This window comes from Faecalicoccus acidiformans, from assembly GCF_014202635.1.
GTDB lineage: Bacteria > Bacillota_I > Bacilli_A > Erysipelotrichales > Erysipelotrichaceae > Faecalicoccus > Faecalicoccus acidiformans.
Genome location: NZ_JACHHD010000007.1, coordinates 1 through 57,303 on the forward strand (window position 1 = coordinate 1; position 57,303 = coordinate 57,303).

Genomic DNA, 57,303 nt, shown 5'->3' on the forward strand with positions numbered 1-57,303 from the left:
ATACCTCGCTTTCTGATAGAATCGAACGTACCCATTCTATCAAGAGCGATGAGATTTTCGAGACCCCCACTTAAATTTAAAGCGATACAAGAAAAACACCCCAACCAATTTAAAGGCTAGGGTGTACCCCAAGATAATTTAATATATCAATATTATATTGGAAATATAAAAAATTATTATTGATTAGTATTTGTGTTGTTTTATTAGTTTTTATTTGTATTTGCTTTTTTCAAATTTCGAATCTTGATTTAATACGCATTGAAGATAATACATATAATTCTATATCAATTCTTATTGATTTATCTGTATCTCTTTTAACGCTGTTAGGAATTCTGTTTGCGGTTAAACAATTATGGGATTCGAAAAAATTAAATGAAAGTCAGTTTGTTATGGATTTAAATAATGAATTTATTTCTAATCCAAATATGCTAGAAATTGAAAGACAGTTAGAAAAGTATTTTATAGGGAAGAGCAGTTTTTATGATTTGAGTAAATTATGGGCATCCTCTACAAAAGAACGGCAAAATTTAATTTCTTACTTGGTCTACTTTGAAGGATTATCTGTTTCAGTACAAAGGAAAATAATTGGTATGGAATCAACGGATGATCTTTTTGCTTATCGCTTTTTCTTGGCTTTTCATAATCCTTTTTTACAACAGGAAGAACTTTTAGATTATATACATTACTATAGAGGTTGTTTTGTACTCTATTTTATGTTGTCCGAAGTATGGCTAAAGCGTTGGATACTATGGAAGAATAGATATCCGAATGATACTAAAAATGAGCCTGCCATTCCTTTGTTTAATTATTCTTTGTTAGATAATCAAAGTGTATGTGACTTTGTCGTACAAAATAAAAAAATCTCTAGGCGAAAGATAAAGAAAATAAAAAAGATGGCAGATTATATTCGAAAAAAGACAAATAAGGAAAAATCTCAACCTATAGAGGACTGAAATTATAGAATGACTCTAATTGTTCAAATCGAAAATAATGTATAGATATAGTTTCAATATTGAAACAATATCCCATATAATGTTTAAAAGAAAAATCAAACTGGCACGATTAAGAAGAGGCAACTCTAGCTGCAGAGCGTGCTGATATCTCACGCTATATACTAAGGAGATGCTTCTATATCTATAGGCATCTATGCAGCAGTTCTGCATACTGTCAATGGGATGGATAGAGATTTGCTGTTGATCGCAAAAGATGACGAGCTAGGCTGTAAGTTAAAAGATATTAAATAATTAAAAAAAGTAGGGGATAATATCGAACGAATCAATTGTATCAGAGTTGAAATTGATCAATGGCAACACCTGTCAATTTAAAGGGCAGGGTGTGCTCCCCGCTATAATTTAGAATATCAATATTCTTGCCGGTTATTCTTTTATACATTTTGTTTTTTTTATATTTATAGTAAAATACACGTGTGTAAGGGAGTTATATTTTGGTTATAGGTCTATTGGCGTTTGTTTTGTATTTTATTTATGATCTAAATGAAATTACACTTCAAAACAAGATCTTTCAAAAGTTCTTTTTTTTGGGCACTTTGATCTTGGCTTTGGAGACTTTTTGGATGGGATTTGCATGTGATGTATTGAACTGGATCTGGCTGGTACCTGCCATATTCTTTTTTGGCCTATTGATCTATACACTTTTTTTCGCCCTGCCTTTTGAAGCGACCTATGTAGATCCAGCCATCGGACGGAAAGTCTATTCGGGCGGTCTTTATGGACTGTGTCGTCATCCTGGGTTCTGGTGGCTTTTGTTTGCCTATGTATGCTTAGGTTTGGCTTGCGGATCTGAGATGATGCGGTTTGGATTGTTTTGTTCATTTTTGAATTTGTTATATATTGGGTTTCAGGATATGGTGATTTTTCCGCGAATCTTCGTGGATTATGGGGACTATAAGCGAAAAGTACCATTTTTGATTCCACGGAGGAAACATAATGCGATTTCAAGATAAATTAGGAATGGAATCTAAGGAATCTCTTTGGAATGAATACTGTGGATTTCTGAATCTGTCGGTTGCAGAGTTTATGAAGATCCAGAGGCGTCTGTTGATTGAACAGATGACATTATGGAGCAAAAGTCCTTTAGGGAAATCAATCTTAAAGGGCAAAGAACCGCAAACATTAGAGGAGTTTCGTCGTTTGATTCCTTTGACGACTTATGAAGATTATGCGGGAATGCTTTTGTCAAAGCAGGCCTCGCTGTTGCCGGCCGAACCATTATTATGGATCCAGACGACCTGGGAAGGCGGCGTTCATCCCTTAAAGGTAGCGCCTTATACAAAGGGCATGTTGGAGACGTTTCAAAAAAATGTCATGGCCTGTTTTATGTTGGCGACAGGAAAAGGCCGTCATGACTATAATATCGACATTGCGGATACAATGCTTTATGCCCTGGCACCGCTTCCGTATGCGTCGGGTTTGTTGCCGGTCTTATTTCAAAATGAGATCGATGTGCAGTTTTTACCACCCGTTAAACAAGCCGCTTCCATGTCTTTTAAAGACCGCAACATCTTAGGTTTTAAACAAGGCATGAAACAAGGTATCGACTACTTCTTTGGCTTGGGCAGTGTGACCTATTATATTTCGAAGAGTTTTTCGGCTTTGACGAATTCTTCTTCGCACTCTTCCTTAAAAAAAGCCATTGTGTCGATTTCGCCACAGATTTTGGCTCGTTATTTTGTGGCCAAGCGCAATTGCCGTAAAGAAAACCGAAATTTGATTCCGCGCGATCTCTTTCATTTAAAGGGAATGGTCGTGGCCGGAACAGACAATGCCTGTTATAAGAAGGATTTAGAAGAAATGTGGGGCGTATATCCGGTTGAGATCTTTGCGGGAACAGAACCCACTTTGATTGGAACGGAAACGTGGGCAAGAGACGGGCTGTATTTCTTTCCCGATGCCTGTTTCTATGAATTTATACCGGAACGCTATCGTTATGACAAGGAGCCCATGACTGTTTTGATGGATGAAGTCGAGGCGGGACAAACCTATGAAATCGTGCTGACGGTCTTTAAAGGAGGAGCCTTCTGCCGCTATCGTGTTGGTGATATGTATCGCTGTATCAGTACGTCAACCAATGCGGACGGAATTTCTTTGCCACGGTTTGTCTATGTGGATCGCGTACCGGAAGTGATCGATATTGCGGGATTTACGCGCATTACAAAAAATTCGATCGAAAATGCGATCCAGCTGTCGAAATTGCCGATTTCAGATTGGGTAGCCAAGAAAGAATTCAATGAGAATGAGCGCCCTTATATGCATATGTATGTGGAATTAGAGCGATCTTCGCTGTTGACGACAGCAGTTTCGAAACAGATCCTTCGTGATTGTTTAACGATTTATTTTAAATACCTTGATCATGACTATAAAGATCTTAAGACGATTCTGGGAATCGATCCTTTGGTGATTACGATCTTGCCTTGCGGTACATTTGAAAACTATCGCAAACAGTATCCTTCACCGATCGAAAATATGAATCCGGATCTAGCCAAGATCCAGGCGCTGCTTGCTTGTGGGGAGGTGCCGTATGAATGGTTATAGCATTGTCTCGCTGATCAGTCTGTGCTGTTATTTATTGATGTTTACAACATTTTTGGCGGCACGAAAAAGTCAGAGAATCGTACGGAGCTTTTTGGTTCTGTTAGCCTTTATGATCTTATGGAGCTGGGGTTCTTTGTTTATGCGTACGGAACAATTTCCTTCGCCCTATTTTTGGCACCAAGTATCCATATTCGGGTTGTTGATGTTGCCGGCAGGCTATTATTCATTTTTTGGCGATTTTGTCGGGGTCTATAATACACGACGCCGCTTGTTTTGGCGAATCGTGTTTTTGGCTTTATTTGTCGTAAACTATTTTACGGAATTTATGATTCCTTTGCCAGAAATCACGCATCAGGGTTCGGACGTGATCTTCCAGTATCATTATACGAATTGGATCTATCTGGTATTTTTCTTTATGCTTTTGGTGGCTGGCGATATTGCCTGGATGGTCATGGCAAAGCGTAGGAAAGATCCTCAGATCATGGTGACTTTGCGACCTTTGATATTAGGAATCTGCATCTTGTTTTTAGGACATTTTTTGTCGACGATCCCGTTCTTTTTAGGGGTGCCCATGGATATTGTTTCCGGCGTTGTGAATGCGATGTTTTTTATCTATGCCCTCTATAAGAAACAGATCTTTCGGGTGACAATGCTGATTTCAAAAGAGAACTGTTATTTGATCTCTTTGTTTTTTGGAATCTTGTTGTTGTCGAATGTAGGGCTGAGTTTACAGCGCTGGCTTTCTATATCCTATCATTTGGAACCCCATGAGATCTTAGTGATCGTCGGGATCGGAATGATCCTTTTGACGATCGTTTTATATTTGCTTTTGAATTCTTTTTTAAACAACTTCTTTCTTCAGGATGAACAGATGCAAAGCAGTGCATTAGCGGACTATTCATCTCAGGTTACACAGCTTTTGCGGGTTCGTGAAGTCTTTGAAACTTTAAATACCTTGGTTCAGAACACATTGAAGAATTGGAGCGTGATCGGGTTTTGTTTAGGACAAGATCAAATGATTCGAATGGCCTATTCTTCCAATCCGCTGGATGCCTTTGATCTGCACTTGGATAAAGAACATCCCTTGGTTCTGTATCTGAACGAAGTCAAAACGATCAGCCGATGGGAAGATTTCAAGAAGACGAGTTTGTATCGCGGCGTTTGGGAAAATGAAAAACAGATCTTTGCCTCAATGCATGTACAATTTGTGGCACCGCTTTTTTCCGAGAATCATTTGATTGGGATCTTATTTTTTAATTCCACCCAGAATCAAAAACCGCTACAAAAGGACTTTGCCTTTTTACAGTCCATTTTGGCTGTGACTTCGGTGGCATTGAACAATGCCCAAAAATACGAGCGCGCCTATATGGAAGCACGGATGGACGAAGACACCGGTGTTTATAACCGTAAGTATTTCCATGAACTGCTGGAAGAAAAATATAACGAATATAAAGATTCTTCTCTTGCGCTGGCGATAGCCAATCTCGATGATTTCCGTCTTTATAACCAGCTCTATGGCCAAAAAGAAGGGGACTTGGTTCTTCGGGTCGTGGCCCATCTTTTAAAAACCGCTGTGGCCGATCAAGGGTATGTGGCTCGTATTGCGGGAAAAGAATTTGGCGTGATCTTACCAGGTTATGATATTTTATCGGCAAAAACGCTTATGGAAAAGGTGTTGGAACAGCTTCAGTCAAAAGATGGTCTGATACCGTTTGTAGGCCACGTGACCTTTAGTGCCGGTGTGTGTGCCAGTCCGTATCTGGCGGGCAGCTGCCGTGAACTTTTATCCAATACAGAGATGGCCGTTTCTGGTGTGAAACGATCTGGAAAAAACGGCGTACAGATGTATTCAGAAGAGATCCGTACACGCATGACGACCAAGGCCGGGCATCACAGTCAATATGATATGTATGCTTCAACGATCTACGCTTTGACCGCGGCCATCGATGCCAAAGACCATTACACTTTTTCGCATTCCCAAAACGTGGCATATTATGCCAAGAGCCTGGCACATGAAATGCACCTTTCGGAAGAGCTGGAAAACATGGTCTATGAGGCCGGCTTGCTGCATGATATCGGGAAGATCGGAATTTCGGAATATATCTTGAATAAACCAGGACGCTTGAATTCAGAAGAATATGAAGAAATGAAACAACATGTAGAAAATGCAGTCGATATCATACGTCATCTGCCAGCCATGGAATATGTTGTGCCGGCAGTCATCTCACATCATGAAAGATACGACGGGACCGGTTATCCTCGCCGATTGAAGGGAGAAGATATCCCGCTTTTGGGAAGGATCCTTTGTGTTGTGGATTCTTTCGATGCGATGATTTCGAAACGTTCCTATAAAAAGGCCATGTCAGTTTATGAAGCATTGCAAATCTTGGATGAACAGGCCGGGCGTCAGTTTGATCCGCATTGTGTGGATGCGTTTATTCGCATGATACAGGAATCTCGTTTACAGATCCGTTATTCGAATCAGGATACCGAACGAGAGTGAGTCATTTTTTGGTCTTTTACTATGGTATAATAATAATGGAGTAAAAACATGGATGAAAAAGTATTGAAGAAAAGACTGCAGAGAATGATGGGCTTCGCCATTGGCGTTGGTTTTGCGCTGGTGATGGCAGGCTTTGTCTTTGTGAATATGATCTCTTCTACCTTGGAGAGTGCAACACAGGAAAATATGCAGGCAGAAACGGATGAATATGTCAAACGCCTCAATAAGCAGATCGATTCGGATTATCAGCTTTTGGATACGGCCGCCACATTGATCAGCGATTCCAATTTGGAAATGAATGATAATTTTGTGACGATCTTAGATGAAGCCAATCGTGACAATGACTTTTTGTCCATGTGTTATTTTTCTACTTCCGGACAAGGCTTTATCGTGACTTTGGGACACGATCCAAGTTGGAACGTCAATTTATCCGATTTGAACGATGAGATCCAGCGTGTCGTGCAAAAGTCTTTCCAGGGAGAAAACGGTCTATCCAATCTTTTTGTTGGAGATTATACACAGGAAAAAGTATTCCTTTACAGTGTTCCCGTGTATAAGGAAAATCAGATCGTGGGAGCTTTGGCCGCTACAGACCACGTGGAAATCTTTGGCGATATTTTAGATGGGGAAGGCGTTATGGGCGGAACCGGAAGAATTCATTTATTGAATTCCCAAGGCGATTTTTTGATTCGCTCAAGCGATCCGATCAATGACCATGATGTGGATTCCATCTTTGATCCGACATATGGCGAATTGCAATTCCATAAAGAAGAATATCAGGAAGCGATGGAGAAACAGGAATCACTTTACTTTTCCTTTGTCTATGATTCGATTCCCTATCGTATGTATTTAGCTCCTGTCGGCATCAACAACTGGTATATGTGCAGTGTCAACTCTGTCCAGCAAAGCAATGCCTTTGTGTATCAGATCGTGGAGATCCTGGCAATCTTCTTTTTGATCGTTGTCGGCTTAGTGGCCTTTATCTTGTTTTATGGATACCGGATGGTCGGCAAGCACAATCATCAGCTGTTCCAGTTGGCTTACTATGATCAATTGACAGGGTATTATAATTTCATCTATTTTCAACAATTGGCAAAAAAGCGCGTTTCGCTGCATCCTGACGGGTGCTTGACTTGTTTAAATGTCCGCCAGTTCAAATTCATCAATGAGATCTTTGGACGAGAAGCTGCCGATCGTTTCTTGAAACATATGGCCGATCAAATTGCCTCTTCTTTGAAAAAAGGAGAATTCTTCTGTCGGGAAAGTGCGGATTTCTTCTATCTGTATCTTTTTGACCGGGATGAAAATGTCCTTCAAAGACGCTTGCAGGAGATCTTGGATAAGATCACAAATTATGAAGAAGTTTCTGATCAGAATTATCGGATCATGATGAGCTGCGGGGCCGTGATCTCGGACCAAAGAAAGATGGTCTACAGCTTTGATCAGATGATGACACATGTGATGTATGCGCTGGATAAAGCGAAAGAAACGCACCAGAATACGATTTGGTTTTTTGATGCCAAACTCCATGAGCAAGAAGTCATGAACAATTATATCGAAGGCAATATGTATCAGGCTTTGGAAAATCAGGAATTCAAAGTGTATTTGCAGCCGAAGATGGATCTGGAGACTGGAAAGCTGGCAGGAGCCGAAGCTCTGGTTCGCTGGCAGCGTTCGGACGGATCGATCATTGTTCCGGGAGAGTTTATTCCTTTATTTGAAAACAATGGTTTTTGTGCCAAGTTGGATCTATATATGTTTGAGAAGGTTTGCGGCTGGATCCGATCTTGGCTGGATCAGAAAATCGAACCGGTGGAGATCTCCATCAATCAAACCAAACGAATTTTCTTCGATGGCCGCTATCTTCAAGATTTACAAGACATTTTAAAACGCTATCAGGTTCCGGCTTCTTTGATTACATTAGAGATCTTGGAAGGAACTGCTTTGGAGGATGTGGATCGTTTTAATGAGCGGATTCGACAATTGAAATCCTTGGGATTCCATATCTCTATGGATGATTTTGGAAGCGGATATTCCTCATTGAATACATTGAGTAAATTGGATATCGATGAATTGAAGATCGATCGCGGATTTTTGATGACAGTTTCTAGTCAGAGAAACAGCAAAGAAAAAGTGATCATGGAAACTGTGATCCAGCTTGCCAAGCGGCTGGAGCTTCGTACAGTCGCAGAAGGGGTCGAGACCCAGGAAGACGAGGCCTTGATCCGCGGCCTGCAATGTGATTACGGACAAGGATATCTATACAGCCGTCCATTACCGGCAGAAGACTTTACTACACTTTATCTAGAAAGTCGGGAGGGGAAAGCATGAAACGACTGCATATTGAATCGATCCTAAAAAATGCCAAAATGGGAATCTGGTCCATTCAGATCGATTTTCATGGACAAAATCATAAGATGTTTGCCGATCCGACCATGTGTCAGCTGATGGGGATTCCAGAAGATACCGATCCTATGCAGGTCTATGCTTTTTGGTGGCAAGGCGTTCATCCCTCTTATAGGGGCTATATTCAAGAAGCCATAGAAAATATACGCACAGGACAGGACATTGAAGTGGAGTATCCTTGGACTCATCCGCAACGGGGGTGCCGCTATGTTCGCTGCGCCGGACAGCTCGAGAATCAAAACGAGTCTTTTATGGAACTGCAGGGCTATCATCAAGACGTAACCGATCTGGTCAAGGAAAATACGCATTTGGGGGAAGCTTATCAGATTCTGGACTTTTTTAAATTCAAAAAGTATTCTTCCATAGTCATGCATGCTTATGATGCGATGTGCGAAGTGGATCCTCAGTCGTTAGCCTATTCTTTGATCTTTGGCCGTAAAAAAATACTTTCTCATATACCGGCTCAGGGCAATTTGATTCCTATGATCCAGGCGCATATGAGTGCTTGCGATCTCCAAGCTTTTCAATCATTTATCTCCAGCTGGGATCCTCAAAAGAAACAGCGCTCGATCGAACTGCGCATCGATTCCCAATGGATGCGAATCATTGGTTCGACTGCCCGCTTCAATCAAAAAGAGAGTTTGCTTTTGTGGTTTATTAATATCACGGAAGAAAAAGCCATGTCGAAAGTTCGCGAAGAAAAAGAAGCGCTATTGCGAATCTTGTCAGGATCTCATACGGATGTGTTAGATATTGATCCGGATCAGCAACAAGTGCATTTTATGGATGGAAAAGATCAAACGATTCAAGAGTTTGTGACTTCGCTTTATGAAAGATATTCTCAAAACGAAAGACAGAATCTTCAGGATTTCTTTTCGCTTTCGCATTTACAAACGATAATCTCTCAAGAAACGATTGAGAGCCAATTGGATGAGAAGAAAACGCCTTTTGGCTGGGATCGCATTACGCTGATGCCTTCTCATGAAGAGAAGGGGCATATCTTGGCGACGATTCAAGGAATGGATCCGGGTCATTTTGTGCAGATGATCATGTCTCGCTATATTGAAAATAACTATCAAATCTTATGTTATATCGATATGAAAAACGACTTGTTCATTCCTTTGCGTGTCAAGGGAATGCGCTTTGACAAGCGTCCTACGCAATCGTATGCAAAAACCGTGAGTCACTATATTGAACACTTCGTTGTACCGGAAGAGCAGGCTCTGGCCAAAAGAAATATGCTTCCAAAAAGGATCTTGACTTCACTGCAACGCGAAAAGATCTACTACTTTAGTTTAGGGATCAAAAATGATGAAGAGTACCGGCGGATGTTGTTTCAATACCATTATTTTGATCGCTCCCAAGATCTGGTGCTGTTGATGATATCGGATGTGACCGAACAATATTTGCAGGAAGAAGAAGAGAAAAGACAAATGGAATTGATTCGTATCCAAGCCAATACCGATCATTTGACAGGTCTTTCTAACCGCTATGCCTGCGAAACACAGATCAAGGAATATTTTGATCAAGATGGAAAAAAAGAACTTTCAGCCTTCTTGTTGATCGACTTGGATGATTTTAAAGAAGTCAATGATACATTCGGGCATATTGCCGGCGACAAGGCTTTGGTCGATATCGGGAATGCTTTGAAACAATATTTTCGAAGCACGGACATCATTTCCCGGTTCGGAGGCGATGAATTCGTTGTCTTTATGAAAAACATCAAGGAAGAAAATGTTCTCTTTAAGTTGATGGAGCGTCTTTTAAAACAACTTGTCTTTGTTTATGAGGATGCACAACATCGCATCGAACTCAAGGCATCCATTGGGGTCGCCATTGCGCCTAAAGACGGGCAACAGATCGAAGCCCTCTATCAAAAAGCAGACAAAGCATTGTATCGCATCAAAAATCAAGGCAAAAACAACTTTGCCCTTTATGATGCGTCCATTGATGAATAAAACGGATAGGGGCCGGAATAGAAATTTCGAAAACAATTTAAATAGTAAAAAAGCTCTATGATACTTTCTATAGAGCTTTTTTTTGGGCTTTCTCTGTCTGATTTCCAAGATATTTGAATGTCAGCAGCTGCATCCTGGATAAGTATGTGTTTTCATTGTTTTTTATCTGTGAAGCTTAATTGATATCTTTTCTTCTTGACAAGAACTTTTTGTGATATCTATAATATAACAGTGATATATAACACTGTTATAAAAAAGGAGGAGACTGCGATAGACGGCAATCGGACAACGTTACAACGTATACACCAAGCTGCGAAAACAGAATTTTTAGAGAAAGGCTATAAGGATGCTTCGTTACGAAACATTGTCAAAACAGCAGGAATGACCACCGGGGCATTTTATGGGTATTATAGAAGCAAAGAAGAATTGTTTGAAGCACTGGTAGGCAAGCATTATGATTATATTCTTACTTGTTTTAAGAAGGCACAACAGGAATTCTCTAAGATTCCCCATGAACAGCAACCGGAGGTTATGAGTGATATTTCTGGAAAATGCATGTTTGAGATGCTTCATTATGCTTACAGGCATCTGGAAGAATGTAAACTGATCCTTTGTTGTTCAGAAGGGACAAAGTTTTCTGGCCTTATTGATGAAATGGTGGAAATTGAAGTAGAAGCAACACATTCTTATCAAAAAGTTCTGGAAGAACTAGGGAGGCCTTCTCCAAAAATCGACCCTGTATTAGAGCATATTCTGATTACCGGCATGTTTCATACATTCTTTGAACTTGTAATTCATGAAATGCCATTGGAAAATGCAGAAAACTATGTCAAGGAAATGCGAATCTTTTATACAGCAGGATGGATGAAAATCATGGGGCAGTAGAGCCCTATAATTTTTACTTTATGAGTTAGTGCAAACTAACTGATAAAAATAGAATCTATCCGTTCTCTATTATCACAGATGAGATTTAAGCAAAGGAGGAAACAACATTGAAAAAACAATCCAATCTTTCACGCCTGTTATACATTGCGGGCAACCACAAATACTTGATCTATGCTTCATGGATACTTTCTGCAATCAGTGCTTTTATCGCTCTAGTGCCTTTCTACTATATCTGGAAAATCATCCAAGAAGTACTGGCGGCGGAACCAGATTTCACCAATGCACAGAACTTGACTCAAAATGGATGGATGGCGGTGATGTTTGCGGTCATTGCGGTATTGATCTATATAGGAGGTTTGATGTGCTCTCACAAAGGAGCGTTTCGTATTGCTACGAACCTGCGCTTGCAAATGATGAATCATATCGTTAAGCTCCCTCTTGGTTTTTCTGATCAGTTTGGTAGCGGCCGACTTCGTAAAATCGTCAATGAATCGAGTGCTGCTACTGAAACCTATCTGGCTCACCAGCTTCCGGATCGTGCCAACGCTATTGCGACTCCTTGCGGTTTGTTAGTGATGCTTCTTATTTTTGACTGGCGACTAGGGCTTTTGAGTCTTGTTCCGGTCATTCTTGGATTTCTGATTATGATGGCGATGACGGGAAAGCGGATGCAGGAAAAAATGAAAGAGTATCAAAATGCTCTTGATGATATGTCCAATGAAGCGGTGGAGTATGTACGAGGGATACCCGTTGTAAAAACCTTTGGACAGACCATCTTCTCTTTCAAAAAGTTCAAAGATTCCATTGACCGGTATAAAGTATGGGTGATTGCTTATACTAAGGAGCTTCGGGCACCTATGATGTTCTATACAACCGCAATTAATGGCGTGTTTGCCGCACTGATTGCCGGAGTACTGATTTTTACGCAAAACAGCATCACTAATGATTTTTTGCTGGATATCATATTCTATATAATCATTACTCCCGTTATCTCCGTCACGCTTACCCGTATTATGTTTCAAAGCGAAAATGCCATGATTGTGGATGATGCTCTGCAAAGAATTGACAGCGTACTAAATCTTAAGCCGCTGGCAGAATCTAATCATCCAGAACACCCTAGAGATGCTTCGGTACGGTTAAATCAGGTTCATTTTAGCTATGATGGTGAAAACGAGGCAATTGCCGGTATTTCTCTTACGATTCCGTCAGGACAGAAAGTTGCCTTTGTGGGGCCGTCAGGCGGAGGTAAAACCACGCTGGCCAATTTAATCTGTCGGTTCTTTGATCCGCAAAGCGGCAGTGTAGAAATAGGCGGTGTAAATGTGAAAAACATCTCGAAAGAAGAACTGATGAATACGGTTTCTTTTGTGTTTCAAAACAGTCGCCTGATCAAGGCTTCGATTTTGGAAAATGTGCGAATGGCTAAACCCGATGCAACCCGTAAAGAAATCATGGCTGCGCTTCATCAAGCACAATGCGATGATATTCTTGAAAAGTTGCCGCAAGGTGCAGATACGGTGATTGGTACAAAAGGTGTTTATCTTTCAGGAGGTGAGCAGCAGCGAATTGCTATTGCGCGTGTAATGCTGAAAAACTCACCTGTCATCATTCTTGACGAGGCTACCGCGTTTGCCGATCCGGATAATGAAACTCGCGTGCAAACAGCTTTTTCAAAACTATCTGAGGGGAAAACAGTAATTATGATTGCTCACAGGCTTTCCACAGTAACTGATGCCGATCAAATCTATGTGATCGAAAACGGTCGTGTTGCGGAAAGCGGCAAAAGTCAGGAATTATTGAAACAGGGCGGAATCTTCAGCCGGATGTATCAAGATTATCAGACTTCCGTTCAGTGGAAGGTCGCAAAGGAGGTGCAGTAAATTGATCAATAAACTTCAAAAACGATATGCTCTTTCTGAACAAGGGGCTAAGGATCTGGTGAAAGGTTGTTTAGCTTGTGTGCTTCAAAATCTTTCTTTTATGCTTCCGGTTGGACTTTTGTATTTTTTAGTAGCAGATCTAATGAAAGGCGGTATTCCCAGTGAAAAATATACCTTTTATATTGTTGGGTGTGTGGTTTGCCTTGGTCTGATTTTTCTTACCACCTATATTCAATATAATGCCACTTATTTTGCAACCTATAGAGAAAGCGGTGTAAGGAGGATCACATTGGCTGAACGGCTGAGGAAAATCCCGTTATCCTTCTTTGGAAAGAAAGATCTTGCGGATATCACCAGTACGATCATGGCGGATTGTACCTTCTTAGAGCAAAGTTTTTCTCATTTTATTCCGGAACTTGTCGGTTCTATTATTTCCACTGTTTTGGTTTCCATTGGTCTTTTGGTCACGGATTGGCGTATGGCGCTGTCCGCGCTGTGGGTCTTGCCGATCGCTTTTGCCATTGTAGGTTTCTCTGCCAAGATACAGGAACGTTTGAATCAAAAAGCAATGGATGTGAAGATGGCTTGTGCGGATGGCATTCAGGAGTGTATTGAGACCGTGCGCGATCTGAAAGCTAATAATGCTGAATGGGAATATCTGAAAGGGTTAGAAAAGAAAATCCGTGCCGTTGAGCATCGTTCAATTTTGAACGAATTTGGACTTGCTGCTTTTGTAGTCACTGCATCGCTGATTTTAAAATTAGGGATAGCGACAGTTGCTTTGGCAGGTTCCGTTTTACTGATAAAGGGCAGTGTAGATGTGTTGACATTCTTTATGTTCCTTCTTGTCGTATCCAGGCTTTATGACCCATTGCAGGGCGCACTGCAAAATTTGGCGGCAGTTATCAGCACCCGAACGAATATTGCTCGTATGAATGAGATTCTCTATCATCCAATCCAGCAAGGAGATGCCGAACTCTCTAACAAGGGATACACCATTACTTTTGACCATGTTGGCTTTGCTTACAACACGGGGGAAACCGTATTGAAAGATGTCAGCTTTATAGCCAAGCAAGGCGAAGTCACAGCTTTGGTAGGGCCATCAGGCGGAGGCAAAACGACGGTTTCTCGGCTGGCTGCAAGATTTTGGGATGTAAACCAGGGAAAGATAACGGTAGGCGGTATGGATATTTCTAAAATTGATCCGGAGACACTGCTTTCCTTGTTCTCCATTGTATTTCAAGATGTTACTCTCTTTAACAATACTATTATGGAGAATATACGTATTGGAAATAAAGATGCCAGCGATGAGCAAGTATTGGCAGCGGCAAAGCTTGCGAATGTAGATGAATTTGCCGAAAAACTGCCGGACGGATGGAATACCACTATTGGTGAAAACGGCTGTGAACTTTCTGGCGGTGAGCGGCAACGGATTTCTATCGCTCGAGCTTTTTTGAAAAATGCTCCGATTATCCTTTTGGATGAGGCCACGGCTTCTCTTGATGTGGAGAATGAAACTTTGATTCAAACGGCCCTTTCTCGTCTGATTGCGGATAAAACAGTACTGGTGATCGCTCACCGGATGCGCACTGTAGCTGGAGCAGATAAGATCGTAGTGCTCTCGGGAGGAAGTGTAGCAGAAGAAGGATCGCCAGAAAAATTGATGAAACAAAACGGCTTGTATGCTCGTATGGTGAAATTGCAGACAAAGAGCCAAAATTGGAAACTAGTGTAACTATCTTTTCTGGTATTATTTGTGAATGTTTATGGCTTTTGTTTGAGGGGGACGGCTGCGAAAAATAAATTGAAAACACTATGATGATTTTTATGAATCATGATGGTGTTTTTTTTGTAACGGTTTTATGCGCTTTGTATAATTTGCGCCAATTATTCATACTAACCGTGGGACATAAAGCGTTTCGGGCATGTTTTTAACTTTCCTCCAGGATTTTGATATAATGAAAATAACTATGAAAAAGCGATGGTTTCTACTGATCCTGGTCTTTTTTTTGGCGGTGAGCGGCTGTTCAGGCGGCTCGGAAGAGTCATATCCAAGCACCTATCCAGAAAGCGAAGGAGCCACTTTAGAACAAGTGCATTGGCCCGCCTTTCCTGGTGTCAACGTCTTGAGCGATGGTGTTGTCGAAATTGATTACTCTAATGTTTCGCAAGGCTATATCGGAGCTCGAAAATTGACCGATACCGGAAAATCAAAGATCCAGGTCTTAAAAGACGACAAAAAGTATAACTACGATATAACCGATTCTGCCTATATCGCATTTCCTTTACAGATGGGGAATGGGCTTTATACCTTTAAGATTCTTCAACAGATCGAAGGAACGCGCTATGCGATCAGCGCCAGTGTGCAAGTTGAAGTCTCTTTGGAAAAAGAATTGGACCCTTTCTTGTATCCGAATCAGGTGGTAAACTATGCGCCCGATTCAAAAGTGGTTGCGATCTCATTTGATCTGGTCAAAGACGATACCGATGATTTGACTAGACTGGCTCATCTGTTTCAGTATGTGGTCGATACCTTGGATTATGATGACGATAAAGCGGTAGAAGTCCAGGATGCTTATGTATTGCCAGATTTGGATGAAGCGATGGAATCTGGAAAGGGAATCTGTTTTGATTATGCTTCCTTGTTAGCGGCCCTATGCCGGATCCAGGGATTTCCCGCCCGTGTGATCGTAGGCTGGACCGATATTGAGTATCATGCCTGGGTTGAGATTTATTTAGAAGGCGAAGGGTGGATCAACCCTAAAATTTATTTTACAGAACACGACTGGTCATTGGTTGACCCGACATTTTCCGACGCCCGGAATACGGACTACGAAGGAAAATATGAAGAAGTCTATCGATATTAGGAGGTCAAGAAGATGAAAAAGCTCTCATTACAAGAAAAACAGATCTTTGCCGGAGAACTGGAAATGATCTTATCGAGCGGCCTAGGAATCGAAGAAGGGTTGCAGATCATTGCCCAGGAACTTCCGTCTCAGGCGTTAAAGGAAACGGTTCAGTCGATGATCGAAACTTTTGCCCAGGAAGGAACCTTTTATGCGGCTGTGCTTCAGACGCAGGCTTTTGATCCTTATATGGAACAAATGGTACGGATGGGAGAACTGAGCGGACATTTAGATGAAGTGCTCAAAGAACTGGTCAAATACTATCAAAGACAAAACGATATGCAGCGACAGCTCAAAGAAGCGGCTACCTATCCGTTTATCTTGCTTGTTATGATGTTTTTGATCGTTGGAATCATGGTTTTTAAAGTTCTGCCGATTTTTGAAGATGTTTTGGCCAGTACAGGAGCCATGCCTTCGGTTATGCGCTTTGGCATGTTGTTTGGCCAAATCAGTTTTGTGTTCTTATTTATAGTTTTGTTGCTCATTGTGATTTTCGCTATAGCGCTGATGATCAAAAAATCTTCCTTTCATTTTCTGATGTCATTTCCTTTGACCAGAAAGCTGTACAAAGATCTTTCTCTGGCTCGATTGACCTATGCTCTTTCTTTATTTGTATCCAGCGGATATCCAATCGAAGAAACTATCGGTCTTCTTGGAGAATTTGTGGATCATCCGGTTTTAAAGAAGAAGATAGAAGCCATTCACCAAGATGTGAAAGAAGGAAAATCCTTCGGGCAGGCTTTGTTGGATCATCAAGTCTATGAAGGCACGTATGCCAATATGCTGGCGATCGGGATCCATACGGGTAAACAAGACAGCGTCCTGCAAAGCTTAGGCAATTTATATGAACAAGAAGTAGAGGCTTCTACTTCTCGTTTCTTGAACATCATTGAACCCACGATCATCGCTTTGTTGTCGATCATTGTGGGAGTGATCCTATTATCGATCATGTTGCCGTTATTGGGAATTTTGTCGGCTTTAGGTTAAGATGAAAACTCTGGGAAAATGGTTGGGATCTTTGATCCTGTTTGCGGGAGCGCTTGTGTTTTTATGGAATGGTTTGATCGATGCCGGCCAAACAAGTGCCAGACAGGATACAGAGAGAATCACAAACGCGATTCGTAAGGCGGCCGTAGAATGTTACAGTGTGGAAGGAAAATATCCCAAAAATCTTGCTTACCTGCAAGACGAATATGGTTTGGTCTTGAATGAAGATGCCTATTTTATTACGTATCGGCTGGATGCCGAAAACATGATGCCGGATATTTATGTTTATCGAAAGGGGGATGCACATGAATAAGATGCGCAACATCTATGTGTTTTTCTCTTTGTCTTTGTTGTTTTTGTTTGCGGGCTGCGCCTTGATGCTGGTATATACGCAGATCGAAGGCTATCAGAATCTGCGCCAAGAAATCGAAAATGATTTTGAGACATATACCCCGCTTTCTTATCTTGCCAACAAGATCCATAGTTATGATGAAACATCTGCGATTTCAAGTATACAGATCGAAGGAATTTCTTGTTTGCGGCTGCAGGATGAACAAACCGATACTTTGATTTATGTGCAAGACGGAAAACTCAAAGAACTTTATACGATCCAGGGGACTGATTTTGATTTAGAAGCCGGAGAGGAACTGATGGATTGCGAGCATCTGGAAATTCATCTGGAACCTCATTTTATAGAATTAGAAGTCAATGATCAAAAATTGCAGATCCGGCTGCACAGTGAGGCCAGTGTATGAAACGAATGGATACTTCAAAGCCGTTTGCGTTCTTTTTAGAGTTTTTACTGGTGCTTTTCTTCTTTGCTCTTTCGGCCATGATCGTTTTACGAATCTATGCACAGGCGCAAACGATGCATACAAAAGATCAGCAGAGCCTGCAGGCTTTGGCTTATGCTCGCAATGCCATTGCCCGACCGGAGAACTTAGAACCGGGAAGCTATGGCTTGGATCCTGAAATGGAAAAAGAAGGAACATACTATCAAGTCGTGATCGAGCAAGACGAGGACGGTAAAGGAACGTACCAGATCTTACACGAGGATACGGTCCTCGTTTCTTTACGGTATTATGCAGGAGGCCAAGAAGAATGAAGGAAAGACGCACACTGAAACCTGGAACGGGCATCGCGACGATTCTTTTGATCTTTGTCGTATTGGCGATGACGATTCTGGCGGTATTAAGCTATCTGCATGCTTCGCAAAATCATCAAAGCGTTACTCGTCAAATCGAATATGCCCAAGCTTATTCGGAAGCCGAAGCCCAGGCTGCTTATCTGCAAGATCAAGTCAAACATGGTCATTTTGAAAATGTAGAATCTAATGAAGAAGGCTATACTTATTCTATTGAGATCATAAAAGGACAAAACCTTTTTGTGCAATTAGACAAACAAGGCAATGCTCTGATCTGGAAAACGATCGATGAAACGGAGGAATCCTAATGGATGTTCGAGAAATATTAAAAGACGCCGTCCGACAAAACGCATCCGACATCTTTTTTGTGGCCGGCTCGCCCTATGCTTTTAAGATCCAAAAAGACGTAATTAAACAAAGTGAACAACGCCTGATGCCCGAAGATATGAAAGATATCATTCGGCAGTTATATGCCCTGGCCCCCTATTGTGATTATGAGAATTTTGCCCGCGATGGAGACGATGACTATTCTTTTTCGCTTCCTTCAGTAGGCAGATTTCGTGTCAATGTGTATCGTCAAAGAAATTCCGAAGCTGCAGTCTTGCGCGTCGTTAAATTTGAATTGCCGGATCCTTCTTTATTGAAGATCCCGGAAGCTGTTTTGAATCTGTCTCAGGAAACAAAAGGCATGATCTTGGTTTCGGGACCGGCAGGCAGCGGAAAGTCGACGACCTTAGCTTGCATCATTGATCGCATCAATGAAAGCCGACCGGCTCATATCATCACGATCGAAGACCCGATTGAATATCTTCATTCGCATAAAAAAGCCATTGTTTCGCAGCGCGAAGTCTATCATGACACCAAAGATTATCTTTCCGCTTTACGGGCCGCATTGCGCGAAACGCCGGAAGTGATCTTGTTGGGGGAAATGCGTGATGAAGAGACGATCTCTACGGCCATCACCGCTGCAGAAACGGGCCATCTGTTGATGTCGACCTTGCATACCGTCGGGGCCGTGAATACAATTGACCGTATCTTGGATACGTTTGGTGAGAAGCAGTTGCAAGTTCGAGCCCAGCTTTCGATGGTCTTGAATACCGTGATCAGCGAACAGCTGGTTCCTACGATCGATGGCGGAGTCACTCCGGTATTTGAAATCATGAAGATGACTCCGGCAATCCGCTCTCAGATTCGTGAAGGAAAGACTCACCAAATTGAAAATACGATGACTTCATCCAAAGCCTTAGGCATGGTGACAATGGATGATGCTTTGTATGATCTCTATAAAAAACAGATCATTACGGCCCAGACTGCAATCTTATACAGCTTGCATCCGGAGACCATGAAACTGCGTTGTCCGGTAAAGGGGTTTTGATCCGATGATCCGGCAAGCGACCCTGAAAGATCTGGATGCGATCTCAGAAGTAGAAAATATTTGTTTTCCGCCTACGCAGGCATGTACGAAAGAACAGTTTGAAAAGCGTTTGACGTATTACCCGAATCATTTTTGGCTCTTGGAACAAGAAGGAAAGATCATTGCCTTTGCGGATGGTTTTTGTACCGATCAAGAAGAATTGACCGATGAGATGTACGAAGAGGCTTCTCTTCATAATGAAAAAGGGGCCTATCAGATGATCTTTGGATTGAATACTTTGCCAAACTATCGTAAAAAAGGATATGCTTCCCAACTGATCGAGACTATAATAAAACAGTCAAAAGCCGAGGGAAGAAAAGGTGTGGTCTTGACTTGTCTGGAAGAAAAGATCCCTTTTTATGAACATCTGGGATTCGAAAACCAAGGGATTTCTTCTTCGGTTCATGGCGATGTTTGTTGGTATCAAATGATTAGGAGGATGTAAACGATGACGTACATAGAGATATTGGAAAAAGCCAGAAAGAATATGAGCAACCTTTGCCGCTCTTGTCCCGTGTGTGATGGCAAAGCTTGTCGAAATACAGTTCCCGGGCCAGGAGCCAAAGGCAGTGGAACCGTGGCGATTCGAAATTACGAAGCTTGGAAACAGATCCATCTTGTCTTAGATACGATCAGCGAGAATAAACCTGTTGAAACAAAGACGACTTTGTTTGGCAAAGAATTTCGACTCCCGGTTTTTGCGGGTCCTGTCGGCGCAGTCGATATGCATTATGGGGATGCCTATGTCGATCTGACGTATAACGAAATCTTGGTCAAAGCTTGTAAAGAAGCAGGGATCTTGGCTTTTACCGGCGACGGGATGAACCCGGAGATCATGAAAGTGGCAACCCAGAATATCAAAGCCAACGAGGGAATCGGCATCCCGACCATCAAACCGTGGACGCAGGAAACGGTCATGGAAAAGCTGGCTTTGGCCAAAGAAAGCGGAGCGCTTGCGGTTGCGATGGATATTGATGCGGCAGGACTTCCTTTCTTAAAAGGATTTGTACCGCCGGCCGGAAGAAAAAGCATTTTGGAATTAAAAGAAATTGCCCAGGCTTGCGGCGTACCGTTCATCTTAAAAGGAATCCTCAGTGTCAAAGGGGCCCTCAAGGCCAAAGAAGCGGGAGCCAGCGCGATTGTCGTCAGCAATCATGGCGGCCGCGTTTTAGATGATACGCCCACAACAGCCGAAGTCTTGGAAGAAATCGTCCAGGCGGTCGGAGAGGATCTGACGATCCTGGTGGACGGCGGTATTCGTACCGGCCAGGATGTCTTCAAAGCCCTGGCTTTAGGAGCAGACGGCGTATTGATTGCCCGACCTTTTGTGAATATGATCTATGGAGCTGAAGCCGAAGGGGTAGATGCTTTGGTGCAAAAGATCCAGGATGAGCTGATTGATACGATGGAAATGTGTGGTGCCGCTACGATCGATGAGATCACCCGAGATATGATTCGTTAAGGAATAGAGTTTGAACGATTAAGATCGTTCAGGCTCTTTTTTTTGAAAAGTTTGATTCTGTGGTTTAGACAACCGATTTCTCCGATTCAAAAGCCTATACTGGCACTATGGTAAAGGAGAACTATCATGAAAAAAGAATTGAATCTAAACCAAAAAGTATTTGAACTTTGTGAAACTTATCCAGAGCTCATTGAGATCCTATCGAATGTAGGATTTACAGAAATTACAAAAAAGAATGCCTTACAGACAGTGGGCAAATGGATGACGATCCCTAAAGCGGCCAAACTTCGAGGGATCGATATGGCAGATATTGTGGCTGCTTTAGAAGAAGCGGGCTTTAGCGTCGAAGAGCCGGTCGATCGCGTGACTTTGTTGAAGAGTTATCTGGAGCGATTGAATCATGGAGAAAACCTGGAAAATGTTCGAGCCGATTTTGTACAGGATTTTGAAGGGGTGGATGCCTCGGAGATCTTACAAGCGGAAGAAGAGATGGTCTTAGAGGGAATGCCTTATCAGGAAGTCCAAAAATTGTGCGATGTTCATTCGGCTTTGTTCCATGGATCTACAAGAGAAGAACAAGTCTATAAAGCAGAACTGGCTGTAGAGGATTCTCTTCGTCGCCAAGGCGCTTCTGTCTTTGTGGCCATCCCCGGCCATCCGTTATCGACTTTAACGCTAGAAAATGAAATCTTGGCGATGTTGATCGATGAGGCCCAGCATCATTGTGAGGACGATCAAAAAACCGATGAACTCTTTGACAAGATCCGGGAGGTTTCCATCCATTATGCCAAAAAAGGGGACTTGATCTATCCGCTTTTAAAAGAAAGATACGGGATCTCTGGACCGGCTGATGTGATGTGGGCAGTAGATGATGAGATCCGAGATACGTTTCAAGCTTTAGCGCAAGAGATAAAGCGGAACAAATCATGGAAAGAACGCTATCTTGTCAATCTAGAAAGAGCCGAGGAAATGATCTACAAAGAAACCAATATTCTGTTTCCGTTATGTGCCCAAACTTTCACGAAAAAAGACTGGGAAGAACTGTATTGGGATTCGTTGGGGTATGAGCCTTGTCTGATGGATGAGATCCCGGTGTGGGAAGATGCAAAACCAAGAAAAACAGAAACAAAGATCAAAGGACATGATATCGTTTTGCCGACCGGAAAACTCACGGTGGAACAACTGAGAGCTTTATTGAACACGATCCCTATGGAGATCAGCTTTGTGGATGAGAATGATATCAATCGTTATTTCAATGAGGGATATAAATTATTCAAACGACCGAATATGGCATTAGGCCGTACAGTCACAAGCTGTCATCCGCCGCAGATTGCTCAGATGGTCCAACAGATCTTAGAAGACTTCAAAACAGGGCAGCAAGACTCTGTCGAGGTGTGGATGGAAAAGCGCGGAAAGCTTGTCCTGGTTCGCTATATGGCTGTTCGTGATGAAGAGGGAAACTACTTGGGAACGGCAGAGTTTGTCCAGGATATGGAAGCCGTTCGAAAAAAATTTTTGTAGACAAATGCGATAAATATGCGCCAGATTCTATCATAGGGATCTGGCTTTATTGCATCTCTGAAAAAAATTGTATATAATAGCCGCGATTTAAAAAGAAAGAATAAAGGATGTTAAAAGGAAGTAAACATTTACGAATCGCGGGAATGTTAGAAATCGTGATCGGGGTCTTGATGTTGTTGTTCACATGGACCTTGGTCGGAGCAGGAGATTTTTCTGCTGTATTAAATGAAGGTGCTGTATCGAATGCGTTGATGTCCATCGTGATCTTGTATGGTTTTCATATCTTTGAGATCTTGGCAGGGATCATCGGAATCGTCTGCGCCAACAAAAAGTCAGCTTTGACTTTGGTGTTAGGATTGGCACTTTTCTTCATCAATCTGTGGGAGTTCTTCTCTTATGGCACGGATGTGATGCAGATTGTGATGCATGCCATTACATTGATCGTTTCATACTATTATCTACATAACGCCTATCGTAATTTCAAAGGTTAGAAAGAAACATCGATCCTTCAATGAGGTCGGTGTTTTTTTTGTCTCTCTAAATTTTAAAGAGAACTTTTTGGGACATGTTATATGGTATACTATCTATAACATGAAAAGATAAAAAACCTCCTGCTTATAGATGAAACAAGTCTTGTTCGCGGAAACCAACATTATAGAGCGATTTACATATTATAGGACTATTAGAGCTCATAAAAAGCCAGGTCCACAGGGAAATGTTCGCGATCGAGAAGTGGTTTTCTATAAGAGAGGAGGGGAATTTACGCCAAGAGCGAGCATTCTCTGATATTGTACGATCACATGTTTAATCGTTGAAAAGAGGAGATGATAAAATGAAAAATGACATTGTGATGTTCAAAAACGGAGAACTGGAATTAGAAGTAAATGTAACACCAGAAAAAGAAACTGTATGGCTCACTCAAGATCAAATGTCTTCATTGTTTGATACTGCCAGATCGTCAATTGCTTACCATATTAATAACATTTTTAAAGAAAGGGAGCTACAAAGAGACACTTCTGTCGAAATTTTCGACAGAAGTCTAGGTAAAGCATCCCGTCCGCCAATGTACTACAATCTTGATGTCATTATTTCTGTAGGATATCGAGTTAAATCACAAAGAGGCATCGCATTTAGAAAATGGGCCACCTCGATCTTAAAAGACTACATGATCAAGGGGTATGCCGTTAATGAGAAGCGATTAGAAATTCTAAATAAGACGATTGAGATCCAGTCAAGGATGCTGGCTACGGCATATGAACTTGATGAAAAAGAATTATTGGATGTCATTGAAGCGTATCAAAATGCTTTGTCCCTGCTCGATGACTACGATCATGGATCGATATCGAAACCAAAAGGAAAGAAATCTGTTTATCGCCTGACTTATGAAGAATGCCGCGAACTGATTGACAAGATGAAATTTGAGTCGGCTGTTTTTGGTGTCGAAAAAGAAGAAGGAAAGCTCAATGGTATTTTGGCGGCCGTCTATCAAAATGTATTTGGTCAAGAACTTTATCCAAGTATTGAGGAAAAAGCTGCTAATCTTCTCTATTTCCTTATCAAGGATCATCCTTTTGCCGATGGCTGTAAACGCATTGGTGCCACGATCTTTTTGGAGTTTTTGAATAAGAATCATCATTTGATCATTGACGGCAAGAAGATCATTTCAGATAGTGCCCTAGTGGCAATCACTTTGATGATCGCCGAATCAAGGCCTGAAGAAAAAGAAACCATGGTCAAACTGGTGATGAATTTCCTATCAAAATAAAAAAACTATTGACTTAAAGTTAACTTTAGGTGCTATCCTATAGCTAAGTAAGGAGGAATGACAATGGCAAAGAGTCTAGTCGCTTATTTTAGTGCAAGCGGGACAACCGAAAGAGTCGCATCCAAATTGGCTTATGCGATCCAGGCGGACCTGTTTGAAATCAAACCCGTTCAACCTTATTCCAGTGTTGATCTAGATTGGAATGATACATTGAGTCGAAGTACGCAAGAAATGAAAGATCCTGAATGCCGTCCGGCAATCCGTAATACGGTACAACATATGGAACAGTACGATGTCGTCTTTGTCGGTTTCCCGATTTGGTGGTATCGCGAACCTTCGATCATCGATACATTTATGGAAAGCTATGATTTCGGAGGAAAGACAGTGGTTCCGTTTGCGACCTCCGGAGGAAGCGAAATGGGAAATTCCTCGGAGAACATGCAAAGGCTGGCACCGGGATCCAAAGTCGTCATGGGCATGCGCTTCAGCGATTCGGTTTCTGAGAAAAGATTGCTTTCTTGGGCTTCGCAGTGGTTATAAAACATCAACAAGGCTTGGATAACAAGCTTTGTTTTTCTTAGGAAGGATGATGAGAAATGAGAATAGAAAATCAACAAATGGATGAAGAAAGAGCCTGTTATGGTTCGAGAAATCTGATGGTGAAAAACTGTCGGTTTGATGGGCCGGCCGACGGCGAAAGCGCCTTTAAAGAGTGTGAAAATATTGATGTCCAGGATACGTATCTGAATCTTCGCTATCCCTTTTGGCACGATCACGGTTTGAAGATCACGCATTGTGAAATGACCCCGAATTGTCGGGCTGCCTTATGGTATTCGGATCATATCGAGATCACGGACACCAAGATGCATGGCATCAAAGCTTTGCGAGAATGCGATGATGTCGTGATCCAAGATTGCGAGATTAATTCGCCGGAATTTGGCTGGATGACCCGCAATATTCAGATGAAAGATTCAAATGCCGTCAGTGAATACTTTATGATGCGGGCGCAAAACCTTCGTTTTGAAAACGTGCATTTCCAAGGGAAATACTCTTTTCAATACATGAACAATGCTTATTTTGATCATTGTGTATTCGATACCAAGGATGCCTTCTGGCACTCCAAAGATGTATGGGTCAAAAACTCGGTGTTAAAAGGCGAATACTTGGCATGGTATTCCGAAGGTCTGGTGCTGGAAAACTGTACGATCATCGGGACCCAGCCGCTTTGTTACTGCAGGGATCTGAAACTGATCCAATGTGAAATGATCGATACCGATCTGGCATTTGAGCGCTCGATCGTAAATGCTGTGATCACTACGGAAGTTGAAAGTATCAAGAATCCTTATGCCGGCCAGATCCTGGTGCCTTCGGTCAAAGAGATCATCATGGACGATCCTGAAGCACAGGGTGTTATTATTCAAGGACGAAAAAACTCAGTCTGATCATTGTCAGGCTGAGTTTTTCTTAGAAAGTATCGGTGTAGGTGAAAGTGAAGGAATCGCCGTCTTCAATGGTCAGTTCGCTGGCCGCCGGACACATGCCCGCTTCTACACAGGCTTGGTTGGTGTCGGATTCAAACAGCCACCAGGGACCTTTGTTCCAGTCTTCTGTGGCAACACCGCAGATGGAGAGAATGGTTTTTCCGTATTCTCCCTCTTCCATTACGACCTCCAAGGAGTCGGCTTCTTCTAAAAAGTCAGAAAGTGTTGAAACTCCTTTTTCGATTGTCAGATCATCATCAAAAAGTGTTTCACCTTCGACCTCATTGATCACCGTGATATGCAAGGTAACGGCATCCGATGAAGATGATTCAGGTTTTTGTGTCGCACTGCAGCCAATCAGGCAAAGGCTCAGACAAAGCATTAAAAGTTTTTTCATAGATCAAGTTTCCTTTCTATCGCACAAAGTGCTTTTTTTGTCGGGTGATATAAAAACAAACAAATCATGGCGGACAAAGCGCCCTGGATCAGCACAATATTGAGAAGACCAAAAACCACCGCTCCTGAAACGGCGATCTTTCTGGGGAAAACGACCGAAAAGATCAACACGGTAAAGGTGATGCATTCCAAATAAAGAATGAAAGAAAACGAAGTGAAGACCACAAATTCAATGGCACCGATGATGGCTGTGACACAAAGTTCTTTAACTGTCATAAGACCTCGATAAGAAAGGGATCTCCTCGATTGCTTCGGCTTGATTTTCGTAAAGGGCCATCATGAAGAATAAATTGGATAGACGATTGAAGTAATCCCATAAGATCCCGGGGGCGTTTCTTTCTTTTTGGATGCGATGCATATGACGGATCACCTTTTTGGTTTGTGATCGTAAAACATGCAGCTTGCAGGCACCTATGGATCCTTGCGACAGTACAAATTGACGGCAGGGGATCGCATAGTGTTCTTCTATCGTTTTCAGTTTTTCCAGATCTTGCGGCGCGATGGCAAAATGTCCTCATATGGATCCGTTGGCGTGATAGACTTGTTCACAAAGAAGGAGCAAGTCTTCTTTATGAATGTGCCGGATCGCATGGATTGCTTCTCCGATCTGGCTGGCCAGCAGATCCGTTTCAATTTCATAATCACACAATGATCCATCCTCTTTTAAAAAAGGGTAAGCTTCTGAAATGTTGACCGCCTCCTTTTTGGATAGGATTTCATTCTATCAAAAAAAGGAATCAAAGAATATAGGATCGGTTTGAAAATTTCCCAAAAACATCAAAAGAGGAACGAATCGATTCAATGATCTTTTCGAGCTCAAAGGATGTTTGCGTCTTGGTCCTATGGTATAATAACGGAGCAGGTGATCAAAAATGGAACGAGATAAGATATCGATTCAGGGAGCTCGCGAGAACAACCTGAAAAATATAGATTTAGAGATTCCCAGAAACAAGCTGGTCATTATGACCGGAGTTTCCGGAAGTGGGAAGACCAGCCTTGCCTTCGATACCATTTATGCCGAAGGACAGCGCCGTTATATGGAATCGTTGTCGGCTTATGCGCGCCAATTTTTAGGAAACAGTGAAAAACCGGACGTCGATCAGATCGAAGGGCTCTCGCCGGCCATTGCGATCGATCAGAAGACCACCAGCAACAATCCGCGCAGTACTGTCGGAACTGTAACCGAAATCTATGATTATTTGCGCTTGTTGTATGCACGGATCGGAGTTCCGTATTGTCCGCACCACAACGAACCTATCGCTGGTTCTACGATCAAAGAAATGATCGATCGAATCATGGAATTAGAAGATGGAACCCGGTGTACGATTCTCTCTCCGGTGATTTCCGGAAAGAAAGGAACTCATAAAGAACTGTTAGAAAGATTGACTAAGGAAGGATACGTTCGTATTCGCTTGGATGGACAGATCGTTTACTTGGAAGATGTGGAACCTTTGGAGAAGAATAAGAAACACAGCATAGATGTTGTTGTGGACCGCATTGTCAAGGGGCAGGATCGATCGCGTTTTCACGACTCATTAGAAACGGCATTAAAACTTTCCGATGGATTGGCTATTCTTTTGACAAAGGAAGAAGAGATTCTTTTTTCCAGCAATTATGCTTGTAAGATCTGCGGATTCAGCGTTCCGAAACTGGAACCCAAACTGTTTAGTTTTAATGCGCCTTTTGGGGCATGTCCGACATGCAAGGGGTTAGGAATCACACAAAAAGTAGATGTTCGTCTGCTGATTCCGGATCCGTCTTTGTCAATTGCCCAAGGAGGCATTCGCTATTATAAGAATATCGTCAATACGGAAAACTTAGAATGGCAGAGAATGAAGGCACTGATCGATTATTATCAAATCGATATGGATACGCCGATCAAGGATCTGCCTAAAAAACAGCTTCATTATATTTTATATGGTTCAGATGTTCCGATTGCTTACCAGCTTCATTCTCGAGGCGGGATCCACCAGGCCAAGGTCGAGATCATTGAAGGGGTAGCGCCTTTGATTGAAAGACGGTACATGGAGACGACCTCGGCAATGTCCAGAGATTGGTATGGAAGCTTTATTGCCGACGCTCCCTGCCCGACTTGCCATGGGGCGCGCTTGAACGAACAGGCCTTAAGTGTACGTGTCGGGCAAAAGAACATTTATGAATGGACACAGATGTCGATCAAAGAAGCGCTTGTTTTTATGGATGAGCTTTCACTGACTCCGATGCAGGAAAAAATCGCTCATTTGATCGTAAAGGAAATCAAAAACCGCTTGGAATTTTTGAATCATGTAGGTCTCAATTATCTGACGTTGGATCGTCTGGCTTCGACACTTTCTGGAGGAGAAGCACAGCGCATTCGTTTGGCGACTCAAATCGGGTCTAAACTGACCGGCGTCATGTATGTCTTAGATGAACCAAGTATTGGACTGCATCAAAGAGATAATGACCGTCTGATCTCAGCGTTAAAGGATATGCGCGATTTGGGCAATACTTTGATCGTTGTAGAACACGATGAAGATACGATGCGAGCCAGTGATTACATCGTGGACGTCGGTCCGGGAGCCGGGATCCATGGAGGACAAATCGTGGCTGTCGGGACTCCGGAACAGATCATGAACAATCCAGATTCCATTACCGGAGCTTATTTGAGCGGGCGCCAAAGAATCGAAGTGCCTTCAAAGCGTCGAAAAGGCAATGGAAAGAAACTGCGTATCGTTAAGGCCAGTCAAAACAATCTGAAAAATATTACCGTAGATTTTAAGCTTGGGACTTTTACAGTGGTGACTGGAGTCTCTGGATCCGGAAAGTCGTCTTTGGTGACAGAGGTGTTGACACATGGGGTGCAAAATGCTCTGGGACGTTTACGTATCAAGCCGGGTGCCTGCAAGCAAATTCGGGGATTGGAACATATCGATAAGATCGTAGAGATTTCTCAAGATCCGATCGGACGTACACCACGAAGCAATCCAGCGACATATACGGGTGTTTTTGATGATATCCGAGAACTTTTTGCGCAAACCCGAGAGGCTAAGATGTTAGGTTACGATAAAGGGCGCTTTTCTTTCAATGTCAAAGGGGGGCGCTGTGACGCTTGCCAGGGTGACGGGATCTTGCGGATCTCGATGCATTTTTTGCCCGACGTCTATGTTCCTTGCGATCAATGCAATGGAAAACGATACAATGATGAGACGCTGCAAGTTCTCTATAAAGGAAAAAACATTGCGGACGTCTTAGATATGACAGTCGAAGAAGCACTGGATTTCTTTTCGAACATTTCGAAGATTCGTCATAAACTGCAGACGCTTTATGATGTTGGTCTTTCCTATATCAAATTAGGCCAGAGTGCGACTACGTTATCGGGCGGAGAGGCCCAACGTGTCAAATTAGCCAGCGAACTGCAGAAAAAGGCGACAGGCAAGACATTGTTTGTGCTGGACGAACCAACGACGGGGCTGCATAGCGATGATGTGAAAAAACTGATCGAAGTGTTGCAGCGGTTAGTCGATCATGGAGATACCGTGATCGTGATCGAGCATAATCTGGATGTGATCAAATGTGCAGATCAAATCATAGATTTAGGACCGGAAGGCGGCCAGGATGGCGGGCAAGTTCTGATTACCGGAACTCCGGAACAAGTGGCGGCCTGTCCGGATAGTTATACAGGGCAATATTTAAAGCCTTTATTGGAAAGGGAGTGAATTCATGACAATGCACGAAACAGCTTCAACGATCAGCTTGCGCGATCTGGTGGCACAATTCAACTGGGAAAGAGTTACGGGCGATGACTCTACCTTGGAGCGGTTATTAGAAACGGCAGCCACCAATCGGCCGGGTTTGGAACTCTCAGGATACTTTCCAAATACGGCCTCGAAACGACTTGCGATTTTGGGCGATAAAGAAATCGGCTATATCCAACAAGAGATGGATGAAGTTTCGCAAAGACGTAGTTTTGAATTCATCACCGGAGAAGATACACCAGCCATCGTTATTTGTCATGGACATGAATGTCCTTTGATCTTAGCAGAAATTGCACAGCGAAAGAATTTTCCGATCTTTAAGACGCCGGTAGAAACAGCCCATACGGTCGTGAATGTGACCAACTTCCTGGATGAAAAACTGGCGCATTCAATCATTATCCATGGCGAACTGATGCGGATCCATGGTGTGGGTGTCATGATCACAGGGAATTCCGGGATGGGAAAAAGCGAAATTGCACTGGAGTTGATCCAAAAAGGACATCAGCTGGTTGCTGACGATCGCATTGACTGTTATCGCATCCATAATCAATTGATTGGCCGGACGCCGAAAATGCTGGAAGGCTTTATGGAGTTGCGTGGAGTCGGTATCATCAACATCGGCCGCATGTATGGAGTCGGCTCGTTTGCACACCAGACTCAGATTGATTTTCAAATCGAATTGGTGCCTTTTGACGGAAACGAAGAATATGACCGCGTCGGTATCGAAGAAAAAGAATACTCCGAAATCATGGGGCTTAAGATCTTAAAGATGCGTATCCCTGTCAGCGGCGGACGCCCTATGTCTACGATCATTGAAGCGGCAGTTACGAACTTCTTGTTGTTGCAGGAAGGTTTTGATTCTGCCAAAGAATTTGAAGAGATGGTCTTAAAGGCCATTGCCGTAAATAAAACAGAGGAAGAAAACGATGGAACTGTTTCCCAATAGTCGCGTGATCTTGTCTTTAGGCGGACTGCATATCACCTGGTATGCGGTTTTGATCTTGACAGGCGTTGTAATTGCTTATCTGTTGGCACAAAAGTCGATGAAAAAATGGGGATATAGTTCTTCGGTTCTGGAAGACTATGTGATCCCTATGATGGTGCTTTCCATTTTGGGAGCACGATTGTACTATGTGATCTTTGAGTGGGAGTTTTATGCCGCGCATCCGGATCAGATCATTGCTATCTGGAACGGAGGACTAGCCATCTATGGCGGCTTGATTGTCGGAGTGCTTTACAGTATCTGGTATTTTCGTAAAAATCGGATCTCGGTGCTTCGCATGTTTGACTGTATTATGCCTGGTGTCATGGTTGCTCAGGCGTTTGGACGCTGGGGCAATTTTATGAATCAGGAGGCTTTTGGAAAGATCGTTTCCGAAAGTTATTATGATGTATTTCCTGCGTTCATCAAAGACCAGATGTGGATCCAGGGTGCCTATCGCGAACCGACTTTTTTGTATGAAAGCGTGGGAAACCTGTTGGGATTTGCCTTTATCACTTTGATTTTCCGCAAGAAATTCTACCGTCATCGAGGAGATTGCGGATTTATGTATTGCGTATGGTATGGCTTGTTGCGATTCTTTGTGGAAGGGTTGCGTACCGACTCTTTGATGATCGGCTCTTTACGGGTTTCGCAGCTCGTTTCTTTAGCCTTGGTCCTTGTCGGTGTTTTAGGATTGAGCGGCCTTCTTCATAAATGGTTTCACTGGTATCAGAAACCGGTGCTGCTTTTTGATTTGGATGGAACCCTGCAGGATTCGCGCGAGCTGGTTTTTGAGACCGTTCGTCAAGTCTTTGCGAAGATGAAGCCGGAAAAACAGCTGAGCCAAGATGAGTTATATGCGTTTTTTGGACCGACGCTGGAAGTTTCTTTCGGAAAGTATTTTGCGCAAGAACAGATCCCGGAGGCCATTGAGCTTTATCAAAAGATCAATTTTGATCTGCATGATTCTTTGTTGAAGCCGATCCCGCACGCCTTTGAAACCATATCGGCATTAAAAGAAGAAGGATATTTGATGGCGATCGTTTCGAACAAACGAACACCGGCAGCTTTACACGGGCTGCAGATCGTGCATTTGGATGCTTATTTTGATATTGTTTTGGGAGCGGAAAAACTGCCAGAACCTAAGCCGAGTGCATCTGGCTTGATAGAAGCATGTAATTTGTTGAATACTGGACATGATGATGTGATCTACATCGGAGATAATGCGACTGATATTCTATGCGCCAAAAATATGGCTGCTTTTTCAGTCGGGTTTACGGAAGATCCTCGTCAAAAAGAAGCAATGGAAAAAGAACACCCTTGCAGGGTGATTCAAGATCTAAGAGAACTCTTGGAATTGTGTAAGGAGGAACGAGCATGGAGCGACAATACGATTTGGTAATCATTGGAGCTGGCCCGGCCGGGATGGCAGCCAGTGTTTATGGTTCTCGTGCCGGATTGAAGACTTTGTTGTTGGATAATGGGGCACCGGGCGGAAAACTGATCAAGACACATAAGATCTCTAATTACCCTGGTGTAAAGGAATTGAGCGGTGTTGAGCTTGCGACGAGTATGTTTGAACAGTCAACATCTTTTGGAGCCGAATACGCCTATGGTGACGTAGAAAAAGTGGATGCGGATAAAAAAGTGACATTGAGCGACGGAACGGTCATTGAGGCAAAAGCGGTGATCGTTGCGACCGGGACCAAAGAGCGGCTGTTGAAGATCCCTGGAGAACAAGAAAATATCGGACGAGGGGTTTCATTTTGTGCGGTATGCGACGGAGCCTTCTTTAAGAATAAAGATGTGGTCGTGATCGGCGGCGGCAATTCTGCTTTAGAAGAAAGTCTCTTTTTAACACAGTTTGCCAATAAGGTGACGATCGTGATCCGCCGTGATGTTTTCCGTGCAGAAAAGAAGATCCAGGAGCAGATCCAGGCCAACGATAAAATCGAAGTGATTGTAAAACATATCCCGAAAGAAATCTTGGCCGAAAATGGAAAAGTATCGGGAATCGTTTTTGAAAACGTGGAGACCAAAGAGCCGATGACACTTTCTTGCCAGGGAATCTTCCCTTATGTAGGGCAAGATCCGAATACAGTTTGTTTGGAAGGATTGGGTGTTTTGGATGACAAAGGATATGTCATCGTTGATGATTCTTGCCAGACAAAGATCCCGGGCCTTTATGCAGCCGGGGATGTGATCCAAAAAGAGCTGCGGCAAGTGGTGACGGCGACCAATGACGGAGCCATAGCGGCACAGCATGCCTTTCATCAAATTACGGGAATCTAAAGTTTATGAAAATATAACCTGGCGAAAATCTGCTGGGTTTTTCTTATAGTTCCACAAGATTTAGAATAAACACTGCGAACTAAAATAGGATGATCCTGTTTTTCGACTTAGAATTTGAAGTGTAAAGGCTTTCATTTTTATGAAAAAAATGATTTAATAAAGACGTAACTTTTATCTTATTTTATCGAGGTGAATCATATGAACGCAATGGAAGCTATCTACAAAGCAATGGATGCCTATTATGACATCACAGGGCTGCACAGTTATTTCGTTCAGAATGAGAGCGATATCATCAGTGCCAGCGCAAAAGAAAAGAATTTTTTCTGTAAATGTCTAAAGACCAGTACGCGCGCCTTGAAGCATTGTGATGACTGCACAGTGGAAAACTATACGCAGGCATTACAGTCTATGAAGGTGCAAACGTATTCTTGTCATGCGGGAATCGTGAAATGGTCTGTTCCGGTGGATGTCAATGGATTGACGGGTGTCATCGTTTCCGAGGGTGTCATCTCTAAACAGCAGATCAAGGAAAGCGATGACTGGATCGGTTATCTTGCCGAGAAATATAATGTATCGAGAACGATCTTATTGGAAAACTACCACCAGATCAAAGAGATGACCGAAGAGCAGGTAAACTGCAGCATCCAGCTGCTGGAAGATATCTTATCTTATTATGCATCGGTAGTAAGCGAAGACTAGTTCTTCGCTTTTTTTAAGGCAAGAAAAAAAGCGGAAGATCATTCCGCCTGCAGATATCGATCCAGATCTTCGTGATGATCTTTCAGATCCTGATATCCGGTTTTATAAAGGGATTCTAATTTCACGACATCTTGCTCCAAACGTCCCACACCATGCGTATCGCTGGGGTATAAAACAAAGAGTTGTCCTTCCTTTTCTAATTCTTCCATTTTTTGAAATTGTTCATTGTATCGGATATGACGATTCTTTAGGGCGTCTACGACATAAGGATAGTCCTTATACATTTTTTCTGCCAAAGCCATAAATTTATTGGAAGATTTTCGGTAGCCTTGAGGTTTTGTGGAAATGATGACGATTTTATCATAGCCTTTTTTCATCATAAACTCATATGGAATGGAGTCGGCCAAGCCTCCATCCAGCATTTCATGGCCGCCGAAGGAAACGATTTTGGAGATGAAAGGCAAAGAGGCGCTGGCTCGAATATATTCGATATTTTCCTGGATATGAGGAATGGGAATATAAAGAGCTTCGCCATTCTGACAGTCAAAACAAACCGTATAAAGTCGAGTTTTAGAATTGTTGAAAGTTTTATAATCGAAGGGATCGATTACATTTGGGATTTCATCATAAATGAATTGGGCATTGAAAAGATCCCCGGTCTGAATCAAGGATTTAAAAGAGAAACTGCGTTTATCGACCAGGTAATGTGCCCCGATTCGAATCGCTCGGCCTCTTTGTTTGCTGATGTAGCTGGTCGCATGACAAGCGCCGGCGCTGACTCCGATCACGCCGTCAAACTGAATCTGCTGATCTAATAAGTAGTCGATCACACCGCAAGTATAGGCACCGCGCATGCCGCCGCCTTCTAATACCAATGCTGTTTTCATTTCACATTCCCCCCTTATAGAAACATTATTATACTGCGAATTTGAGGGATGTCAAAAGTCTTACTGTTCGTTTGAAAAGGGAATGTGTATAATGAAGAAGAAAGAGAAGTGATACTTATGAAACTGATTTTGGCAATCATGTCCAACGATGACAGTCCTACAGTGAGCACCCAATTGAATAAAGCCGGTTATCAGGTAACGAAGCTGGCAACAACAGGAGGTTTTTTGCGTGCGGGGAATACGACTTTGATCTGTGGTTGTGAGGATGATGCGGTCCAGCGGGCTTTGCAGATCATAGAAAAACACTCAAGCAAGCGAACAGAAATCATTCCCAATACGGCCAGTTATGATATCTCGCATTTTTCCAGTTTTCCTTTAGAAGTGCAAGTGGGCGGTGCGGTTATCTTCGTACTGGATGTTGAACAGTTCTATAAAGTATAAAAACAGGCGCCAGCTAATTGCTGGCGCTGATGCGTTTCTGGATCATTTTTTGAATTTCTTTAGCTTCCTGGGTGTCTTTGTGGTACAGATCTGTATTGAACCCGGTCTTGATCTTTGAGATATAGATAGCACGAATCGATCCGTCTTTTAATGTGATCTTGATTCCCACATAGAATCGCGGCTCCAAAGCACCGCTTAGGAAGGTTGTTCCTCCAAGAACTTGATGAGAAAAAGGAATGGATTTTCCATGGAAGCTGGCTTCTTCGTTGAGTACAGCAGCCTTTTCAATGTCTTCGTAAGAAACTTCTCCTATTGTTCCCATCAAAATATCCAGTTTTTTGTTGTCGTCATCAAATCTGACGGATTGAAATTGTTTCAACATGGAAATCACCTCGTTTCTTTCATCTTTATTATACCTATTAGATAATTTTTTCACAAGTAATGCGATATTAAGATTCTGTAAATAAGGAACTCGATATAAGTTAGAGCACACTCACTAAATAAGATTGTTTTTCTTTAAATAAAGGGTTAAACTAAGAATAGTTCTTAGATGAGGAGATAAGATGTATAAGATTTCAAAACAGAGAGAATGGATCTATACGTATATGCTGGAACATCCGGGGCAGCATTTCAGCGCGGAAGATATCTTTGCCGGACTGAATGAGATGGGAAAAACTGTTTCACTGGCTACGGTCTACCGCAATTTGAAAATTTTACAGAATGAGCATCGGATCGGAAGCTTGATGTTGACCAGCGGAAAACAAGTGTTCGACCAAACTTGCCGGCCGCACGATCATCTGATCTGTACGCATTGCCACCGCGTCTATGATGTGGATATGACGTATGATCGGTCTCTGGAAAGAAAAGCCGAAAATCAGCTTCAGCTTCCCATTGAATCCCATTCTTTGATCTTGTATGGAATCTGTGCAGATTGTCTTAAAGAAAGGTAAGGTAAAGAACAATGGAATTAAAAGGATCAAAAACAGAACAAAATTTACAGACGGCATTTGCCGGAGAAAGCCAGGCTCGCAACAAATACACATATTTTGCTAATGTGGCCCGTAAAGAAGGAATGAACCAGATCGCAGAGATCTTTGAAGAAACAGCTCGCAACGAACAAGAACATGCTCGTTTATGGTTTGAAGCTTTAGGCGGTATCGGAAATACGGATGCAAACTTAAAAGCCGCTGCCGAAGGGGAAAACTACGAATGGACAACGATGTATAAAGAGTTTGCAGAAACAGCTCGTGAAGAAGGATTCACAAAGATCGCTTTCCAGATGGATAAAGTGGCAGAAATCGAAAAACAACATGAAGAACGTTATTTAAAACTGCTTTCAAATGTGGAAAATGGAAAAGTATTTGCCGGAGAAGAAAGCGATACTTGGATCTGTGGAATCTGTGGATTCCAGTATACTGGAGCCAATGCGCCAAAAGCTTGCCCGGTTTGTGGATATCCGCAGTCTGTATTCCGCAAGATCGCTAAAAACTATTAATACGATAAGCTCAGTTCGCTGAGCTTTTTTTGTTTGGAATGTTGTATACTATAAACAAGTAGAATTTTGAGGTGATCGTATGTCGATTCTATCTTTTCTGCTGATCTTGGCTGTGGCTTTTTTGGCAGGAGTCGAAGGTATCTTGGATGAATTTCAGTTCCATCAGCCTTTAGTGGCTTGTACCTTGATCGGTTTGGTCAGCGGACATCTTTCTGAAGGGATCCTTTTGGGCGGATATTTACAAATGATGGCATTAGGCTGGGCCAATGTCGGTGCCGCGGTAGCTCCTGATATCGCTTTAGCTTCTGTTGCCAGCGGGATTTTGATGGTCCAGGGACTTTCATCCTCAGTGGCTCCGGATCTAGTGATTTCCGGCGCTATCGGGATTGCGATTCCGCTTTCTGTGATTGGTCTCTTTTTGACAAAAATTTGTCGAACCCGAGCAATTTCTCTTGTCAAGAATATGGATGCGGCAGCACAAGAAGGCAATATGCATAAAATGGAATTTTGGCATCGATGCGGGATCGTTATGCAGGGTTGTCGTGTTATGATCCCTGCTTTGGTTTTATTGCTGATTCCTACCAGCTGGATCGCAATCGGATTGGAAAGCCTTCCGTTATGGATCTTAGAAGGACTGCGGGCAGCTAGAGGTTTGATCCCGGCTTTAGGATTTGCAATCGTAATCAATGTTTTGGCTTCAAAAGAGACTTGGGTCTTTTTTGCCCTCGGTTTTTGTCTGGCATGCATTCAGTCTTTATCCTTGGTGGCCTTATCGGTTTTGGGAGCAGGAATGATGCTGATTTATATGATTTTGAAAAAAGGCGAATCCAGTGGGCCGGCAATTGAATTAGGCGATATTTTGGACTCGCCAAAAGATAGATAGTCTTTCGGATTTCGTGTTAAAATAAAAAAAGAGGCGAGGAGAATACAGATGAAAATTTTAGTGATTGGAAAAGGTGGACGCGAGCACGCGTTGGCATATGCTTGTCACAAAAGCAAACTTTGTGATGAATTGTATATGGCGCCGGGGAATCCGGGGATGGCCAAGATCGGGACTTGTGTTGATGTATCTGATAGCGATATCGAAGGTTTGGTTTCTTTTGCGAAAGAAAAACAAATTGATTTGAGTATCGTAGGGCCGGAGGCCACTTTATCTTTAGGTGTTGTCGATGCGTTTCAAAAAGCCGGATTAAAGATCTTTGGACCTACAAAGGCAGCTGCCCAAGTCGAATCCAGTAAAGATTTTGCCAAGAACATTATGGCGAAATATGGGATACCAACGGCGGCTTATCAAACTTTTGATGATTTGGAAAAGGCCACTGCTTATGTAAAGGAAAAAGGGGCACCGATCGTCATTAAAGAAGATGGCTTGAAAGCTGGAAAAGGGGTTACGGTCGCGCAAGAGCTCTCGGAAGCCTTGGAAGCTTTGGAAGCTGCATTTTGCCAGGAAGGAAATAAAGTTGTAATCGAAGAATGTTTGGTTGGCTTTGAATTTTCTTTGATTTGTTTAGTGCATAACGAACAAGTGATCCCGTTAGAGATCGCACAAGATCATAAACCTGTTTTCGATGGAGATAAAGGGCCTAATACCGGCGGGATGGGATCTTACAGTCCGGTAAAGAAGATCACGCCAGAAATCGTAGAAAATGCGATGGAAACGATTATGAAGCCGATGGCCAAGGCGATGGTTCAGGAGGGCGTTTCGTTCACGGGCTTCCTGTATGGAGGTTTGATGTTGACGCAGGATGGTGTCAAAGTAATCGAATTCAATGCTCGTTTCGGAGATCCGGAAGCTGAGGTTGTACTGCCGCGTCTAGAAAGCGATTTTGTCCAGGCGATTTTAGATGTAATGGAAAACAAACCAGTTCATCTGACTTGGTCTTCAAAAGTCAGCCATGGGGTTGTTTTGGCCAGCACAAATTATCCGGCTAGTTCGACTAAAGGAGCCGTGATCCAAAACACGGATAATCTGGATGCCTTGGTTTTCCATATGGGTACAAAAATGGAAAAGGATCAACTAGTGACCGATGGGGGTCGTGTCTTGATGGTTGTAACTTTGGAAGATACTTTAGAAGAGGCATATGCCCATACATATAAAGAAGTAGAAAAGATCGAATGTACAGATCTCTTCTATCGTCATGACATTGGAAAGAAGGATATGGATCATGAGTAAGTCAGATTTAGAAATTGCCCAAGAATGTGTCTTGGAACCCATTGAGAAAGTTGCGGCAAAAATCGGTATTCCAGCAGACTCTTTGGAGCTGTATGGAAAATATAAGGCGAAACTGTCTTTTGACTATATCAAAGAATTAGAAAATCGCAGTATGGGGAAACTGGTCCTTGTGACTGCCATCAATCCGACTAAAGCCGGGGAAGGAAAGAGTACCACAACCGTTGGCTTGGGGGATGCGTTGAATCAAATCGGGAAAAAAACCATGATGGCACTTCGGGAACCAAGCTTGGGTCCGGTCTTTGGCTTAAAAGGCGGAGCGGCCGGCGGAGGTTATGCACAAGTAGTACCGATGGAAGACATCAATCTTCACTTCACGGGGGATATGCATGCGATCACAACTGCCAACAACTTGGTTTGTGCCATGATCGATAATCATATTCATCAGGGCAACGAACTGAATATCGATCCCGAAAAGATCACCTTTAAACGCTGTTTAGATATGAACGACCGTACGCTTCGTGATATCACGATCGGGCAAGGCTCCAAAGCCAATGGGGTAGAGCGAAAAGATGGTTTCAATATCACGGTTGCCAGCGAGGTCATGGCGGCTTTATGTCTGGCCGATGATCTGATGGATCTTAAACGTCGTTTTGGCGAGATGCTGGTTGCCTATACATACAATGATGAACCGGTATATATCAAAGATTTGAAATGCGAAGGGGCCATGGCCATGGTCATGAAAGATGCGATCTTGCCTAATATCGTTCAAACTTTGGAACACAATCCTGTCTTGATACACGGGGGACCGTTTGCGAACATTGCGCACGGATGCAACTCTGTGATTGCGACCAAAGCCAGCCTTCATTTAGCGGATTATACGGTGACAGAAGCTGGATTTGGGGCCGACTTGGGAGCAGAGAAATTCTTAGATATCAAATGTCGCCTGGCGCATCTGCATCCGAATGCCGTCGTGATCGTGGCGACCGTTCGTGCCTTGAAGCAGCATGGCGGAGTTGCCTTTGAAGATCTGAAAGAAGAAAATGTGGATGCTTTGTTGAAGGGGTGCGAAAACTTGGCGAAGCACATCGATACGATTCAGCAGTTTGGACTTCCTTATGTGATTGCGATCAATCAGTTTGTCAGCGATACCGATCGTGAAATCGAGGCCTTGGAGAACTGGTGCCAGGGACATGGTCATCCAATGTCTTTGTCTACTGTTTGGGCCAATGGCGGAAAGGGTGCAATTGATCTAGCTGAAAAAGTGGTGGCGCTTTGTGAAAAAGAAAACCATTATGCGCCTTTATACGATGTAGATAAAACGATCGAAGAAAAGATCGAAACGATTGCGAAAAAGGTATATGGGGCTGATGGTGTTCAATTTACTCCAGAAGCAAAAGAACAGATTGAAATATTCAATAAGAATGGATGGGGTAAATTGCCGATTTGTATGGCGAAAACCCAGATGTCTTTGAGTGATGATGGCTCGATCATGGGACGTCCGCAAGGATTTACGATCACGGTTCGTGAACTTCGCCCAAGCTTAGGCGCCGGATTTATTGTCGCGTTAACGGGGAAAGTATTAACGATGCCAGGTCTTCCAAAACATCCAAGTGCTTTAGATATGGATATTGATGAAGACGGAAAAATCAAAGGCTTATTCTAGAGGATCGAAAGATCCTCTTTTTTAATAAAAAAAGTTAGGCTTGTGCCTAACAAATGCGAGGAAGGGGCTGCCCGGATAATTTTCTTAGCATGCGGGTTGCGCCTATTTTTGTTTTGAGAGTCAGTTTTTGCGGATGTTCTTTTGTGATCTTGCCAATGATGGATGCTTGAGGGCCTAAAGCGCTGCAAAGGGCATCGGCCTGATGCTGGTCGATGATTGCCAGCATTCTTCCTTCGCAAGCCAGATAAAGAGGATCAAAACCCAATAGATCACAAAGGGTTTGCACATCGGAATCAATGGGTAATTTCTTTTCATCAAGTTCCATACCCCATGAAGAATGCTCGATCAATTCCAGGCATGTGGTTGCGACTCCTCCGCGGGTGGGATCTCTTAAAATGCGCAGGCCAGAAAAAGAGAAGGCAATACGGGCCTGATCGATCAAAAGAGCACAGTCGGAGGTCAAGTTTCCTTCCAGCTGAATATCTTCGCGAGCCATAAAGACACTGGCACCATGGCGAGCCATGCTTCCGGAAAGAATGACGGCATCTCCTTCCTGGTACTTATAATCGAGATCTTTGATCTTGGTTCCTATCCCTGCTGTATTGATCCAGATTTGGTGCCCCTTTTGATGTTCGATCACTTTTGTGTCTCCGGTTACGATGGAAACATCGGCTTGTTGGGCACTCTCTTTCATGGAATTTAAGATCGTTTGCAGATCAGCAACAGGGAATCCTTCTTCCAGAATCAGAGAACAGGAAAGATAACGCGGCAACCCCCCAGCCATACAAATATCATTGACCGTGCCGCAGACGGCCAGCTTTCCGATATCGCCACCGGGAAATTTCCACGGATCTACGACAAAACTATCGGTGGAAAAGACGATGTCCTGATCAAAATGTTCTAAAACAGCCGCATCTTTGAGCTCGTTCAAACTGGGGTTTTGAAATCGAGATACGATTTCTTGTTCGATCAGTCGGGAAGTCAACAAACCTCCGCTGCCATGATCTAATGTAATGTTGTTTTTCATAGGATCACTCCTCGTATGTATAAGCGGCTGCACAGGCGCCTTCGCTGGAGACCATGCAAGGGCCGACAGGATCTTGCGGGGTGCAGACGGTTTGAAATAAAGGACACTGTGAAGGGGCTTTTTCTCCACAGAGAATTGCGGCGCATTGACAATTTTCAGGTTCCTTGTTTTCTAAGCCAGGAAGATGAAAATGCTGACGAGCATCGAAATCCTGATATTTTTCTTTGAGGCGATAGCCGCTATCTGGCAAGGTTCCCAAGCCTCGCCAAAGGGAATCTTCAACTTCAAAGACGTCTTCGATTTGGGCTTGGGCTATCGTATTGCCTTCCTGTTGTACGAGTCGGTCATAGGTGTTTAGAATTTTCGGATCTTCTTGATTGATCATTTGGATCAAAGCTTCGATGGAAACGAGAATGTCTTCCGGTTCGAAACCGCTGATCACACCGGGCCGATGGTATCTGCAAGGCAGAAATTCAAATCCTTTTTCACCTATGATCACAGCGACATGACCGGGGCAAAGAAATCCGTCGATCTGTGTTTTTTCTTTTTCCAACAAGGCACAGATGGCCGGTTGAGTTCGTTTTAACAGACTGTAAAAATAAAAGTTTTTGAGTTGGCTTCGTCGGGCCTCCTGGATCAGAACCGCACTGCCGGGAGCTGTTGTTTCAAATCCTACCCCTATAAACAAGATGATTTTATCGGGGTTGTTTTGCGCGATTTGGATGGCATCCATAGGCGAGAGACAAAGGCGAACATTGGGGCGGGCTCGAAGTGTCTCGCTTTGACTGCCGGGAATTCGCAACAGATCACCATAGCTGCAAATGAGCAAATGGGGATCCTTGCTTAGCTCTAAAATCATGTCGATGGCGCTGGAAGGGGTGACACAAACGGGACAGCCAGGGCCGGAAATCAGTTTGACTTCTTTTGGCAGTACATTTTTGATACCGCTTTTGGCGATGGCCATCGTGTGTGTCCCGCAGATCTCCATCAAGGTGATAGGGCGTTTTGGTTTACTGAACCGCATGAAAGATCTCCTGATACAGTTCTCGGGTTTCTTGTGCTTTTTGCGCATCGATCTTCTCAATCGCAAATCCGGCATGAACCATCACATCATCTCCTGGCTGGCAGTCGGGCAAAAAGTCGATCCGTATCTTTTGGGAAATGCCGTTGGCAGTTCCGATTGCGGTTTTTCCTTCAATTTTTTGAATGGTCAAAGGAATGGCTAAACACATATTCTCACATCCTTTTTTGGGCAATGGCAAGCTGTCCCAAGGCGATGCCTTCATCAGTGCAGCTGATTCTTCTATGCCAGTATACACGATAACCGTGCTTTTTTAATCCGTTAATGATTCCTTTTAATAAAATCTGATTTTGAAAACATCCTCCGCTTAAGATTACAGGAAGATGATGGGGATTCAATTGGCAAGTTTGTTCGATTGCCATCTGGATCAAGGTGTTATGGATCTTTTGTGCTTTATATTCTTTCGGATCGGCATCTTCCAGGCAAGTTTTGAGCATCAAGGTCCAATCAAAAAAACGGACATTGTTTTTTGTTTGGTAAGCGGTGGGATACGTCTTGGAGGTCGGCTTTGCCAGATTTTCCAAAGCCACAGGGGCTTGTCCATCATAAGTTTGATGCGTTTGTTTGGTGATCAAACTATAAAACCCATCCAGCAACCGACCCATTCCGCTGGAAAAAACGGAAGAATGTTTCCATATTTTTTTTAAGTTTTTCTGTTTGTCGGGATCTAAAAGCGAAATCTCTTTGCCGGCTTGCCAACACATGGCCAAAGCGATGCGTGCAATCTCATGGATTGCCTTTTCACCCCCCAGCAAAGCGATGGGCAAGATGGATCCGCAACGCTGATAGGAGCATTGGTCTCCAATCAAAAATTCACTCCCCCAGATTGTCTGGTCTTCGCCTAAGCCTGTTCCGTCCCAGATGATGCCAAAGCAGGTTTCGTGGAGTTGATTATCTTCCATACAGGAGGCCATGTGTGCATGGTGATGCTGAATAGAGATAAGGGGCAGGCCTAAACTTTGTCCATATTGTGTGGAAGCATAGTCCGGATGCCGATCGCATGCCACTACAGCCGGAGTAATGGAAAAAAGGCGTTCCATCGTTTTGAGGGCTTTATGATAATGGGCCAGGGTCTCCAAGTTTTCCATGTTTCCAATATAAGGACTCAAAAAGGCCTGGTGGTCTTTTCCTAAGGCGAAGCTGCCTTTTTGGTGGGCACCCAGAGCCAAGATGCCGGTGACGTCTTCTTGTGTTGGCAAAGGAAGAGGAACATAGCCGCGGCTGCGGCGAATAAAATAAGGCTCTTGGCTGACAATGCGCATCAAGGAATCGTCACAGCGATTCTCGATGGGGCGATCATGTAACAAAAAGGCGTCGGCGATATCTTTCAGCTTTTCTTTGGCTTCGACATTGTCGATCAAAACTGGCATATCCTGCAGGTTGGCGCTGGTCATGACTAATGCGGTGCATGTTTGCAGCAGCAGTATATGCAATGGGCTGTAGGGTAAAAAAATGCCGAGTTCTTTAGTATGCGAAAGCTCCTGGTAAGCTTGAGGATCGCGCTTTTTGCAGAGTACGATGGGTCGCTCTTTCGAGGAAAGGAACTGTTCTTCCTTTGCGTTTAAAACCACAAATTCTTTGGCAGTCTCTATGTCCTTGACCATGATCGCAAGGGGTTTGGCTTCTCTTTGTTTGCGTTGACGCAGACGCCGGATGGCTTTTGGGTCTCTGGCATCACAGGCGAGATGAATCCCCCCAATGCCTTTGACGGCAACGATCTTTCCGTGCTGCAGATCCCAAAGGGCATTATCCAAGGGGTCTTTGAACGTTGCGCTTCCTATATATTCAAGCTGAGGCCCGCAGTGCTTACAGGCGTTAGGTTGAGCATGATATCGCCGATTTGTGATGTCGTTATATTCTTTTTCACAATCTGGGCATAAGGAAAATGCAGACATCGTGGTGTTTTGACGATCGTAAGGAATATCTTGAATGATCGTATAACGAGGTCCGCAGTTCGTACAGTTGATAAAAGGGTATCGGTATCTTCGATCTTGGGGATCGAGCAGTTCGCGCATACAGTCTTGGCAAGGAGCAATATCGGGAGCAATCAGGGTTTTGTGGCTTCCTTTATGGCTTTCTAGAATCTGAAATGAGGAATAGTTTTGAACCGGCCCTTCTTGTGCTGTGATTTTTTGAATCTGTGCCAGGGCCGGTGCCTGGTGCTTTAAATCATGCAAAAAAGCATGGACTTCTGCTTGAGGTCCTTCAACATGGATTTCTACCCCTTCTCCTGAGTTAAAACATGTGCCGGTAAGATGATGTGTTTTTGCCAGGCGGTGGACAAAGGGACGAAATCCCACACCTTGGACGATACCGTATACATGGATCTGAATATGGATCATAATAGAGAATCGATCTTTTCTTTTAAAAATGCGCAAAGCAAGTCGATCCCGGATTGATCTTTTGTGCTGACGACAAAAGAAGGGGCTCCCGGATTGACGCCTTGATAATCTCTTTGTACCCGCTCGATGTCAAAATCAAAATAAGGCAAGATATCCGCTTTGTTCAAGATAAGACAATCGGTTTGGGTGAACATTAAAGGGTATTTGACAACTTTATCATCTCCTTCGGGAATGCTTAAAATTGTCATGCGCATTGTTTCTCCAATATCGAATTCGGCCGGGCAGACCAGGTTGCCGATGTTTTCGACAAAGAGGATGTCGATCTGATCCAAGTCAAATTCAGGCAAGATCTTTTGAATGCTCATGGCTTCGATATGGCAGGCGCCATCGGTATTGAGTTCCACACTGGGAATGCCTAGATCATGGATGGTTTTGGCATCGATGCTGGTGGTGATATCGCCTTCGATTACGCCGATAGAATATTCTTTTCGCAGGGACTGGATCATCTCTTTGAGAAGGCTTGTTTTTCCGGCTCCGGGGGAGCCCATGATGTTGATCAGAATCGTATGGTGTTCTTTTAAGGTCGCTTTTACCTGGCTGGATACATCTTCATTCCAATCTAAGATCTGATGATATACTTTGATTTCCATTTATTCTACCTCGATACTTTCTATCATACATTCATTCCCGGATAGTCTCTTGAGATCGGTGCTGTGACAAAAAGGACATTCAATGTGAAGCCGGTCGATCTCGGCTTCTTTCTGGCATGTGTTACAGCGGATCTTTAAAGGGATCATTCGGGCGTTGATTTTCACGTTTTGGGCAATTGTCCCCTGGCTGATCACGTCCATATACATCTGGATGCATTCGGGCACAAAACCGCAAAAAGGACCTAAGGCCAAGTTGATCGCTTTGATTTTTTGGACCGGGCGATTTTTGGCAAGATCCAAAGTTTCTTTTAAAATGTGGGTGGTGATTTCCATCTCATGCATAGTGACATTATACCGCGGGAAAAGATAAAAATGAATGGAAACCCCTTTCAAATAGGAATATAATGAAAACGATTAAGACTATGGGGGGATGTCTCTTGTTTTTGATACCCGTATTGGCTGGCATACCCTTAGTGGGGGCGGCTCTTATTTTTTTGATACAGGATGCCCGCTTGCGTGGCTTTGTGATCTATGGAACGGTGGCCTTGATGATGTTGGCTTGTTTAGGCTTGACGGGTGCCTGGATCCTGGATGGAAGCACGCCTTGGCTTTTATATACACATACCGAACTCATGGATCATCTCATGCAGGGAATAGAGATCTTATTGATGGTTTTTATCATCTATATGAGTTTCAAATATAAAAGACGATGGGTTTCGATTCTTTCAATTTTACAAACAGGTTTGGCTTTCTGGGTCGAGTATTCGTACCCTCTTCAGGAAGCGACCCATACTCAAGTAGATTCCCTGGCTTTATTGATGTGTGTGATTTGTGCCTTCATAGGCGGCCTGATCGGAATCTATTCTGTAGGTTATATGAAGAGTTATCATGAAAAACATCGGGGTGTGATCGATCGCAGCTCGACTTTTCTGGCGCTGTTGTTTGTATTTATGTCGGCTATGTTTGGGTTGGTTCTTTCTTCGAATTTGATCTGGATGTATTTCTTCTGGGAAGTGACCAGTGTGATCTCTTTTCTTTTGATCGGTTATACAAGAACAGAAGAAGCGATTGAAAATAGTTTTCGGGCTTTGTGGATGAATCTTCTTGGCGGTTTTGGCTTTGCGGTTGCGATCTGGCTTTGTGCGATGTGGAACCACAGTGTTCAGATGGATCAAATCGTTTCCAGTGCCAATCCGATGATCATTGGGATGCTTTGCCTGGCGGGCTTGACCAAAAGTGCCCAGTTGCCATTTTCCACCTGGTTATTTGGGGCCATGGTGGCGCCTACACCGTCCAGTGCGCTTTTGCATAGTGCGACCATGGTCAAAGCGGGTGTTTATTTGCTGATTCGTCTGGCTCCGGCTTTGAATGGTACGATTTGTGGAACGATCGTGAGCTTTATTGGCGGTTTTACCTTTATCATGACTTCTTTAATGGCGATTGCCCAAAATGATGCGAAAAAAGTGCTGGCTTTTTCTACGATTTCCAATTTAGGCTTGATTGTTGCCTGCGCCGGCATTGGGGTAGAGCAGACGGTCTGGGCAGCGATCTTTTTGATGATCTTTCACTCTTCAAGCAAGTCGATGTTGTTTGAAGCGGTGGGAGCGACGGAAAACAGTATCGGATCTCGGGACATTGAAAGGATGCATGGCTTGATCCTGCGGCTGCCCAAATTAGCTTATGTGATGGGGATCGGAATTGCCGGAATGTATTTGGCGCCCTTTGGCATGCTGATCAGTAAATGGGTGGCCTTAAAAGCATTCGTAGATTCCGGGAATGTTCTTTTAGTGATTTGTATCGCGTTCGGTAGTGCTTCTACCATGTTTTATTGGACAAAATGGTTAGGAAAGCTGATTGCGATGCATAAACCGCATACTCCGGATCCGGATATTACGCGAAAAGATGAATATTTTTCAATGGCGGTTTTATGTGTGATTACAATTTTGTTATGTCTTTTATTCCCGCTTTTGGCAGGGTATGTCGTCAATCCGATCGTCCTTTCTTTGTTCGGGGCTACCACCGATGTTTTGTCGATGAGTGAACTGACTACGATGGTGATCATGGTCTGCAGCGTATTGATCGTTCCGGCCATGATGTTCTTGATCACGCGGATGGCGCCGCGAGATATCGTTCCGATTTATATGAATGGGATCAATGTAGGAGATAATTCTCATTTTATTGACAGTTTTGGAGAAGAAAAGAAACTTCATCTGTCCAACTGGTATTTACGGTTTGATTTTGGCAGACGGCGGCTGTTGAAGCCGTCTCAGATCGTAGCGGCCAGTGTGCTGATCGTGACTTTTGCGATTCTGTTAGGGGGTGTTTTGGCATGAGTCGAACCATCTCTTTGATTCTTTATCTTGTATTGGCTCCTTTTATCGGTGCTTTGTTGGATGGAGTGGATCGCAAGATCACAGCGCGCATGCAAGGAAGAAAGGGCCCTAGCCTGTTTCAACCGTTCTATGATCTGGTGAAATTGTTTTCTAAGCAGATGATTGCGGTCAACAGTGTGCAGCTCTTGTTGAATTGCAGCTATCTGGTTTTCTTGGCTATAGCGGGCGGAATGGTCTTTTTTGGGACGGATATCTTGATGTCTTTATTTATTCTTTCGACTGCCGATATGTTCTTGATTTTGGCTGCCAGCTCTGACTCGTCGCCTTATTCGAATATTGGGGCCAGCCGGGAGATGCTGCAGATGATGAGTTATGAACCGATGACTTTATTGATTGCGGTAGGATTTTATCTTGCCACAGGATCTTTCCGGGTGGATGAGATCATACTCCAGTCATCGGCTGCGATTTGGATGATGCCGGGTCTTTTCGTGGGCTTTATCTTGATCATGGCTATCAAATTGCGTAAATCTCCGTTTGACCTATCTACCAGTCATCATGCGCATCAGGAGGTTGTCAAAGGAATCACCACGGAAATGAGCGGTCCCACTTTGGCGATCATGGAAATTGGTGAATACTATGAAAAGATGTTGTTGTTGGCAATCGTAGGGCTTTTCTTCATCCATGATACGGCATGGAGCTGGATAATAGGAATCGTGGCTTGTTTGGGTGTTTATTTTATTGAGATCTTGATCGATAATGTCTGTGCGCGCGTCAATTGGAAAAAACTGATTGAAATCTGTTGGCTGATCACTTTGCTTTGTGGCGGGATCAATATACTGATCCTGATGTTGATCTAAAAAAGGGGGTTGTATCTATGAGTCGATTAAAAAAATCTCCTTGGATGCTGCATTACGATGCCAGCAGCTGCAATGGCTGTGATATTGAAGTGTTAGCTTGTACGATGCCTCGTTTTGATATAGAGCGCTTTGGCATCATCAATACCGGCAATCCGTTTCATGCCGATATTTTACTGATCACTGGCGGTGTCAATGCACAGAGTGCCCAAGTGGTTAAACAGATTTATTCACAGATGCCCAATCCCAAAGTGGTCGTAGCGGTAGGTATCTGTGCTTGTACAGGCGGTGTCTTCAAAGATTGTTACAATATTTTAGGTGGAGTGGATCAAGTGATTCCTGTGGATGTGTATGTGCCAGGGTGCGCAGCTCGTCCTCAGTCCATCATCGATGGAGTTTTGAAAGCGGTGGAGATCTTAGAAAAGAAACAGGAGGCTCGAGAACATGCGTGATCGAATCTTAACGTTAGGGAAAGCGGAATTATATGCTGCGACCGTACAAAAAAAGATGAAGGGATGGCGTTTGGCTCAAATTTGTGCTACGACGGTATCGGATGGATTTGAGATGAACTATACTTTTGTCAAGGATCAAGATATGGATACGATTCGAGTGCATCTGGATCGTCATGAATCGATTTCTTCCATCACGCAGATCTATCCTTGTGCATTTATTCAGGAAAATGAAGCTGCCGAATTGTTTGGAGTATTGATCAATAACATTACGATGGATTATAAACACAAGTTATATCGAATCGATGTGGAGGCTCCTTTTGGCCCTAAGGAGGAAAACTGATGGCAAAACGAAGTGTCATTCCTTTTGGACCCCAGCATCCGGTCTTGCCCGAGCCCATTCATTTGGATTTGGTTTTAGAGGATGAGGTGGTTGTCGAAGCCATTCCGAATATAGGTTTTGTACATCGTGGTTTGGAAAAGCTGGTGGACTCCCGTGACTATAAACAGTATGTCTATGTGGCGGAAAGAATTTGCGGTATCTGTAGTTTTGGACATGGCATGGGATATTGTGAGAGCGTGGAAAGAGCCATGGGCATCGATATTCCAGCTCGTGCAAAGTATCTGCGCACATTGTGGATGGAACTGAGCCGGATCCATTCTCATCTATTGTGGTTAGGCTTGTTGGCGGATGCCTTGGGATTTGAATCCTTATTTATGCAAAGCTGGCGTTTACGGGAAAAGATCTTGGATATCTTCGATATGACGACTGGCGGAAGAATCATCTTCTCGGTCAATCAAATCGGGGGCGTCTTAAAGGATGTAGAGCCTGTGATGTTAAAAGAGATCCAAAAAACGATCACAGAGTTAGAATCTGAAGTGAAACCGATCATTCGCACATTCCTGGAAGATCGGTTGGTCAATATGCGTTTGCGCGGGCTGGGCGTCCTTTCTAAAGAACAGGCGTATACGGCTGGAGCTGTAGGGCCGATGCTGAGGGCCAGCGGAGTCGCTTATGATTCGCGAGAAACAGGATATGCGGCTTATGCAGATCTGAGTTTTGGACCAATCACAGCTATAGAAGGGGACTCTTATGCGCGTGTCAAGGTCCGCTTGGCAGAGATTTTACAATCTTTTGAGATCTTGCAGGAATTATTGGGAAAGATTCCTTCGGGCGAGATTGCGATCCCGGTAAAAGGAAATCCTAAAGGAGAATGTTTTGTTCGTATTGAGCAGCCGCGAGGAGAAGCGATTTACTATACGAAAGGAAATGGAACAAAATATTTAGACCGTTTCCGTTTGCGTACGCCGACAACAGCTAATATTCCTCCCATGTTGGATCTTTTAAAAGGATGTCAGTTGTCCGATGTGGCCTTGTTGATCTTGACGATCGATCCGTGCATCAGCTGTACAGAGAGGTAATCGTATGGCAAGAAAAGAAAAGTTGTTTGTATTCACACCGCAGATTCTGAAGAACTTAGTTTCGAAGCCGGTCACCGAAGCTTATCCTTTTGAAGAAGCCCATTATACGGATCGGATGCGAGGTCATATCGAAATTGATATCGAGCAATGTATTTCGTGCACGCTTTGTGCTCAAAATTGTCCGCCTAGAGCCATCAAAGTGGATAGAGGAAAAGGGACGTGGGAAATCAACCGTTTTGACTGTGTGCAGTGTGGAAACTGTGTTCAGGTTTGTCCCAAAAAATGTCTGCATATGAAAAAAGGATACACGCAGCCGGAAACACAAAAATCGGTCGAAGTATACACTCGTACGATTCAAAAGAAAAAGTTTCCTAAAGCTTCCTCAGACTGTGTTTATTGCACACTGTGTGCCAAGAAATGCCCTCGAGATGCGATTACAGTAGATCGTTCTCAAAAGCTTTGGAGCTTGAATCAAGATTTGTGTGTCAGTTGTGGGCTCTGTGCGAAAAATTGTCCCAAAAAATGCATTGAAATGATAGAAATCAATGATGAGGAAGCAGTATAGGCACTGTTTCCTTTTTTTAAGCAAGCTTGCAAAAGCATAATAAGTATGCCATAATATGAAAGCACAAATGCAGAAGTGGTGGAACGGCAGACACGCTGTCTTCAGGCGGCAGTGCGAGCAATCGCGTGAGAGTTCAAATCTCTTCTTCTGCACCAAAGTCTATAAAGTCCTTTATATAAAGGACTTTTTCTTTGTTTTGATGAAAAAATGGCCAGTTGGTGACAGTTTGGTGACAGTAAGCCATCTCTAAACAAAATTCTTTTTTCTTATTTTCGGTTTTAATAATCTTCATAATACTTCACCCTCTATCGAACATTTTTTATCTATACGGCAAAGTCGGATACTAACTATATCGTTAAACTATCCGACTTTTTTTATTGTCCCCATCAATATATGAGACCTGGATAAATCTTCTAATTCATTGAGATAGGTTCATATTCATGGGGTATATAGGCTGGGTTATCGGTTTAATTCTGAAAAATGGAGATATCACGAATATAAAGATAAACATTAGAATCTTTCTTTGTAAGGATAATTCTTGGATTTATTAATATTTGCGACAAATTCCGCTTCTTGTTTTGTAGCATAAAGTCTGTTTTCTCGAAGTCGCGTACCTCCAGATTCCTCAGTAAATTTTAATGTATACATGCGAGTTGAAGCCGTAACTCGGACAACTTTTGCTTCCTTGATGAAGATTTGATTGGCGATAATATAGACGATATCTCCAACATTATATTTTGTTTTCATAATTCTATTTTACTGTTTTAGCTCTTAATTTGCATGAAAAAAGGAAGGTGTTTCGCCTTCCTTAACTTTTACTTAAAAGTTATTCCATAATATTTAGTGCCGCATTCGGTTCGATAAATATCAACATAATATCCACCATGTGATGCTTGTCCAGAAAGCAGCGCATCCATAATTACTTGTTGAGCATACGCTTCGGCATCAGCTCTATTAGCCCAGAATCCTGCCGGAATCGTATCGTCACAAGCTGGGACATCCGGTTCTACAGGTTGTGTAGGTTCTGTTGTGGTTGTTCCTCCTGGATTGGTTTGCCCGCTGTTTCCCGTGTTTGGATTTGAAGACTGATTTCCATTCCCTTGTTGTTGCTGCCAGGCTTCTAAAGCACCTGCCGGAGTACTTCCTTCTCCGGGTTGGATTCCTAATCCGCCAGCATCAATGGAGAAAGAATTTCCATTTTCATCTATACCTTCAAAACTATTTGTATCCTTATTATAAGTTCCTTTGACATGACCTTCGTCATCCAACAGATTTTTATTTACAAATTCACGATACTCCTTATAATCCATCCCTAAAGATTCCATACTGATATTGCCTGTATTTGTAAAAGCGTCTCGATTAAAATACTTATCGTCATCTTCTACTTTTTTAAAGGATGTTGTACCGTTAATTTTATCTTCTTTGATATCGGCATAAGCTGTCTTTAACTCTTCGTTCAAATCTTCAACCTGAACATCGATATCGCCGGACTTTGCCTTTTCCAATGTATCCTTGCTCAATGGAACATTGCCATCCACCATAGGAGTCAGTTTGGTTCCATTCTTGATATCTTCTTGTGTTACTACTTTAATCTTACATTCTTTCTCTGTAGAATTATCAAATTCATCCGTTCCTACAATTGTATTTGTTTGAGTTTCTGCCTTCGAAATATCCGTTTCTTCTTTGGATTCTACTGTGACTTTTGATTTATCTTCAGCAAGATAATAGCGAGATAGGTCGAATCCTTCTGCGTTTTGTTCTACAGTGATTGTATCTCGGAAGCCAACAAATTCTGGAGCTTTAGAATCTGTAACTTTGATTTCGACATCTTCTGTCTTATCTCCATAGGTAATAGTAACGGTATATGTTCCTGCTTCCAAATAAGTTTCATCTTTGGAAGTAACTTCTCCAGATTCTTCGTTATATGAATATTTGTCAGTATCTGTCATCAAATTGGATGTGATTTTGATGTCATCCACCAGTTCAGCATCCATTTTTTCTGTATCCAATAAAGATTCCTTTGTCAAAGAAACTTTATCTCCAGCCTCTATTTCTTGAGTTTTTACCACAATTGAAGGTTGAGAAGTTATTGCATATACAATGGCTAAGCAGACAACTATAGCAGCCACTGTACCAACAACAATTTTTTTGTTTTGATACCATTTCATTATTTTTTTCCTCCTTTTTAAATCGCGAGAGCATTTAAAACATGCCTGTATCTCCGAATCCACCACCAAACATATTATTATCAAAAAAATTATTTAAACTATCTTCAGCGAAACTTGCGGCATTCTCAGCCTGATGCATGGCTTCATTTGCACAGTTCTCTGTAAATCTGTTTAATGATTCTAATTCATTTGTTTGTTGTTCTTGTTCAATGTTTTGTTGAAATAAACGATGTAAAAAATCAAACATATCTATATTTCCTCCTTTTTATTATATCAACTTTATATGTTTTAAGCAGCGTAATTCCATCAGAATGATACATTTTCAAAGTAAACACTTTATAGATTTTTTTGTGGTATAATATTATCACGTAAATCAGATGGAAGTTCCTCTTTATGGAGGTTGTTTGTACAAAAAAATTGGTGACACTTTTGGTGACAGCAATCCAAAAACTAGGTGATATTTTATGGAAAATAGCCCAAATTTTTATAAAAAATCCCCACTTTTTCAATAAAACGGACCCATTTTAGGGAATGTGAGGGTTCTCTTCTTCTGCACCATAGAACATAAAAGCCGATAAAATTCGGCTTTTTTTGGTGTTTAAAAGTATTTAGTGTCAATTTTGGGGACAGATACAGGAATCCATTCAAAATTAAAAGGACTAACCCCTGTAGAATACAGGAATCAATCCCTTCAAATTTAGAATAGATAAGTGTCCAAATAATTGGGTTCACTTCATTGATGCCGAGGTATGTTTTTTTCTTTATTCAATATAACGAGGTGTGATGATCATGGTGTAAGCCAAAATCAAAGCCAAGGTATCAAAGAGAGCTCCCAACAAAGAAATCAAGATCCACGGAGAATGTTGGTCAGATAAAATGGGAAGTCCAATCAGAATGAAAACTCCTCCATAAATGATCCAACACTTTCCTAAAGCACGATTATATCCTTTGATATCTTTGACTTTAGGCGCTTTATCATTGGCCCAAAATCCCATTGGTTTTTTCTGCCGTAAACAAAAGATGCCTGTTCCTATAAAGAAAACTCCGCAAAGGCACCATATACAAAACGCAATCTTCAATGCCATACTATTTCCTCGATTCCATTTTACGGCTTTGTATTAGAATTTCAATTTATTTTTATAGGGAAACATAGGGTGACTCTGGATCAAGCAAAACAATGCCAGGAGCGCATACAAAAGATTTGATACACACTCAATGAACTGTTGGTCGGCTTTTTAACTAGATCTTGTATATTGAAGCGAATAAAATTAAAAGTTTATAATATTGATTGAAAAAAATTTATAAATCTCAATACTTTTTAACTTCAATATTAAAAACTTTTATACTATAATGAAATCATGAAGGAGGACATTTATGAACAAATTAATAAACAGGCCTCAATATTTGGAACAGCTAATCGGACACAAAGATGTTGATTTAGTGAAAATCGTGACGGGAATTCGTCGTTGTGGAAAAAGTTCGCTATTGGACCTTTTTCATCAATATTTATTGAAACAAGGCATCGATGAAAAGCATATCATTCATATGAATCTTGAATCTTTGAAGTATAGAAATTTAATAGACTACATAGCTCTTTATGAATATGTCTCTGAAAGAATCCCTGAAAAGGGAAAGATATATCTTATTTTTGACGAATTACAGAATGTGGAACATTGGGAAAAGGCAATCGAGTCTTTTCGTCTGGATTTTGATGTTGATATCTATATCACTGGTTCAAATGCCTATTTACTTTCTACAGAATTTTCAACGCTTTTGTCAGGAAGGTATGTCGAGATTCGAATGCTTCCATTGTCCTTTGTAGAATTTCTGAATTTCAATACATGGGAAGAAGCTACATCTATCGATGAAAAATTCCAGAAATATATGCAATTTGGCGGAATGCCTATATTAAGTGAATATAACTTTAATGAAGCCCGTTGCAATCAGGCTTTAGAAGGGATCTATTCTACAGTCATATTACGAGATATATTGCAGAGAAATAATAAGATTGACCAAAACACACTGCATCGAATTGCGATGTTTCTTTGCTCGAATATCGGAAGCATAACCTCACCCAACAACGTCGGAAATGTTTTATCAAGTGATAGGGCTATAAAAGATGATAAAAAACAACATCTGGCAAGAAATACCGTGGAAAAATATATTTCTTTACTTAAAAATGCTTTTTTATTTTTCTCTGTAAGCCGTTATGATATAAAAGGAAAACAACTTCTAAAGACATTGGAAAAAGATTATATTGTTGACCTTGGATTCCGCAATATGTTGCTGGGGTATCGTGATGTGGACAGAGGACATTTGTTAGAAAATGTTGTATTCTTGGAATTGATCCGCAGAGACTATCATGTATATATAGGAAAGGTGGATTCGACGGAAGTCGATTTCATTGCCGAAAAACCAAATGAAAAGATATATATACAGGTGACTGAATCCATGAACTCTGAAGAGGTACGAAATCGAGAACTGCGTCCACTGAAAGCGATCAATGATAATTATGAAAAGATAGTTTTGTCCACAGATAGAAGTTTTGTAACTTCCGATGAAGGAATCAAAATATTGAATATCATAGATTGGTTAATGGAAAAAGCTTAGACAGTTCTTTTAAGGCTTTGTATAGGAATTTCAATTGACTTTTATAGGGAAACAAGGTATTTTGATACCGATGACTTTGGATGAACAAAAACAACAGGAGCGCACACAAAAAACCCGACACACACTCAATGAACTGCTGGTCGGGCTTTTTAACTATATCTTGTATATTGAAGCGAACAACTTGAAACAAAAAGGCGTCGAATTATCGATCAACGAAGTGCATATTCTGGAGAGTATCGAACGAGCCAGTTCCAATACGATGAGTCATATGGCGCGTCGGCTGATGATCACTTCAGGTACTTTGACCACCAATATTTCTCGCCTGGAGAAAAAAGGCTATGTGGAACGATATCAAGATGAAAAGGATCGCCGCATTGTCCGTATTCGAAATACGCCCAAGGCTTTGGATGTCTTAAAGATCCATGATGAATTTCATAAGAATATGATCGATAAGGCAATCGGAGATCTGGGATTGGATGAAAACGAAGTCTTGAACGAGGCGCTGGAAAACATCTTAGAATACTTTAGCGACGAGTATTCGGATCAGACAAAAGGAGCTTAACATTCTGCCGTTTTGGCAGAATTTTTTATTTTTCAAAAATCTCAAAAACGTGTATATATTTTGTTTTAAAAATCTCAAAAAGGTGTTATTATGAGTGTGTAAAAATCTCAAAAAGGTGAAACATGAAAAGGAAAATCTATGATCAATTATTGAAATGGAAGAAAAATAATGGACAAACAGCTTTATTGATTGAAGGAGCCAGACGTGTCGGAAAATCCTATATTGCACAAGAGTTGGCTAAGAATGAATACAAAAGTTATATATTGTTGGATTTTAGTATTGTATCAGATTCAATCAAAGAGTTGTTTATGAATTATATCAATGACCTTGACAGTTTTTTTCTGTATTTATCCACATTGACTTCCGTTAAGTTGTATGAAAGGAAATCGCTGATCATATTTGATGAGGTTCAATTCTTTCCTAAGGCCAGGCAAGCTATCAAACACTTGGTGGCTGATGGAAGATATGATTATTTGGAAACCGGCTCACTGATATCCATTAAAGAAAATGTACAGGATATCCTTATCCCTTCTGAAGAAGAAAAAGTAAAAATGT

The 57,303-nt window shown here is 42.4% G+C and carries 60 protein-coding genes and 1 tRNA gene (1 of these 61 only partly in view); 44 read left to right on the top strand and 17 right to left on the bottom strand.

Annotation, left to right across the window (positions count from 1 at the left end; translation table 11 throughout):
- Positions 1-179: 179 nt before the first annotated feature.
- From HNQ43_RS04260 to HNQ43_RS04370, 23 genes are all read left to right on the top strand, one after another.
- Positions 180-953 carry a hypothetical protein gene (locus HNQ43_RS04260; protein WP_183375130.1) on the top strand — a complete coding sequence of 258 codons (774 nt, stop codon included), beginning with the start codon at positions 180-182 and terminating at the stop codon, positions 951-953.
- Between the two features lie 491 nt (positions 954-1,444).
- Positions 1,445-1,963, top strand: coding sequence for a hypothetical protein (locus HNQ43_RS04265; protein WP_221247991.1), 519 nt, complete (start codon positions 1,445-1,447; stop codon positions 1,961-1,963).
- The gene (locus tag HNQ43_RS04270; protein WP_183375132.1) at positions 1,947-3,551 is read left to right on the top strand and encodes a GH3 domain-containing protein; all 1,605 of its coding nucleotides are present in this window, start codon (positions 1,947-1,949) and stop codon (positions 3,549-3,551) included. Before HNQ43_RS04265 ends, HNQ43_RS04270 begins: the two co-directional genes overlap by 17 nt.
- Positions 3,538-6,054 carry an HD domain-containing phosphohydrolase gene (locus tag HNQ43_RS04275; RefSeq protein WP_183375141.1) on the top strand — a complete coding sequence of 839 codons (2,517 nt, stop codon included), beginning with the start codon at positions 3,538-3,540 and terminating at the stop codon, positions 6,052-6,054. Before HNQ43_RS04270 ends, HNQ43_RS04275 begins: the two co-directional genes overlap by 14 nt.
- Before the next feature lie 48 nt (positions 6,055-6,102).
- Positions 6,103-8,385, top strand: a complete 2,283-nt coding sequence (locus tag HNQ43_RS04280) for a bifunctional diguanylate cyclase/phosphodiesterase (RefSeq protein WP_183375142.1) — start codon at positions 6,103-6,105, stop codon at positions 8,383-8,385.
- Positions 8,382-10,418: a sensor domain-containing diguanylate cyclase gene (locus HNQ43_RS04285; protein ID WP_183375143.1), complete on the top strand. Its 2,037-nt coding sequence runs from the start codon at positions 8,382-8,384 to the stop codon at positions 10,416-10,418. The genes HNQ43_RS04280 and HNQ43_RS04285 overlap by 4 nt, the downstream gene beginning before the upstream one ends.
- Before the next feature lie 231 nt (positions 10,419-10,649).
- The gene (locus HNQ43_RS04290) at positions 10,650-11,303 is read left to right on the top strand and encodes a TetR/AcrR family transcriptional regulator (protein ID WP_289569600.1); all 654 of its coding nucleotides are present in this window, start codon (positions 10,650-10,652) and stop codon (positions 11,301-11,303) included.
- Between the two features lie 107 nt (positions 11,304-11,410).
- Complete coding sequence (locus HNQ43_RS04295) at positions 11,411-13,183, top strand: ABC transporter ATP-binding protein (protein WP_183375144.1); 1,773 nt, start codon at positions 11,411-11,413, stop codon at positions 13,181-13,183.
- A gap of 1 nt (position 13,184) precedes the next feature.
- Complete coding sequence (locus tag HNQ43_RS04300; RefSeq protein WP_183375145.1) at positions 13,185-14,918, top strand: ABC transporter ATP-binding protein; 1,734 nt, start codon at positions 13,185-13,187, stop codon at positions 14,916-14,918.
- A 235-nt stretch (positions 14,919-15,153) separates the two neighbouring features.
- Positions 15,154-16,050 (top strand): transglutaminase-like domain-containing protein, encoded by an 897-nt coding sequence (locus HNQ43_RS04305; RefSeq protein WP_183375146.1) that lies wholly within the window; start codon positions 15,154-15,156, stop codon positions 16,048-16,050.
- 12 nt (positions 16,051-16,062) lie between these two features.
- Positions 16,063-17,076: a type II secretion system F family protein gene (locus tag HNQ43_RS04310; RefSeq protein WP_183375147.1), complete on the top strand. Its 1,014-nt coding sequence runs from the start codon at positions 16,063-16,065 to the stop codon at positions 17,074-17,076.
- Between the two features lies 1 nt (position 17,077).
- The gene (locus HNQ43_RS04315; protein WP_183375149.1) at positions 17,078-17,389 is read left to right on the top strand and encodes a hypothetical protein; all 312 of its coding nucleotides are present in this window, start codon (positions 17,078-17,080) and stop codon (positions 17,387-17,389) included.
- Entirely contained in the window at positions 17,382-17,831 is a 450-nt protein-coding gene (locus HNQ43_RS04320; RefSeq protein WP_183375151.1) for a DUF4860 domain-containing protein, read from the top strand. The genes HNQ43_RS04315 and HNQ43_RS04320 overlap by 8 nt, the downstream gene beginning before the upstream one ends.
- Positions 17,828-18,181 carry a hypothetical protein gene (locus HNQ43_RS04325; protein ID WP_183375153.1) on the top strand — a complete coding sequence of 118 codons (354 nt, stop codon included), beginning with the start codon at positions 17,828-17,830 and terminating at the stop codon, positions 18,179-18,181. The genes HNQ43_RS04320 and HNQ43_RS04325 overlap by 4 nt, the downstream gene beginning before the upstream one ends.
- Complete coding sequence (locus HNQ43_RS04330; protein WP_183375155.1) at positions 18,178-18,528, top strand: hypothetical protein; 351 nt, start codon at positions 18,178-18,180, stop codon at positions 18,526-18,528. The genes HNQ43_RS04325 and HNQ43_RS04330 overlap by 4 nt, the downstream gene beginning before the upstream one ends.
- Positions 18,528-19,595, top strand: coding sequence for a type IV pilus twitching motility protein PilT (locus HNQ43_RS04335; RefSeq protein ID WP_183375157.1), 1,068 nt, complete (start codon positions 18,528-18,530; stop codon positions 19,593-19,595). The genes HNQ43_RS04330 and HNQ43_RS04335 overlap by 1 nt, the downstream gene beginning before the upstream one ends.
- Positions 19,596-19,599: 4 nt before the next feature.
- Positions 19,600-20,079: a GNAT family N-acetyltransferase gene (locus HNQ43_RS04340; RefSeq protein WP_183375159.1), complete on the top strand. Its 480-nt coding sequence runs from the start codon at positions 19,600-19,602 to the stop codon at positions 20,077-20,079.
- Between the two features lie 3 nt (positions 20,080-20,082).
- Complete coding sequence (locus tag HNQ43_RS04345) at positions 20,083-21,096, top strand: alpha-hydroxy-acid oxidizing protein (RefSeq protein WP_183375161.1); 1,014 nt, start codon at positions 20,083-20,085, stop codon at positions 21,094-21,096.
- A gap of 126 nt (positions 21,097-21,222) precedes the next feature.
- Positions 21,223-22,617 (top strand): DUF438 domain-containing protein, encoded by a 1,395-nt coding sequence (locus HNQ43_RS04350; protein ID WP_183375163.1) that lies wholly within the window; start codon positions 21,223-21,225, stop codon positions 22,615-22,617.
- A gap of 107 nt (positions 22,618-22,724) precedes the next feature.
- A complete protein-coding gene (locus tag HNQ43_RS04355) occupies positions 22,725-23,108 on the top strand; it encodes a hypothetical protein (RefSeq protein WP_183375165.1) in 384 nt (127 codons plus the stop codon).
- A gap of 341 nt (positions 23,109-23,449) precedes the next feature.
- A complete protein-coding gene (locus HNQ43_RS04360) occupies positions 23,450-24,382 on the top strand; it encodes a virulence RhuM family protein/type II toxin-antitoxin system death-on-curing family toxin (RefSeq protein ID WP_183375167.1) in 933 nt (310 codons plus the stop codon).
- A gap of 63 nt (positions 24,383-24,445) precedes the next feature.
- Complete coding sequence (locus HNQ43_RS04365; protein ID WP_183375169.1) at positions 24,446-24,922, top strand: flavodoxin; 477 nt, start codon at positions 24,446-24,448, stop codon at positions 24,920-24,922.
- A gap of 56 nt (positions 24,923-24,978) precedes the next feature.
- Positions 24,979-25,824, top strand: coding sequence for a DUF3737 family protein (locus HNQ43_RS04370; RefSeq protein WP_183375171.1), 846 nt, complete (start codon positions 24,979-24,981; stop codon positions 25,822-25,824).
- A 22-nt stretch (positions 25,825-25,846) separates the two neighbouring features.
- Here the strand turns inward: HNQ43_RS04370 and HNQ43_RS04375 are convergent, their stop codons facing one another.
- Genes HNQ43_RS04375 through HNQ43_RS09255 form a run of 4 tightly spaced genes read right to left on the bottom strand, consistent with a single transcriptional unit; the run spans position 25,847 to position 26,968 of the window.
- Positions 25,847-26,260, bottom strand: a complete 414-nt coding sequence (locus HNQ43_RS04375; protein WP_183375173.1) for a DUF4430 domain-containing protein — start codon at positions 26,258-26,260, stop codon at positions 25,847-25,849.
- The gene (locus HNQ43_RS04380; RefSeq protein WP_183375175.1) at positions 26,257-26,535 is read right to left on the bottom strand and encodes a hypothetical protein; all 279 of its coding nucleotides are present in this window, start codon (positions 26,533-26,535) and stop codon (positions 26,257-26,259) included. The genes HNQ43_RS04375 and HNQ43_RS04380 overlap by 4 nt, the downstream gene beginning before the upstream one ends.
- Positions 26,525-26,821: a hypothetical protein gene (locus tag HNQ43_RS09185; protein WP_342353957.1), complete on the bottom strand. Its 297-nt coding sequence runs from the start codon at positions 26,819-26,821 to the stop codon at positions 26,525-26,527. The genes HNQ43_RS04380 and HNQ43_RS09185 overlap by 11 nt, the downstream gene beginning before the upstream one ends.
- 12 nt (positions 26,822-26,833) lie before the next feature.
- Positions 26,834-26,968 (bottom strand): hypothetical protein, encoded by a 135-nt coding sequence (locus tag HNQ43_RS09255; RefSeq protein ID WP_280525461.1) that lies wholly within the window; start codon positions 26,966-26,968, stop codon positions 26,834-26,836.
- Between the two features lie 223 nt (positions 26,969-27,191).
- On the opposite strand from HNQ43_RS09255, the gene uvrA reads away from it, so the two are divergent.
- The 5 genes from uvrA to HNQ43_RS04410 all read left to right on the top strand — a co-directional run bounded on the left by uvrA (position 27,192) and on the right by HNQ43_RS04410 (position 34,026).
- Complete coding sequence (uvrA, locus tag HNQ43_RS04390) at positions 27,192-30,014, top strand: excinuclease ABC subunit UvrA (RefSeq protein WP_183375177.1); 2,823 nt, start codon at positions 27,192-27,194, stop codon at positions 30,012-30,014.
- A gap of 4 nt (positions 30,015-30,018) precedes the next feature.
- The gene (gene hprK / locus HNQ43_RS04395) at positions 30,019-30,999 is read left to right on the top strand and encodes an HPr(Ser) kinase/phosphatase (protein ID WP_183375179.1); all 981 of its coding nucleotides are present in this window, start codon (positions 30,019-30,021) and stop codon (positions 30,997-30,999) included.
- Complete coding sequence (lgt, locus tag HNQ43_RS04400; protein ID WP_183375180.1) at positions 30,980-32,437, top strand: prolipoprotein diacylglyceryl transferase; 1,458 nt, start codon at positions 30,980-30,982, stop codon at positions 32,435-32,437. The genes hprK and lgt overlap by 20 nt, the downstream gene beginning before the upstream one ends.
- On the top strand, positions 32,413-33,327 hold the full coding sequence (trxB, locus tag HNQ43_RS04405; protein WP_183375181.1) for a thioredoxin-disulfide reductase: 915 nt from the start codon (positions 32,413-32,415) through the stop codon (positions 33,325-33,327). The genes lgt and trxB overlap by 25 nt, the downstream gene beginning before the upstream one ends.
- A gap of 198 nt (positions 33,328-33,525) precedes the next feature.
- Positions 33,526-34,026, top strand: a complete 501-nt coding sequence (locus HNQ43_RS04410) for a PocR ligand-binding domain-containing protein (protein WP_183375182.1) — start codon at positions 33,526-33,528, stop codon at positions 34,024-34,026.
- A gap of 38 nt (positions 34,027-34,064) precedes the next feature.
- On the opposite strand, the gene HNQ43_RS04415 is transcribed toward HNQ43_RS04410, so the two are convergent.
- On the bottom strand, positions 34,065-34,913 hold the full coding sequence (locus HNQ43_RS04415) for a patatin-like phospholipase family protein (protein ID WP_183375183.1): 849 nt from the start codon (positions 34,911-34,913) through the stop codon (positions 34,065-34,067).
- Between the two features lie 117 nt (positions 34,914-35,030).
- On the opposite strand from HNQ43_RS04415, the gene HNQ43_RS04420 reads away from it, so the two are divergent.
- On the top strand, positions 35,031-35,354 hold the full coding sequence (locus HNQ43_RS04420; protein WP_183375184.1) for a cyclic-di-AMP receptor: 324 nt from the start codon (positions 35,031-35,033) through the stop codon (positions 35,352-35,354).
- A 13-nt stretch (positions 35,355-35,367) separates the two neighbouring features.
- Here HNQ43_RS04420 and HNQ43_RS04425 read toward each other — a convergent pair whose 3' ends face one another.
- Positions 35,368-35,736 (bottom strand): hypothetical protein, encoded by a 369-nt coding sequence (locus HNQ43_RS04425; RefSeq protein WP_183375185.1) that lies wholly within the window; start codon positions 35,734-35,736, stop codon positions 35,368-35,370.
- Positions 35,737-35,917: 181 nt separating this feature from the next.
- Here HNQ43_RS04425 and HNQ43_RS04430 point away from each other — a divergent pair, with 181 nt between their 5' ends.
- From HNQ43_RS04430 to HNQ43_RS04450, 5 genes are all read left to right on the top strand, one after another.
- Positions 35,918-36,304, top strand: coding sequence for a Fur family transcriptional regulator (locus HNQ43_RS04430; RefSeq protein ID WP_183375186.1), 387 nt, complete (start codon positions 35,918-35,920; stop codon positions 36,302-36,304).
- An 11-nt stretch (positions 36,305-36,315) separates the two neighbouring features.
- The gene (gene rbr, locus HNQ43_RS04435; RefSeq protein ID WP_183375187.1) at positions 36,316-36,849 is read left to right on the top strand and encodes a rubrerythrin; all 534 of its coding nucleotides are present in this window, start codon (positions 36,316-36,318) and stop codon (positions 36,847-36,849) included.
- A gap of 79 nt (positions 36,850-36,928) precedes the next feature.
- Positions 36,929-37,732: a mannose/fructose/sorbose family PTS transporter subunit IIC gene (locus HNQ43_RS04440; protein ID WP_183375189.1), complete on the top strand. Its 804-nt coding sequence runs from the start codon at positions 36,929-36,931 to the stop codon at positions 37,730-37,732.
- Between the two features lie 48 nt (positions 37,733-37,780).
- Positions 37,781-39,022: a phosphoribosylamine--glycine ligase gene (purD, locus tag HNQ43_RS04445; protein WP_183375191.1), complete on the top strand. Its 1,242-nt coding sequence runs from the start codon at positions 37,781-37,783 to the stop codon at positions 39,020-39,022.
- Entirely contained in the window at positions 39,015-40,685 is a 1,671-nt protein-coding gene (locus HNQ43_RS04450) for a formate--tetrahydrofolate ligase (RefSeq protein ID WP_183375193.1), read from the top strand. Before purD ends, HNQ43_RS04450 begins: the two co-directional genes overlap by 8 nt.
- 46 nt (positions 40,686-40,731) lie before the next feature.
- On the opposite strand, the gene hypE is transcribed toward HNQ43_RS04450, so the two are convergent.
- The 6 genes from hypE to HNQ43_RS04480 are packed head-to-tail and all read right to left on the bottom strand — an operon-like array spanning position 40,732 to position 46,127.
- A complete protein-coding gene (hypE, locus tag HNQ43_RS04455; RefSeq protein WP_183375195.1) occupies positions 40,732-41,712 on the bottom strand; it encodes a hydrogenase expression/formation protein HypE in 981 nt (326 codons plus the stop codon).
- Between the two features lie 4 nt (positions 41,713-41,716).
- Complete coding sequence (hypD, locus tag HNQ43_RS04460) at positions 41,717-42,736, bottom strand: hydrogenase formation protein HypD (RefSeq protein WP_183375197.1); 1,020 nt, start codon at positions 42,734-42,736, stop codon at positions 41,717-41,719.
- Positions 42,723-42,944 carry a HypC/HybG/HupF family hydrogenase formation chaperone gene (locus HNQ43_RS04465; protein ID WP_183375199.1) on the bottom strand — a complete coding sequence of 74 codons (222 nt, stop codon included), beginning with the start codon at positions 42,942-42,944 and terminating at the stop codon, positions 42,723-42,725. Before HNQ43_RS04465 ends, hypD begins: the two co-directional genes overlap by 14 nt.
- Before the next feature lie 4 nt (positions 42,945-42,948).
- A complete protein-coding gene (hypF, locus tag HNQ43_RS04470; protein ID WP_183375201.1) occupies positions 42,949-45,135 on the bottom strand; it encodes a carbamoyltransferase HypF in 2,187 nt (728 codons plus the stop codon).
- Entirely contained in the window at positions 45,132-45,785 is a 654-nt protein-coding gene (gene hypB, locus HNQ43_RS04475; protein ID WP_183375203.1) for a hydrogenase nickel incorporation protein HypB, read from the bottom strand. Before hypB ends, hypF begins: the two co-directional genes overlap by 4 nt.
- The gene (locus tag HNQ43_RS04480; protein ID WP_183375204.1) at positions 45,786-46,127 is read right to left on the bottom strand and encodes a hydrogenase maturation nickel metallochaperone HypA/HybF; all 342 of its coding nucleotides are present in this window, start codon (positions 46,125-46,127) and stop codon (positions 45,786-45,788) included.
- 62 nt (positions 46,128-46,189) lie between these two features.
- Here HNQ43_RS04480 and HNQ43_RS04485 point away from each other — a divergent pair, with 62 nt between their 5' ends.
- The 7 genes from HNQ43_RS04485 (at position 46,190) to HNQ43_RS04515 (ending at position 51,563) form a co-directional block, all read left to right on the top strand.
- Positions 46,190-48,118 carry an NADH-quinone oxidoreductase subunit 5 family protein gene (locus HNQ43_RS04485; protein WP_221247994.1) on the top strand — a complete coding sequence of 643 codons (1,929 nt, stop codon included), beginning with the start codon at positions 46,190-46,192 and terminating at the stop codon, positions 48,116-48,118.
- Entirely contained in the window at positions 48,115-48,975 is an 861-nt protein-coding gene (locus HNQ43_RS04490; protein ID WP_183375205.1) for a respiratory chain complex I subunit 1 family protein, read from the top strand. The genes HNQ43_RS04485 and HNQ43_RS04490 overlap by 4 nt, the downstream gene beginning before the upstream one ends.
- A 17-nt stretch (positions 48,976-48,992) precedes the next feature.
- Complete coding sequence (locus HNQ43_RS04495; protein ID WP_183375206.1) at positions 48,993-49,424, top strand: NADH-quinone oxidoreductase subunit B family protein; 432 nt, start codon at positions 48,993-48,995, stop codon at positions 49,422-49,424.
- Complete coding sequence (locus HNQ43_RS04500; protein WP_183375207.1) at positions 49,417-49,764, top strand: NADH-quinone oxidoreductase subunit C; 348 nt, start codon at positions 49,417-49,419, stop codon at positions 49,762-49,764. The genes HNQ43_RS04495 and HNQ43_RS04500 overlap by 8 nt, the downstream gene beginning before the upstream one ends.
- Complete coding sequence (locus HNQ43_RS04505; RefSeq protein WP_183375208.1) at positions 49,764-50,843, top strand: hydrogenase large subunit; 1,080 nt, start codon at positions 49,764-49,766, stop codon at positions 50,841-50,843. Before HNQ43_RS04500 ends, HNQ43_RS04505 begins: the two co-directional genes overlap by 1 nt.
- 4 nt (positions 50,844-50,847) lie before the next feature.
- Positions 50,848-51,408 (top strand): 4Fe-4S dicluster-binding protein, encoded by a 561-nt coding sequence (locus tag HNQ43_RS04510; RefSeq protein WP_183375209.1) that lies wholly within the window; start codon positions 50,848-50,850, stop codon positions 51,406-51,408.
- 69 nt (positions 51,409-51,477) lie between these two features.
- Positions 51,478-51,563, top strand: a tRNA-Leu gene (locus HNQ43_RS04515).
- Here HNQ43_RS04515 and HNQ43_RS04520 read toward each other — a convergent pair.
- The 5 genes from HNQ43_RS04520 to HNQ43_RS04540 all read right to left on the bottom strand — a co-directional run bounded on the left by HNQ43_RS04520 (position 51,542) and on the right by HNQ43_RS04540 (position 54,661).
- Entirely contained in the window at positions 51,542-51,700 is a 159-nt protein-coding gene (locus HNQ43_RS04520) for a hypothetical protein (protein ID WP_183375211.1), read from the bottom strand. The two genes, HNQ43_RS04515 and HNQ43_RS04520, sit on opposite strands and share 22 nt — an antisense overlap.
- A 218-nt stretch (positions 51,701-51,918) precedes the next feature.
- Positions 51,919-52,155, bottom strand: a complete 237-nt coding sequence (locus HNQ43_RS04525; protein ID WP_087319217.1) for a hypothetical protein — start codon at positions 52,153-52,155, stop codon at positions 51,919-51,921.
- A gap of 68 nt (positions 52,156-52,223) precedes the next feature.
- Positions 52,224-53,576, bottom strand: a complete 1,353-nt coding sequence (locus HNQ43_RS04530; protein ID WP_183375213.1) for a hypothetical protein — start codon at positions 53,574-53,576, stop codon at positions 52,224-52,226.
- A 34-nt stretch (positions 53,577-53,610) separates the two neighbouring features.
- Entirely contained in the window at positions 53,611-53,823 is a 213-nt protein-coding gene (locus HNQ43_RS04535; protein WP_183375215.1) for a hypothetical protein, read from the bottom strand.
- A 514-nt stretch (positions 53,824-54,337) separates the two neighbouring features.
- A complete protein-coding gene (locus HNQ43_RS04540; protein ID WP_183375217.1) occupies positions 54,338-54,661 on the bottom strand; it encodes a hypothetical protein in 324 nt (107 codons plus the stop codon).
- A gap of 289 nt (positions 54,662-54,950) precedes the next feature.
- Here HNQ43_RS04540 and HNQ43_RS04545 point away from each other — a divergent pair, with 289 nt between their 5' ends.
- The 3 genes from HNQ43_RS04545 to HNQ43_RS04555 form a co-directional block, all read left to right on the top strand.
- Positions 54,951-56,186: an ATP-binding protein gene (locus HNQ43_RS04545; RefSeq protein WP_183375219.1), complete on the top strand. Its 1,236-nt coding sequence runs from the start codon at positions 54,951-54,953 to the stop codon at positions 56,184-56,186.
- Positions 56,187-56,256: 70 nt separating this feature from the next.
- Positions 56,257-56,748: a MarR family winged helix-turn-helix transcriptional regulator gene (locus HNQ43_RS04550; RefSeq protein ID WP_183375287.1), complete on the top strand. Its 492-nt coding sequence runs from the start codon at positions 56,257-56,259 to the stop codon at positions 56,746-56,748.
- 122 nt (positions 56,749-56,870) lie between these two features.
- Positions 56,871-57,303 carry the 5' portion of an ATP-binding protein gene (locus tag HNQ43_RS04555; protein WP_183375220.1) on the top strand. The gene runs 902 nt beyond the window's last position, so the window shows 433 of its 1,335 coding nt (coding positions 1-433); it begins with the start codon at positions 56,871-56,873; its stop codon lies beyond the right edge, outside the window.

Excerpts from the sequence above, each read along its gene's own strand:
- purD (WP_183375191.1), top strand. The coding sequence starts at position 37,781 with ATGAAAATTTTAGTGATTGGAAAAGGTGGACGCGAGCACGCGTTGGCA.
- HNQ43_RS04285 (WP_183375143.1), top strand. The coding sequence starts at position 8,382 with ATGAAACGACTGCATATTGAATCGATCCTAAAAAATGCCAAAATGGGA.
- HNQ43_RS04525 (WP_087319217.1), bottom strand. The coding sequence starts at position 52,155 with ATGAAAACAAAATATAATGTTGGAGATATCGTCTATATTATCGCCAAT.
- HNQ43_RS04505 (WP_183375208.1), top strand. The coding sequence starts at position 49,764 with ATGGCAAAACGAAGTGTCATTCCTTTTGGACCCCAGCATCCGGTCTTG.
- HNQ43_RS04310 (WP_183375147.1), top strand. The coding sequence starts at position 16,063 with ATGAAAAAGCTCTCATTACAAGAAAAACAGATCTTTGCCGGAGAACTG.
- rbr (WP_183375187.1), top strand. The coding sequence starts at position 36,316 with ATGGAATTAAAAGGATCAAAAACAGAACAAAATTTACAGACGGCATTT.
- HNQ43_RS04465 (WP_183375199.1), bottom strand. The coding sequence starts at position 42,944 with ATGTGTTTAGCCATTCCTTTGACCATTCAAAAAATTGAAGGAAAAACC.
- HNQ43_RS04420 (WP_183375184.1), top strand. The coding sequence starts at position 35,031 with ATGAAACTGATTTTGGCAATCATGTCCAACGATGACAGTCCTACAGTG.
- HNQ43_RS04380 (WP_183375175.1), bottom strand. The coding sequence starts at position 26,535 with ATGACAGTTAAAGAACTTTGTGTCACAGCCATCATCGGTGCCATTGAA.
- hypE (WP_183375195.1), bottom strand. The coding sequence starts at position 41,712 with ATGAAAAACAACATTACATTAGATCATGGCAGCGGAGGTTTGTTGACT.
- hypD (WP_183375197.1), bottom strand. The coding sequence starts at position 42,736 with ATGCGGTTCAGTAAACCAAAACGCCCTATCACCTTGATGGAGATCTGC.
- HNQ43_RS04450 (WP_183375193.1), top strand. The coding sequence starts at position 39,015 with ATGAGTAAGTCAGATTTAGAAATTGCCCAAGAATGTGTCTTGGAACCC.
- HNQ43_RS04270 (WP_183375132.1), top strand. The coding sequence starts at position 1,947 with ATGCGATTTCAAGATAAATTAGGAATGGAATCTAAGGAATCTCTTTGG.
- HNQ43_RS04370 (WP_183375171.1), top strand. The coding sequence starts at position 24,979 with ATGAGAATAGAAAATCAACAAATGGATGAAGAAAGAGCCTGTTATGGT.
- HNQ43_RS04330 (WP_183375155.1), top strand. The coding sequence starts at position 18,178 with ATGAAGGAAAGACGCACACTGAAACCTGGAACGGGCATCGCGACGATT.
- HNQ43_RS04490 (WP_183375205.1), top strand. The coding sequence starts at position 48,115 with ATGAGTCGAACCATCTCTTTGATTCTTTATCTTGTATTGGCTCCTTTT.
- HNQ43_RS04315 (WP_183375149.1), top strand. The coding sequence starts at position 17,078 with ATGAAAACTCTGGGAAAATGGTTGGGATCTTTGATCCTGTTTGCGGGA.
- HNQ43_RS04480 (WP_183375204.1), bottom strand. The coding sequence starts at position 46,127 with ATGCATGAGATGGAAATCACCACCCACATTTTAAAAGAAACTTTGGAT.
- HNQ43_RS04350 (WP_183375163.1), top strand. The coding sequence starts at position 21,223 with ATGAAAAAAGAATTGAATCTAAACCAAAAAGTATTTGAACTTTGTGAA.
- trxB (WP_183375181.1), top strand. The coding sequence starts at position 32,413 with ATGGAGCGACAATACGATTTGGTAATCATTGGAGCTGGCCCGGCCGGG.
- HNQ43_RS04520 (WP_183375211.1), bottom strand. The coding sequence starts at position 51,700 with ATGAAGATTATTAAAACCGAAAATAAGAAAAAAGAATTTTGTTTAGAG.
- HNQ43_RS04275 (WP_183375141.1), top strand. The coding sequence starts at position 3,538 with ATGAATGGTTATAGCATTGTCTCGCTGATCAGTCTGTGCTGTTATTTA.
- HNQ43_RS04365 (WP_183375169.1), top strand. The coding sequence starts at position 24,446 with ATGGCAAAGAGTCTAGTCGCTTATTTTAGTGCAAGCGGGACAACCGAA.
- HNQ43_RS04540 (WP_183375217.1), bottom strand. The coding sequence starts at position 54,661 with ATGGCATTGAAGATTGCGTTTTGTATATGGTGCCTTTGCGGAGTTTTC.
- HNQ43_RS04360 (WP_183375167.1), top strand. The coding sequence starts at position 23,450 with ATGAAAAATGACATTGTGATGTTCAAAAACGGAGAACTGGAATTAGAA.
- HNQ43_RS04320 (WP_183375151.1), top strand. The coding sequence starts at position 17,382 with ATGAATAAGATGCGCAACATCTATGTGTTTTTCTCTTTGTCTTTGTTG.
- HNQ43_RS04410 (WP_183375182.1), top strand. The coding sequence starts at position 33,526 with ATGAACGCAATGGAAGCTATCTACAAAGCAATGGATGCCTATTATGAC.
- HNQ43_RS04440 (WP_183375189.1), top strand. The coding sequence starts at position 36,929 with ATGTCGATTCTATCTTTTCTGCTGATCTTGGCTGTGGCTTTTTTGGCA.
- HNQ43_RS04550 (WP_183375287.1), top strand. The coding sequence starts at position 56,257 with ATGACTTTGGATGAACAAAAACAACAGGAGCGCACACAAAAAACCCGA.
- HNQ43_RS04415 (WP_183375183.1), bottom strand. The coding sequence starts at position 34,913 with ATGAAAACAGCATTGGTATTAGAAGGCGGCGGCATGCGCGGTGCCTAT.
- HNQ43_RS04345 (WP_183375161.1), top strand. The coding sequence starts at position 20,083 with ATGACGTACATAGAGATATTGGAAAAAGCCAGAAAGAATATGAGCAAC.
- HNQ43_RS04430 (WP_183375186.1), top strand. The coding sequence starts at position 35,918 with ATGTATAAGATTTCAAAACAGAGAGAATGGATCTATACGTATATGCTG.
- HNQ43_RS04280 (WP_183375142.1), top strand. The coding sequence starts at position 6,103 with ATGGATGAAAAAGTATTGAAGAAAAGACTGCAGAGAATGATGGGCTTC.
- lgt (WP_183375180.1), top strand. The coding sequence starts at position 30,980 with ATGGAACTGTTTCCCAATAGTCGCGTGATCTTGTCTTTAGGCGGACTG.
- HNQ43_RS04325 (WP_183375153.1), top strand. The coding sequence starts at position 17,828 with ATGAAACGAATGGATACTTCAAAGCCGTTTGCGTTCTTTTTAGAGTTT.
- HNQ43_RS04375 (WP_183375173.1), bottom strand. The coding sequence starts at position 26,260 with ATGAAAAAACTTTTAATGCTTTGTCTGAGCCTTTGCCTGATTGGCTGC.
- hprK (WP_183375179.1), top strand. The coding sequence starts at position 30,019 with ATGACAATGCACGAAACAGCTTCAACGATCAGCTTGCGCGATCTGGTG.
- hypB (WP_183375203.1), bottom strand. The coding sequence starts at position 45,785 with ATGGAAATCAAAGTATATCATCAGATCTTAGATTGGAATGAAGATGTA.
- uvrA (WP_183375177.1), top strand. The coding sequence starts at position 27,192 with ATGGAACGAGATAAGATATCGATTCAGGGAGCTCGCGAGAACAACCTG.
- HNQ43_RS04485 (WP_221247994.1), top strand. The coding sequence starts at position 46,190 with ATGAAAACGATTAAGACTATGGGGGGATGTCTCTTGTTTTTGATACCC.
- HNQ43_RS04530 (WP_183375213.1), bottom strand. The coding sequence starts at position 53,576 with ATGAAATGGTATCAAAACAAAAAAATTGTTGTTGGTACAGTGGCTGCT.
- hypF (WP_183375201.1), bottom strand. The coding sequence starts at position 45,135 with ATGATCCATATTCAGATCCATGTATACGGTATCGTCCAAGGTGTGGGA.
- HNQ43_RS04305 (WP_183375146.1), top strand. The coding sequence starts at position 15,154 with ATGAAAAAGCGATGGTTTCTACTGATCCTGGTCTTTTTTTTGGCGGTG.
- HNQ43_RS04425 (WP_183375185.1), bottom strand. The coding sequence starts at position 35,736 with ATGTTGAAACAATTTCAATCCGTCAGATTTGATGACGACAACAAAAAA.
- HNQ43_RS04545 (WP_183375219.1), top strand. The coding sequence starts at position 54,951 with ATGAACAAATTAATAAACAGGCCTCAATATTTGGAACAGCTAATCGGA.
- HNQ43_RS04335 (WP_183375157.1), top strand. The coding sequence starts at position 18,528 with ATGGATGTTCGAGAAATATTAAAAGACGCCGTCCGACAAAACGCATCC.
- HNQ43_RS04535 (WP_183375215.1), bottom strand. The coding sequence starts at position 53,823 with ATGTTTGATTTTTTACATCGTTTATTTCAACAAAACATTGAACAAGAA.
- HNQ43_RS04510 (WP_183375209.1), top strand. The coding sequence starts at position 50,848 with ATGGCAAGAAAAGAAAAGTTGTTTGTATTCACACCGCAGATTCTGAAG.
- HNQ43_RS04495 (WP_183375206.1), top strand. The coding sequence starts at position 48,993 with ATGAGTCGATTAAAAAAATCTCCTTGGATGCTGCATTACGATGCCAGC.
- HNQ43_RS04355 (WP_183375165.1), top strand. The coding sequence starts at position 22,725 with ATGTTAAAAGGAAGTAAACATTTACGAATCGCGGGAATGTTAGAAATC.
- HNQ43_RS04500 (WP_183375207.1), top strand. The coding sequence starts at position 49,417 with ATGCGTGATCGAATCTTAACGTTAGGGAAAGCGGAATTATATGCTGCG.
- HNQ43_RS04340 (WP_183375159.1), top strand. The coding sequence starts at position 19,600 with ATGATCCGGCAAGCGACCCTGAAAGATCTGGATGCGATCTCAGAAGTA.